Genomic DNA, 57,671 nt, shown 5'->3' with positions numbered 1-57,671 from the left:
CACTCACATACGCTACCTTACCCATCCGCAGGTGAAGATAGATCCGTCTCTCCCCGTTCCGAACTGGGGATTGAGTGAGATCGGAAGAATGCGCACCGAAGCGCTGGCGAATGCTGGATGGCTATCGGGAACAACGCAGATCATCTCCAGCGGAGAGCTAAAGGCAAACGGGCGACGTACTTTTCGTGGACCACGGCGCTGTAGCCGCACGGGTTTACCCACGGCCTCTCGCCGATCCGCGAGCTGGCCGCGGACTTATCTTCAGGTCGGCTTTGCGGCATTCGCGCCACTTCCGGTCTACCCCACAAGCAGACATAATCGAGCACCGCGGCATGTCTCAAACGTGCCAAACTCGGACGTGCGAACTGTCCAACGATCGCCATGAACGCCGGCGAGTTTGGGCGCACAAACCAATCGGACCACCATGTCCCCTAGCTCCAAGACCAGTATCGCCAAGAAAGCTCGCACCAAAGCCGAGGCGGATTTTGCCACCTGGCTCATGATGGCCAAGCTCGGTGGTTTCGATGACCTTCCGTCAAACGCTCAGAGCTTTCTGACCAACTATAGAATCCGGCTCGAGACGATGAGCGAGGCCGAGTCCACGGCCCTGGCCGTTCGCGAGGTCTATGGCGCCTATTACAGCGAGATGGGAGGCGTGGGCGCGGCCCCGGAACCACAGGCCCGCACCGCAACGTCAGAGGGCAAAGACGTGCGGCCCCAGAGACGGCCCAAACCTCAGCCCGGTCTGCCGGCCGCGCGCGATTCGACGAGGCCAGTGATCCGAAAATCCCTTCCGGCACTGCTGATTTTCGCGAGCATGGTGGCTGCGATTGTCGCATTTGGATTTCTGGCGCAGTAATGCCCGCGGATGGTGTGCGGGGACGTAGCGCTGCTCACAGCAACCGCAGCTGCGACTTTGGCATGATTCACTTCTGGGCCCCGGGCTTTTGTGCTCTTGGCACGGCCTCGATCAACAGCGCGAGCGCCTTGTCGAAGCCTGAAGCGGCGTAAGATTCGCCCCGAGAGTGCCCGAGACGCACGACGACGAGATCGTGCGAGGGAATAATCAGCGTGGTCTGCCCGCCAGCGCCCGCCATGTAATAGGCATCGCGCGGGACTGGAAATTGCCCGTCGCTGTTGAGCCAGAAAAAAGCGCCATAGATCGGCCGATTGTCCGCGGCCCAGGCCGGCGCAGGCGTGCTGACGAATGTGGTGTAGCCCTCCGGGAGAATGCGCTCACCGTTCCAGACGCCGCCCTGAAGATAGAGATTGCCAAGCCGCGCCCAATCGCGCCCGGAGCCCACCTCATAACCTTGCCCCAGAAAATTTCCGAACGGATCAGTTTCGATCACCATGGTACGGATGCCGAGCTTGTCGAACAGCACCCGCTGAGGAAATGAGAGATATTCGTCGCCGCGTTTTTCAACACCGAGCCGGATCAGATAGTTGATCAGGACCGGATCGGTGTTGCGATAGCGTCCGACCGTGTTGGGAGGCCATTGCAATGGCCGTGTTGCCGCGTAGCGAAAGGAATCGACGCCGCCGGTATAAAGATAGACGTGATCCGGGTAAGGCCCGGTTGGGTCATAATCCGGGTCTTGGGGCGCCCTGATCCGGAGCCCGCTCGACATGTGAAGAAGATCTGCAATGCGTATTTTGGCGCGCGGGTCGCCGGGCGTTTGCCATTCAGGGACCGGTGCCGGCTGGTTCAAATCGTAGACGCCGTCCTTGACCAGAATGCCAAAGAGCGTTGCCGTAACACTCTTGCCCATGGACCAGCCTTCGAGCGCCGTCTGCGCCGTAACGGCTTCCGCGTAGCGCTCGGCAATGAGGCGGCCTTTCCACGTCACAACGAACGCCGCAGTCAATGCTTCGGCCGGCTGGAACGCGGCATTCACGGCAGCTGTGAGTTTCTCGGCGTCGATTTCTGCCGGCAACGGATCCTGCGGCAGCATATCGCCCATGGGCCACAATTGGGTCGCGGGATCGGGCAATCGGCTGGTGACGGCGACCGGCTTGAAACTCATGGCGCTCTCGCCGATCGGCAGCGTGACGCACCCCTGGCTGCCGAGATATTTGGCCGTCCGGGTCACGCCGTTAGGGAGCGTGACGTGGACCGCCTTGTTGAGGCGATCGATGACCGGCTTGCCGAGCTTCGCGCGCTGCCGGTAGGGCGCCGTGAAAAACCCGACATTTCCGGCCGCGAAATCGGGCGCAAGGCCGGTCAAGAATACAGCTGAGCACATGACCTTCGCATATCCGGCGGCATGATGCATCAGGGGATCGCCTGGCGGCGGCACATAGGGCGTATCGAGTTCGAATGATTTCGCGCGGGCGATCAGTGCGTCCTGGGTGGGAGCCTGCGCCCCCGCAGCCGTAGCGGTGAGAGCCACCAGGATCGTCACCAGAAGACACTTCTTCATGATCGCTCCCGCGAAACGAACAAAATCGTTTGGTTCAATTGCTGCGCATGCAACGCATCAATATAACCTAACGCGTATCTGCGTGAGAGGCTGGACCAGCCCTCGCGGCGCAGGATATCAGATCGGTGGCCCGGCTGCGTTGCCGTGTTCGCCATGCCGGGCGCGTGAACATATCGGGGAGAAAGCCGTTGCGTCCAAACCCAATCAAACCACGGCTTGCGGCCGGCGGCTGCGCGTTTGGAACGATGACGTTCGAGTTCTTCACGCCCGGCTATCCTTCGATCTGCCGCGAGGCCGGCGCCGAATTCATCCTCTACGACATGGAGCATTCGGGCGTCGGCTTCGAGACCATGAAGGCGCAGTTCGCGTTCTGCCGCGGGCTCGACCTGGTGCCGCTCGTGCGCGTTCCCTCCGGCGACTATCATCACATCGCCCGCGCGCTCGATATCGGCGCGATGGGCATCATGGTGCCGATGGTCGAAACGCCGGAGCAGGCCAGAGCGATCGTTGGCTGCACGAAATATCCGCCCGTCGGGCGTCGCGGCGCCGCGTTCAATGTCGCGGCGCATGACGACTATGCCGGCGGCGCCGAGACCGACAAGATCGCCGAGGCGAATGCGCGCACGATGGTGATCGCGCTGGTGGAGACCGCTGACGGCATCGAGAACGTCGATGCGATCGCGGCGGTCGATGGCGTCGACGTGGTCTGGCTCGGCCACTACGATCTGACGAACTTCATGGGCATCCCGGGGCAGTTCGACAATCCGAAATTCCACAGCGCTGTCGATAGGCTGGTCAAGGCTTGCGAGAAACACGGCAAGACGCCAGGCTTCCTCGCCGGCGACGAGAAGTGGGCGCGCGATTTCCGCGCCAAAGGCTTTCGCATGATCGCCTACGGCGTCGATACGCTATTGATGCAGCGCGCGCTCGCCGACGGCATCAAGCTGCTGCAAGGGACATTGAAGCCATAGCGGCAAGGGCGACGTTTCGGGACGAGCTCCTCCGCCAATTATCGGTGGGCAACAGGATAAAGCAGATCAGGCCATGGGTGTGTTTACCGAAGAAGTGGAGACGATCTTCGAAGGACATCAGATCGCATGCCGCGCGGTCCCGGATATGGAGAAGGCGGGACGGATGATCTTGAAGCTGTACATCGACGGGCAGCTGGTTGAATCGTCCTCCGGTGTGTCTCTTTACAGCCGCACGGCCTTGCTGCGTGGCGCGTTGAAGACGGCAGAGGCCAACCGGGTTGTGGAAATTTATGCGTCCGGATTTTTCATGAAGCGATTGAATATCCATGTCGACGGCAGGCACATAGCGCGAAGCTAACGACTGTTGCCTGCATCTGTCATCGCGACAGCGGGATTTTGTTGTGTCATTGCAAGATGATCCGGGCAGAATTATCTGCGCCTGACCTCGCAGGACGCCAGTGGTATCAGCGACTTTACCAGCCTCTTGCAGGTGCCGATCGATCCGGAAGCGGTTCCCCACAGGCCTATCTACGCCTTGCGTTTTGGGCCTCGATAGGTTTTAAGCCCGGTAGCTTTCATGACCGCAGCCATGAACGGGAAGCGATTTGCGTGGCCTTGCCGCGCTCCAGACCGAGTTATGCAACCAGCGTAGCGCGTGCGCTTCAATCCGTTCTCCCCCACACACAGAAAGGTAATTTTCAATGGCCAAGATGACCAAGAATCAGTTGATCGATGCAATCGCAGAGGGAACGCAGCTTTCCAAGAATGACGTCAAGGCCGTCATCGAGCAGATGGCCACCGTCGGCTACAAGGAGCTGAATGAATCCGGCGAGTTCGTCATTCCCGGCTTCGTCAAAATGTCTGTCGTCAACAAGCCGGCGACTGAAGCCCGCAGCGGCATCAATCCGTTCACGAAAGAGCCGATGGAGTTCGCGGCCAAGCCGGCCAGCAAGTCGGTCAAGGCGTCGCCGCTGAAGGTTGCCAAAGACGCTGTTTGATGGCGATGCGGCCGGCGTTCACGGGAACGGCGGCCGCTACAGATCGACCACCACGTAATCGCTCTCGACCGACACCGCGATCGTTTCGGCCACATACGGTCCCTTCACCACGTTGGTGCCGGGCTCGACATTGACGGGATAGGCTTTGACACGAAAGCGCTTGGGGTCGCAGTAGGACTGCCCGGTTCGGATATCGAATTCCCAGCCGTGCCAGGGGCAGCGGATGATCTCCCCGAGTTTTGTATACTCGATCTCGCCGGGATCAGAGGAAGTCGCGAGCCCGATCAGCGGCCCCTCGCACAAGGCCGCGCCCTGATGCGGGCAGCGGTTCAACAGGCCGAAGAACTCGCCCTTGACGTTGAAGATCGCGATCGGCCGCTCGTCGATGGTGAGAAATTTTCGTGTGCCCGGCGGCAACTCGTCCACCGGGGCAATGACATGCCGCGCCATCAGATTATCCCGTACAGCTTCTTCGCATTGTCGAGATAGAACGCCTGCTTGTTGGCGTCGCTGACGCCGGGCGGCAGCACGCGCGAGGGCTCGTCGAAATCCCAGTGCGGGTAGTCGGTCGCGAACAACAGCTTGTCCCAGCCGATCCATTCGATCACCTCGAACAGATGCTCGCGGCGTTCCGGATCTTCCATCGGCTGCGTGGTCCACCAGATGTGATCGCGGATATATTCCGACGGGCGGCGCTTCAAATGCGGCACCTCGCTGCGCAGCCGGTCGAAACTCTTGTCCAGCCGCCAGGAAAGCGACGGCGCCCAGCCGAAGCCGGCCTCGATCATCACCATCTTCAGTTTCGGATAGCGCTCGAACACGCCCTCGAGCACCAGGCTTGCGAGCGCGGTCTGCTGGCACTGCGAATGGCCGACCATCTCCTCGATGTAAAAACTCGGCCAACCGGAAGCTGTGATGGGATTTCCGCCGAAGCCGAAGGCATGGACGCCGACGGGAAGGCCGATCTCCTGCGCCGCCTCATAGATCGGCCAGTAGCGTCGCTGGCCGAGCGGCTCGACATTGCGGCTCAGCAAAAGCACCTGCACGAAATTCTTGTCGCCGGCGCGTTTGCGGATCTCGGCGGCGGCGGTGGGGCCGTCTTCATTGCCGACGACGATCGACCCCTTCAGACGGGAATCCTTGCTGGTCCATTTCTCGATCTGCCAGTCGTTGATCGCGGTCGCCAATGCTGCGCTGAGATCGTGGTTGCGCAGGCCCTGCCCGGTGTCGAGTGGATTGAGCACGCCGAGCGCGACATTGTAGGGGTCGAGCAGCTGCTTCTGCATGAAGGACAGCGAGGAGCCTTGTTTGCCGCCTTCCGGCGGATAGGCGTCGCGCCGCGAGGCATTCGGCTGCGCCTTCGGATAGGGCGGGCCTTCCATCATGCCCTGATAGGCGTGCTTGCCGTAGGTTTCGAGATGCGAATGCCAGCGTTTTGCCAGGAACGGATAAAGCTCGGTCCCGGTGGCGCGCGCGGGATGGATGTCGCAATCGGCGATCGCGGTCTTGACGCTAGTGGAAGCGGCCGGGTCGGCGCGAAACTGCACATTCATGGCGTTGCCTCCTTGAGCGCGGGCTGCGTCAGACGAGGATAGGTTGCGTGCGGATTGTCGATCATGATCTTGCGAACACGATCTTGCGAAATGCCCTCCGGCAGCACCTCGTCGCCGTCGAATTGCCAGTGCGGATAGTCGGTTGAGAATAGGAGCAATTCGTCCGACTGCATATGGTCGAACAGGCGATTTAACGTGGCGGGATCCGGCGGCGCGTCCACCGGCTGCAGTGAAAAGCGGATGTTGCTGCGCACAATTTCCAGCGGCGCGCGGTCGACCCAGGGCGTTTCCATCCGCACCCCGCGCCAGAACTTGTGCAGCCGCCACAGGAATGACGGCAGCCAGGTGAAGCCACTTTCCAGCATCACCATCTTCAGCTTCGGATGCCGGGCGAACACGCCCTCGACGATCAGGCTGGTCAACTGGGTCTGGAACGCCTGCGCCTGCGCGACGTAATCCTCGACATGATAGGAACCCCAGCCGACCGAGGTCGGCGGATTGTGATAGGCGGATCCGGCATGGATGCCGATGGCCAGCCCGAGCCGCTCGGCGGCGGCGTAGATCGGCCAATAGGCGCGCTTGCCGAGCGGCATGTCGCCCATCACGAGCATCAGCACCTGAACGAAGCGCGGGTCTTTGGCACAGCGCTCGATCTCGGCGACTGATTTTTCCACGCTCTGGGTCGGGATCACGATCGAGCCGCGCAGGCGGGAATCCTTGTCGAGCCACTCTTTCACCAGCCAGTCGTTGAGCGCGCGGCAGAAGGCGTCCTGCATGTCCTCGGAGAACACCATCTGCACGCCATACAAGGGATTGCAGATGCCGTAGCTGACCTGAAACCGATCGAGCGCCTGCTTTTGCATGTCGCGGAGGCTGGAGCCGGGCTTGCCCTGCGCCGGACGCCAATCGGGGCGCGCGCTGATCGGCGAATTGGCCGGATAGGATTGCGACACCAGATCGGTCATGCCGCGCGTCGTCACCTGGTCGCGCCAGTAGTCGTTCATATACGGCAGCAGGCTGGTCAGATGGGGCACGGCGGGATGCAGGTCGCAATCCACGCCGCCTGCGATCGGTGACGTCATGATGTTTCCACCTGCATGTTTCCTCGCGCCCGCGGTCTCACGGCATCTTGTAAGCCACGCCGCTTGGTTCTTTGGCCGCATTCAAGCAGGCTGACCGGCGCGCCGCAACTCGGCAAACGCTAGCCCCCTGTGCTAGGAAAACATGGGTCGGCCCTTGGGAGATTTTTATGATTCGGACTGGAAGCACGGCGGTTGCCATCACCCTTTTGCTGGCTGGCGCGGTAGCCGCGCAGACAGCGCCCCCTAGCCCACCAGCAGCACCGCCGCCGGCCGATTTCTCCAAGGTCGAGATCAAGACCACCGATCTCGGTGACAACGTCTACATGCTCGAGGGTCAGGGCGGGAACATCACGGTGGCGGTGGGCAAGACCGGCATCATCATGGTCGATGGCCAGTTCGCGCCGCTGCACGACAAGATCAAGGCCGCTATATCGACCATCTCGAACCTGCCGATCAAATACCTCATCAACACGCATTATCACGGCGACCACACCGGCGGGAATGAAGCCTTCGCCAAGGACGGCGTCACCATCGTTTCCGACGTCAACGTCAAGATTCGCCTGGCGGAGGGCACCACCAACGGCCTGACCGGCGTCAAGACGCCGCCGGCTCCGGCGGGCGCGCTGCCGAAGAAGACCTATGCCGGCGGCACGCTCAAGATCAGGATTCCCGGCCGCGTCGCCAATCTCAAGCACATCGCCCACGCCCATACCGACGGCGACACCTATGTGTGGTTCAAGACCGCCAATGTGCTGTCGACCGGCGACACCTTCACAAACGGCCGCTATCCCAACATCGACTTCGCCAATGGCGGCAACATCAAGGGCATGATCGCGGCGGCCAACACCTATCTCAAAATGACCAACGCCAAGAGCCGCATCGTGCCGGGCCACGGCCCGATCGCCGACAAGGCGGCGTTGACCGAGTATCGCGCCATGCTGGTGACCGCGCGGGACCGCATGGCGAAGCTGGTCAAGGAAGGCAAGAGCGAAGACGACGTGCTGGCCGCCAAACCGTTCGCCGATCTCGACAAGAAATGGGCGCCGACCGAGCTCGCCTCCACGAACTTCATTCGCGTCGTCTATCATTCGCTGGCGGACAAGCCCGACAAGAAGTCATTGCTGAAACGCATGCTGCGCCGGAGTTGAGGAATGAAAGAGCTCGTAACGATCGCCGAGAAGATCGCCGTCAAACTGATCGAGCGAAAACAGACCATCGCGATCGCGGAATCCTCGACCGGCGGCCTGATCTCGGCGGCGCTGCTGTCGGTGCCCGGCGCATCCGCCTATTTTCTCGGCGGCGGCGTGGTCTATACCCGCGACGCGCGGCGCATCCTGATGGACATTTCCGATGAGGCGATGAAGGGCCTCCGCTCGGCGTCGGAGCCATATGCGAAACTGCTGGCGGGCCAGGTGCGCCAGCGCTTCGCCACCGACTGGGGCCTGTCCGAGACCGGCGCCGCGGGACCAACCGGCAACCGCTACGGCGACGCCGCCGGCCACAGCTGCATGGCGGTCGCGGGCCCGCAGAATGCGGTGTTCACGCTGGAGACCGGCAGCGCTGACCGGCAGGCGAACATGCAGAAGTTTGCGAGCGCGGCGCTGGGCCTGTTGCTGGAGAATTTGTCGCGATAACCTCCATCGTCGTCCCGGCCTTGAGCTCAGATACGCAATTGCGCATCGGGGGACCCATACTCCGTGTCCTCTGTTTTGAAAGACGCTGTTCGACGACTTTGCCTAATCACTGAAGCCTGTGGTTATGGGTCCCGGCCTTCGCCGGGACGACGCCGGAATATGCGTCATCGCTGCGGTCCGGACAGATTCACCTCCCGCTCCGCCCGGAAGACGTTGCTGTGCAAATTGGCGATCCATTGCCGGCCGCTGGAGGTGACGTTGAGATAGCGGATCGCAAGCTGGATCTGCGGCGCGACGTTGGTCCAGTAGAACTGCGGGAACCGATAAACGATGTCGGCGGGCGTCGCGTAGCCCAGCGTCTTGTTCAACCCGATTTCCTCGAACTCGTAAAACAGCGCATTCGACTTGCGCATGTAGTTGGGATCGCCGAGCTGGCCGATCAGATCGGCTGCGCGCAGCAGCAATCCTTCCTCCTCGTTGAGGTCATCACCGTCGTTCGGGCTGGTCGCGTAGGGAAAGCGGGTATATTCGATCGCCCGGGCAATCCGGGCCGCGTCGACTTCCTCCACGGCATCCAGTCGCTCGATCACGAACAGCTTTGAGCGATCGACATGATAGGGCGCAAGCGCCGCGTCGGACGAGCCAACCGGCAATTGGACCTTGCGGCCACTGAGATCAGCAACAAAGGCGTCATCCTCGTCGCCCTGGACGACGCCGCGGACATATCCGATATCATGGGCGAGGCAGGCCATGATGAAGTTCGCGTAATCGTCGGCCGTGGTGGCGCGCGCCAGCGCGCGGCCGACCAGGATGTCGTGGCCCACCAGCGTCACCAGCATGGTGTGCTCGATGTTGTGATACAGCGCATCGCTGTTGCCGATGCACTCCAGGGTCAGCCGCGCGGCAAAGGGCAGTAGTTTCGTCAGATCGGAATGCGAGGCGCCGAACCGTCCTTCGGTTTCCCGTGACAGGAACGAACCCAGGGCTTGCGCGGTCAGTTGGGGGATTGTGATCATCTCGGCACCCGCTCCCGTCTGTGGTCGCGCCGTGACGACGGCCTGCGCCGCAGCATCCCGGCTTTCCGATCGCTCACTCATCGAAACCATCCTATCACCAATCCCTGCATCCGCCGCACCCTTTGAAATGTCTGATCGGCGATGCCCGTGATGCGCTCGGGGAAGATACCAGCTCGTCGCGGCGACGGCTGGATCATGGCACCACGCCTGACTATAATCCGCTGAAACCTCGGGGGATCGCAGCCATGCAACAGCCGTTCGACCGCGCCGCAGAAGACCTCGGCAACTCGATCCATTTCGAACATGTCAATGTCTTCGTGCCCGATCAGCGATTGGCGACATTGTTCTATGTCACCGGGCTCGGACTGACGCGCGATCCCTATCTGATGGTGTCGGACAGCAACATGTGGGTGAATGTCGGCAAGAGCCAGTTTCATCTGCCTGATGGTGAGGCGCAGGTGCTGCGCGGCCATACCGGCGTCGTCATCTCCGGCCGTGAGGCGCTGCTGGAGCGGCTGGCGTCGGTCGCCAAAAAGCTCGAGGGTACCAAATTCGCGTATCGCGAACACAACGATCATGTCGAGGCGATCTGCCCCTGGGGCAATCGCGTGCGCTGCTATGAGCCGAACGCCGCGCGCTTCGGCCGCATCACGCTCGGCATTCCCTATGTCGAATTCGACGTGCCGGTCGGCTCCGCGAAAGCCATCTGCGGCTTCTACCCCGAAATCATGGGGATGCCGGCCGAACTCAAAAACGGCGACGGCACCATGGCGCGCGTCAAGGCCGGCAAGGACCAATATCTGCAGTTCCGCGAGACCGACCGGAAGCAGCCGGAATTCGACGGCCACCACGTGCAGATCTACATCACTGACTTCTCGGGCCCCTACCGCAAGCTGCTGGAGCGCAATCTGGTCTCACAGGAGGACAACCCGTACCAGTACCGCTTCAAGGACATCGTCGACCTCGACAGCGGCAAGCATCTGTTCACGGTCGAGCACGAGGTGCGCAGCGCCACGCACCCGATGTTCATGCGGCCGCTGGTCAACCGCAACCCGGCCGAGACCAACCGCACCTATGCGCCCGGCCACGAACAATGGGCCTGGGCGATGGGACCTGACGAATATGACCGGCGGTCATAGCCGTCGTCTTTCCGCGCAATCGATTGTCATGGAACCGGCGCGTCCAATTGGTCGCAGCGGCATCGCCAGATACTCGATGAAAGATGACCCTATTAACGTTACATCTTAACCAATCATTAAGTATGCGTTTGCGGGCCCGAAAGGCCCGACCTAGCGTACAGGGAGCGGTTTGGGGGAGCCGCCTGGAAACCAACGATTGGTATGTGCCATGGCGTATAGAATGCATTCGGCGCTTGTCGCGTCTCTCAGCGCAGCCGCGCTTTTGCTTACCGCGGGCGATACATTCGCAAGATCAGGAACAGCGCCGGGTGGCGTGCGTGCGGGCCCCCATTCACCGGCCGTCCATGGTTTCGGGCATCACCGCCGGCACAATGTCGGGACCTTCTGGCCGGGAGGCGGCGGCTATTACTATTCGCCGTCGAATGGCGAGACCGTGGTCGAAGCGCCCCAATCCACCACGCGCGACATCCGTTACACCTATACCTATGACGTGCCCTGGGATTGGGCGCATCGCTATCCGCCGAACGTTGTCCCGTCCGACCGGCCCTACGTGTCGAGCTGCTCCTCGGAGCCCGTCACGGTTCCCGGACGTAATGGTCATACGACCATCAACATCACGCGGTGCTATTGATTTTCGTCGTCCCGGCCTTGAGCCGGGACCCATAACCACAGGCTTTCGTGGGTAGATACCAGTCGTCAAACACCGTCTCTCTTCATAACCGACACGGCGTATGGGTCCCCCCGATGCGCAATTGCGCATCTGAGCTCAAGGCCGGGACGACAGTAACTCACTTCTCTCTGAACGAGCGCATCAGCTGATCGCTCAGCGGCTTCATCAGGTACGAGAACATGGTGCGGTCGCCGGTTTGCACGAAGGCTTCCACCGGCATTCCCGGAATCAGCTTGTTGTTGGCGCCGAGGCGGGCGACTTCTTCCGGCGGCAGCGAGACGCGGATCGTGTAATAGGTTTGCCCGGTGCGCTGCTCGGTGGTGACGTCGGCCGACACCCTGGTGACCTTGCCGTTCAGCTCTGGCGTGGTGTGCTGGTTGAAGGCCGATAGCCGCAGCAACGTCTTCTGGCCGATCTGCAGCTTGTCGATGTCCTGCGGATTGACCTTGGCTTCGACCGACAGATCGTCGGCCTGCGGCACGATCATCATGATGGCGTCGCCTGCGGTGATCACGCCGCCGATGGTATGCACCGTCGACTGCAGCACCATGCCGGCCTGCGGCGCCCGGATGTCGATGCGGCGGAGTTGATCTTCCGCGGTGACCTTGCGCTCGACGAATTCGCCGATCTTGTCGTTGGTCTCGCGCAAATCCTTGGAAACCTCGCTGACCAGTTCCTTGTCGATCTGGATGATCTGCAGTTCGGTCTCGGTGATCTTGCCCTTGGCCTGCGCGCGCGAGGCGATGTACTGCGCGCGCTCGCCCGACAGGCGGGCGGAATCGCGCTCCAGCGTGGTCAGGCGCGAAATCTGGATCAGCCGCTGGTCGTAGAGCTGGCGGACGCCGACCAGTTCCTTTTCGACCAGTGCGATTTCCTTGTCCTTGGCCTTCTCCTGCGCCGAGAGGCCCTCGATTTCCTCATTGAGCTGCATGACCCGCTCGCGCAGCTGGGCCTTTTGCCCGGCGCGGCCGTTGACACGAACCTCGAACAATTTGGTCTCGCTCGCCATGACGTCCCTGACGTCGGGATCGTCGGCGCGATCGGCCAGCAGCGGGGGAAACTTGATCTTGTCGGTGCCGCGCTGTTCGGCCTCCAGCCGTGCCGCGCGCGCCAACAGGCCGTTGAGGGTTTTGACGACGATCGCCAGGCTTGCCTTGACCACGGTCTCGTCGAGACGGACCACGACGTCGCCGGCCTTGACGGTATCGCCGTCGCGCACCCGCACTTCGCCGACCACGCCACCGGTCGGGTGCTGCACCTTCTTGACGTTGGAATCGACCACCACCGATCCCGGCGCGATCAGCGCGCCCGAGATCGGCACCGTCGAGGCCCAGCCGCCGAATCCGCCCACCAGCACCAGCATCAACGCCAGGCCGACCACCAGATGCGACCGGATCGAACGGCGGGCGCCTTTCAACTCCTCGCTCATGATTTGGCTCCTGGGGCAACGATCTTGATCGGCGCGGGCGGCGGCGGGACGGCGCGCTGCAGCACCTGGCCGAGAACGGTTTCCTTCGGCCCGAACGCCTGCATGCGGCCGTCCTTCAGCACCAGCAATTGGTCGACCGCCTCGATGCCGATCGGCCGGTGCGCCACCACGATCACGATGGCGCCGCGCTCGCGCGCGCCGCGAACCGCGCGGGTCAGCGCCTCGTCGCCCTCGGTGTCGAGGTTGGAGTTCGGCTCGTCGAGCACGATCAGGAAGGGATGGCCAAACAGCGCCCGCGCCAGCCCGACGCGCTGCGCCTGCCCGGCCGACAACGCGGTCCCCTGCTCGCCGATCTGGGTGTCATAACCCTCGCGCATCTTGATGATCATGTCATGCACGCCGGCCTCCTTGGCCGCGGTGATGATCGCATCCGATTTGGCGTCGGGATCGAAACGGGAAATGTTCTGGGCGATCGAGCCGGCGAACAATTCGACGTCCTGCGGCAGATAGCCGACGTGACGGCCGAGCACGTCTGATGACCATTGGTCGAGCGCGGCGCCATCGAGCCGCACCTTGCCGCGCACCGGCATCCAGACGCCGACCAGTGCGCGTATCAGCGACGACTTGCCCGATCCGCTGGGCCCGATCACGCCGACGCCGGTGCCGGCCTCGACCGCAAAAGTGACATCCTGGACGATGACCCGCTGATCGCCGGGCGGCACGATGGTGACGCCCTCGACCGACAATCGCTTCGACGGGCTCTGCAGCAGGGTCTGGGTGCTCTGCGCCGGTATCTGTTCGAGCAGTTTGTTGAGGCGATGCCAGCTCTGGCGCGCCGCGACGAAACCCTTCCAGTGCGCGATCGCCAGATCGACCGGCGCCAGCGCCCGCGCACTCAGGATCGAGCCTGCGATGATGATACCGCCCGACGCCTCCTGATGGATCACCAGATAGGCGCCGACCGCCAGCACCGCCGATTGCAGCATCATGCGCAGCACCTTGGCGATTGCACCTAAGCCGCCCGCGACGTCGCTGGCGCGCTGGTTGCCGGCCAGATAGCTCTCGTTGGCTTCGGTCCAGCGCTTGGTCAGCCGTCCGGCCATGCCCATCGCGACCAGCACTTCGGCGTTGCGCCGGCTGGTCGCCGCCAGATCGTTGCGCCGCGCCGCCAGCGTCATGGCGTCTTTGGCCGGCTGGCGCGACATCACTTCGGTGATCACGGTGAGGATCACCAGGATGATGGCGCCGACCAGCGCGGTAAGACCCAGCAACCAGTGGAACGCGAAACAGATGGCGAGGTAGAATGGCAGCCAGGGCAGATCGAAAAACGCGCCCGGCCCCTGACTGCCGAGGAAGGAGCGCACGTTATCGAGGTCGCGCAGCGGCTGCAGGCCTTCATTGCGAGCGCCCACCATCAGCGGCAGGCGCACGACGGTATCGAACACGCGGGCATTGATGGCTTCATCGAGCGCGGTGCCGATGCGGCCGAGAATCCGGCCCCGGATCAGGTCGAGGCCGCCCTGGGCGACGTATAATCCGCCGGCGAGCACGACCAGGCCGATCAGGGTCGGCACGCTCCGGCTCGGAATTACGCGGTCATAGACCTCCAGCATGAAAATCGAGCCGGTCAGGTACAGCAGATTGATCATGCAGCTCATGACGCCGACGCCGATAAACGCGTTGCGACAGGCGCGCAGCGCAATACCGAGTTCGGTCCGCCGGACACCGGGAGCAGCTGCCATCAATTCGAGTCTCTGCAAAAGGGATTAGCTAACGGGCTGGTTCTACCGATGTTTGTGGCCAGCGTCTATTTAAGTCACGTTAACCTGAATGCGGTTCATGCCCCGCAGCCGGCCGAACGTCTGGGCGAAACACCGGGAAATCAGCCGAATGACGGGGCAAACAGCTCCGGGGTGGGTTTTTCGGCGCTCCGCCCGGACCCGCTGATGACCGGGGCGCGGTCCTGCGGAGCGTGACAGGTTCCTCGCCCCCCGGGGCCTGCACCGGCGGGCATCGGCGGAGTTTTGATACCGAAGGCCTCGAGCCACACGAGCGCTTCGACCGCTACCTCCGGCCGCGAACCGCCCGCACCACCAGCAGCAATATCACGGCGCCGATCGCGGCATTGATGATCTCCCTGATCACGCCGGTGCCGATGTGAATGCCGAGCTTGGGCAAAAGAAGATTTGCAACCAGCGCGCCGGCGATGCCGACGAGGATGTCGCCGATCAGGCCAAAACCGGTGCCGCGCACGATCTTGCCGGCCAGCCAGCCGGCGACGAGCCCGATAAGCAGGATGACCAAAATGCCCTGGTTGGATACGTGCACCCTTGGATTCCCCGGTTCGCGCGCGTGGCCTGACGCCACGGTTTTAGACTACCGGCAATTCCCTGGTGTGACGACCTGAATCAGCCCGCCACGCCGGTCCGTCGTGGAACTGTCAATCGCAATCCGCGTTATCCGGCAATGACGCAACCTGATATTTGGTACGTAACTTTTGGGCCGGACCGGACCGACGAGAGTGCGACGAGCATGGTCCGTACGACCCGCAAATTTAAATCGGAAGTTGACGCCAAGCTGTTCGCGATGCAGATCCTGGCGAAGGGCTGGTCTGCGAGCGCAGGCACGCTCAATCCGCACCAGCCCAAGCAGGTCGTGGGTCCCGCCCAGATCGAACAATGGGCGGATCCGGGCTTGGGCGGATAGATATTACTCTCCGTCAAGGCTGGGCATAGCCGTCTGAAGGACGGCGTCGCTTCCGCTCGCCTATGCCCGGCCATCCACGTCTTTCTTGCTTGTGTGCAGCAAAGACGTGGATGCCCGGCACAAGGCCGGGCATGACGAGTTGTGAGATAACGCCCGCGCGCTCAGCCCGCGGCGGCCTCGGCCGGTTCGGCCAGGACGCAGCGCGCGATTCGATCCGGCGCAACCTGCACGTTGGGCGGCAGTTGCTCGGTACAGCGCGGCTGCGCCACGCTGCAGCGCGGTGCGAACGAGCAGTTCACCGGCGCCTTGTCGAGCGATGGCGGCGTGCCCGGGATGGTCTCCAGCCGCTGGCCGCGTTTGGCGCCGTGGGTGGTCGACGCCAGGAGCCCGCGCGCATAGGGATGCATCGGCGTCCGCACGATGTCGCGCAGCTTGCCCTGCTCGACGATCTGTCCGGCATACATGACAGCGACGCGGTCGCAGATTTCGATGGCGACGCCGATGTCGTGGGTCACGAAAATCACCGACATGCCGAACTCGCGCTGCAGCTCGCGCAGCAGCAGCAGGATCTGGATCTGCACGGTGGCGTCGAGCGCCGTGGTCGGCTCGTCGGCCAGCAGGATCTTGGGCTTGCAGGCCAGTGCCAGCGCGATCATCGCGCGCTGCCGCATGCCGCCGCTCATCTCGTGCGGATAGGCATCGAGGCGGCGCCTGGCGGAGGGAATGCGTACGACTTCGAGCATTTCCAGCGCCCGCGCAGTAGCCTCCTTCTCGCTCTTGCCCTCATGGCGCATCACGGATTCGGAAATCTGCCGGCCGATGGTGTAGACCGGATCGAGCGCCAGCGCCGGCTCCTGGAAGATCATCGATACGGTCTGGCCACGAAACTTCGACAATTCCTCGTCGTTCAACGCCAGCACGTCGCGGCCGAGAACATTCACGCTGCCCGAAATCTGCGTCCGCTTCTTCGGCAACAGCCGCATCAGCGCGCGCAAGGTCACGCTCTTGCCCGAACCGGATTCACCGAGCAGGCCGAGCACCTCGCCCTCGCCGAGCGAGAGCGAGATGTCGTTGACGGCGTGCACGGTGCGCTCGCCGGTGAAGCGGATGCTGAGATCGCGGATTTCGACGAGGTTGGTCATGCCGGTTTGGGTACCTGTTTATGATAGTCCGTGGCGCGCTGGAACGCGGCGCCGATCCGCAGCAGCATGGCCTCATCAAAGGACCGGCCGATCAATTGCAGGCCGACCGGCAAACCGCTTTTGGTGAAGCCCGAGGGAATCGAAAGCGAGGGCAGGCCGAGGTAGTTGACCGGGCGGGTGAATTTCGTGATCCGCTGGATCACGGCCTCGGCGTCGCGGCTGTTGCCGACATCGCTCTCGGCGATGGTCGCCGCCGGCATCGGCGCGACCGGCGCAATCACCGCATCGGTGCCGGTGACCGCCGCAAGGTACGCCGCCAGCGCCGGACCGCGCCAGCGCATTGCTTCCAGATACGACACCGCAGGGATCGCGAGGCCGTTCTGCAGCCGCATCAGCACCTGCGCGCCGTAATCCTGTGGCCGTTCGATCATCCACCTTTTGTGGAACGCGGCGGCTTCGGTCGCGAGCACGATCTGGCAGGCGGCCGTGAGCTGGCGCTGGTCGGGTAGCTCGACCGAGACGATTTCGGCGCCCTCTTTCTTCAGCGTCGCGATCGTCTCATCGAGAACGCGCGCCACTTCGGCATCGAGATCGTCGACATAGAACGCGGTCGGCACGCCGATCCTGAGGCCTTTGAGCGAGCCCTTGGTGGCCGCCATATAGTCCGGCACCGGCCGCGTGGAAGCGGTGAGGTCGTCGGGGTCGGCGCCCGCCATCAACCCGAGCAGCAGCGCGCAATCTTCCGCGCTCTGCGCCAGCGGCCCAACCGTATCGAGCGATTGCGACAGCGGCATCGCGCCGGCACGGCTGACGCGACCGACCGTTGTCTTCAACCCGGTGACGCCGCAGAAATGCGCGGGCATCCGGATCGAGCCGCCGGTGTCCGATCCCAGCGCGGCAAAGGTCAGGCGGGCGGCGACCGCCGAGCCCGAGCCGGACGACGAGCCGCCGGTGATGTGATCGACATTCCAGGGATTGCGCACCGGACCGTAATGCGGGTTGTGGCCGGTCGGACCATAGGCGAACTCCACCATCTGCAACGAACCCAGCCGGACGGTGCCGGCATCCTTCAGGCGCTGCAGCGCGGTCGAGGTCGTGGTGGCGACGAAGTCGCGGCGGATCTTCGAGCCGCAGGTGACGACCTTGCCGGCCTCGTAATACATATCCTTGTGCGCCATCGGCACGCCATGCAGCACGCCCTTATTCTTGCCCTTGGCAAGATCAGCATCAGCCGCATCGGCCGCCGCCAGCGCCTCCTCCGCCTCGATCGCCATGAAGGCGTTGAGCCGCGGCTGCCATTGCGCGATGCGGTCGAGACAGGATTTTGTCGCCTCGCGCGACGAAACTTCCTTGCTGGCGATCGCCTTGGCGACCGACACCAGCGACATCAGTGCCGGTTCGGTGCTCATTTCGACACCCCGAGGTTCTGCGCCAGAAGAAAGCTCGCGGGTTCCAGATCGAACGGCAGGGTGCCGGCGACCGGCGCAAAGCCTTCGAACGCCGGCCCGATGGAATTGGCGATCCGCTCGGCGACTTCGGCACTCGCCGGCACGCCCGCGACATCGGTCATGACCTTGACCTCTTTTGGACTGGGTTTTGTCATTGCGGATTTGCTCCCTTATGCGTTTTTCTTGGTCGTTTCTTTGGCCGGTGCGCGGCTGTGTCCTGATCCCGGAATGGCCATGTAACACGCCGCCTGGTGACCCATTGTATCGAGGTCGCTGAGTTTTGGCGTCGCATTTGCGCAGAGCGGCTCCGCGTATGGACACCGGGTGTGAAACCGGCAGCCGGGCGGCGGATCGATCGGATTGGGCGGATCGCCCGAGATCGGCGGCGTCTGGGTGCGGTTATCAGGATCGGCCGACGGCATCGCCGCCAGCAGCGCCCGCGTGTAGGGATGCGCCGGTTCATCCCAGACCTTGTCGACCGGACCGAGCTCGACGACCTCGCCGAGATACATCACCAGCACGCGATCACTGATGTAGCGCACCACGTTGAGATCGTGGCTGATGAAGAGGTAGGTGAGGCCGAATTCGCGCTTGAGGTCGGCCAGCAGGTTGAGCACCTGGGCTTCAACCGACTTGTCGAGCGCCGATACCGCTTCGTCGAGGATCACCAGCCGCGGCGACAGCGCCAGCGCGCGCGCGATGTTGACGCGCTGGCGCTGGCCGCCGGAAATCTCGTGCGGATAGCGATTTGCAAAAGTCTCGGGCCGCAAGCCCACCTTGCCCAATAGTTCGCGCGCCAGCGTGCGCGCGGCGGCATCCGCCATGCCGTGCACCTTCGGGCCGAACGCGATCGAATCCTCGATGGTGAGGCGCGGGTTGAGCGAGGCGTAGCTGTCCTGAAACACCATCTGCATGCCGCGGCGCAAATCGCGCAGCGACAATGCGCGGCCGACCTGCATGCCGTCATAGATGATATCGCCGGCATCTGATTTCATCAGGTGCATCAGAAGCCGCGCGGTGGTCGACTTGCCGCAGCCGGATTCGCCGACGATCCCGACTGTTTCACCCTTGGCGATCGAAAACGAGACGTCGTCGACCGCGCGGACGGTCTTGCGCGCGCTGAACAGATCACCGCGCACCGGGAAATGCTTGGTCAGGCCATTGACCTGCAGCAGCGGCTGCGCGGCGCCGCCGACATCCTCGACCTTTTCCAGAACTTCGACTGACGGGCTGGTCTCGGTCATCGCGTCAGTTCCTGATGTCCATGGCGCTGCGCATGCCGTCGCTGAGCAGATTGAAACAGATCGACACCGCAAAGATCATGACGCCGGGCAACGCCGCGACCCACGGATTGACATAGATCGCGGTGCGCAGCGTGTTGAGCATCAGGCCCCATTCCGGCTCCGGCGGTTTTGTACCCAAACCGAGGAACGAAAGGCCGGCGGCGAGGATCATCGACACCGAGATCAAGCCGGTGGCGTAGACGAAGATCGGGCCCAGCACGTTGCCGAGCATGTGCACACGCATGATGGTGAAGGGCCCGGCGCCGGAAGCGCGCGCGGCCTCGACAAAGTCCATGTTGCGAACGCCTGTCGTGACGCTCTCGGCGACGCGGGTGATCTGCGGCACGAATACGATGGTCAGCGAGACGATGGAGTTGACGATGCCGGCGCCCAGCGCGCCGGAAATCGCGATCGCCAGCAGCACCGAGGGAAACGCATAAAACACGTCGACGGTGCGCATGATCGCGGTGTTGAGCTTGCCGCCGACATAGCCGGCGACGAGCCCCAGGGAGGTGCCGATAAAGAAGGCGAGGATCACAGGCAAAATGCCGATGATCAGCGACAGCCGGCCGCCATAGATCAGCCGCGCCAGCATGTCGCGGCCGAGCTCATCGGTGCCGAGCGGATAGTTCGGCGTGCCGATATGGCGAAGCCGGCGGATCATCGAGCCCTGATAGGGATCGGCGAGGCCGAGCCATGGCGCCAGCAGCGCGGACATGAAGATCAGCACCAGAATGAAGGCGCAGACCATGCTGACCTTGTCGCGCCGGATGCGGCGGCCGACGGTGGCCCAATAGCCCCGCGCCTGGGTGGCCGGTGCCGCCTGCAGGGCGGTATCTGTGATCGCGCTCATGCGCTACGCTCTTTTTGTTTGAGCATGATCTTTTCGGAAAACCGGTTCCCACTTTTTCGGATCATGCTAGCTCCGCTTGATGCGCGGATCGATCGACGCTTGCGCGATATCGACCAGGAGGTTGAGGGCCACGAAGAACAGCGCCAGCACCAGGATCGTGCCTTGCAGCAGCGGCAAATCGCGCTGGAAGATCGCCGAATTCAGCAGCAGCCCAGAACCCGGCCATGAGAACACGGTTTCGATCAGGATCGAGCCGCCGAGCATATAGCCGAGCTGAAGGCCCATCACCGCGAGAGCGGTCGGCGCGGCGTTCTTGATGACATGACGGAACACGTCGGTCTCGCGCAGCCCTTTGGCGCGCAAGGCCTCGACGAAGTCCTGGCTCAGGATGTCGCCGGTCAGGGCCCGCACCGTGCGGGTGACGATGCCCATGGGAATGACCGATGTCGTGATCGCGGGCAGGATCAGATATTTCATGTGCTCCCAGTCCCAGCCCCACGCACCGGAGCCGCCGGGACCGGCGCCGACCGCGGGCAGCCAGTTGAGCTGCACCGAGAAGATGATGACCAGCACCATGCCGAGCCAGTAATGCGGCACGGAGACGCCGGCGATCGCGATCGAGGTCGCGACCTTGTCGATCCAGGTGTCGCGGAAATAGCCGGCGATGAGGCCGAAAAACAAACCCAGCGTGAAGCCGATCGCGGCGGCGGCAATCGCCAGCGTCACGGTATTGCCGACCGCGCGCAGCACCTCCGACAGCACCGGGCGGCCCGTCGCAATCGAATTGCCGAGATCACCATGCAGCGCACGCCACAGCCAGAGCCCGAACTGGACCGGCAGCGGGCGGTCGAAGCCATAGGCGGTGCGCAATTGCGCCGCGAGTTCCTGGCTGGCATCCGCCGGCAGCACCGCCACCAGGGGATCGCCCGGCGTGATGTGGACCAAGAGGAAGCACACCAGCGCCACGCTGGCCACGATCGGGATCACATAGACGATACGGCGGGCGATATAGACGAGCACGGGGTTACCTGAAGTGATGCAGAACTAAGAAATGCGCACGCTGCCGTAAGGGAGGCACGATGTGATGGTTCCCTCTCCCCCTGCGGGAGAGGGTTAGGGAGAGGGGTGGCGTCATCGGGACCGCCCGTGTGAACCCCTCTCCCCAGCCCTCCCCCGCAAGGGGGAGGGAGCCCCTGTCAGCGTGCTCACCTTACGCCTTACGGCGCGATCGTCACCGGCGAGAAGTCGACGAACCAGCTCTTCGGCTGCACAAAACCCTTCACCTTCGGGCTCATGGCGCGCGGAGACACGTCATGGGCGACGTAGAGGAAGGCGGCATCGTCGACCGAGGCCGCATGCAGTTCTGCGAGCGCCGCATCGCGCGCCGCGGGGTCGAAGGTCTGGCGTGCCTTGGTCACCAGCTCATCGAATTTGGGATTGTTGATGTAACCCCAATTGTTCGAGACAGGCGGCGCCATACCTGACTGCAGGAAGCGCACCAGCGCGAAGAACGGATCCATCGCCGCATAGGTCACGTTGGTGGCGTGGGCACCGTTGGCGGACGCGTCCTTGGCGCCGCGGCGCCAGTTGGTGAACAGCGTATTCCATTCGATGACGTCGAGCTGGACGTCGAAGTAACATTCAGCCAGCGCCTGCTGCAGATATTCGTTCATCGGCAGCGGCTGCATCTGGCCGGAGCCGGACGCCGAGGTCTGGGTCTTGACCGTCAGCTTCTTCGACGGACCGTAACCGGCCTCCTGCATCAGCTTTTGCGCCGCCTTCAGGTCATACTTGATCTCGAAGGTGGGCTTGCCGCGCCAGGGGTGGCCGGGCTCGAAGGTGCCGGTCGCCGGCACCATCAGCCCGGCGAGCAGGCCCTCCTTGAGGCCTTCACGATCGATGCACAGATTGGCGGCCTTGCGAACGCGGATGTCGTTCCAGGGCGAACCCTCGATGCGCGAGAACTGCCAGGGCCAGACATGCGGCGATTCGTTGGCCTGCAGCGCGAAGCCGCGTGCCTTGATTTCCTTGACCGCATCGGGCGCGGGCGCCTCGACCCAGTCGACCTGACCGGAGAGCAACGCCGCGGTGCGGGCATTGGCTTCCGGCATCGGCAGCAGCACCATCTTGTCGATCTTGGGAACGCGCGCCTTGTCCCAGTAACCCTCGTTCTTGACCAGTTCGAGCCGCTCGCGCGGCGTGAACTTCGACATCTTCCAGGGACCGGTGCCGGAGGCATCGCGCGCAAACGCGGCCCAGGCGGCCTGCGATTTGGCCTTGGCGTCTGCGCCTTCAGCCTTGTCGTAAAACGCCTGCCACTTGGCCGGGCTCGCCATGAACAGATTGGTCAGGTTGATCGGCAGGAAGCTGTCGGGCTCCTTGGTGGTCAATTCCACCGTCAGATCGTCGATTTTCTTCGCGGAGGCCAGCGTAGGCATGCGCGAGGCTGTCACGCCGACCTGGCTGGCGTCGAAATGCGGCGCATCCTGCTTCAGCACCTTCTCGACGTTCCAGACCACGGCGTCGGCGTTGAACGGCGAGCCGTCGTGGAAGGTGACGCCGGGACGAAGCTTGAAGGTCCACTTCTTCTTGTCGGCCTCATCGACCTTCCATTCGGTCGAGAGGCCCGGGATCATCACGCTCGCTTTGCTGGCCGAGGACAGATCCCACAGCGTCAGCGCGTCATACATCGTGAGGCCGGTGAAACGGTTGCCCTCAAAGCCCTGGTCCGGCTGACCCAGCGTGCGCGGAATATCGGCAGCCGTCATGCCGATGCGCAGCACGGTTTCGGCGCTGGCGGCCAGCGGCAGGCCGACCACTATCGCCGTCGCCAGCATCCAGGCCTTGGCGGTTTTCCCGGCGGTTTTCTTGAACCTCTCGTTACGCATATGCAGCAATCCCTTCTCAGACTTTGGGTGACTAATTCTTATGCAGAGTTATGCAACGCCTGTGCCAAGGACGGCGCGTCCCGAGGGGCGATTAGCCGCACGACTCCCTGTGAGTATGCATGCAAGCGCGTATCCATGCTCCATCTGGCACCAAGCTTGCATTTTTCAGCTCCGAACCCCGTTCTATGGAGCTTAATTCATGCGCAATCGGATTTCGATGCTTCTTGCTGCCACAGCGGCGGCACTCTGCTTGTATGCCGGACTGCCCACGAATTCAGCAAGGGCAGAATCCGTTGTGCGCTACGGTATTTCGATGGCGGACATCCCGCTGACCACCGGTCAGCCGGACCGCGGCGCCGGCGCCTACCAGTTCAGCGCCTACACGATCTACGATCCGCTGGTGGCCTGGGAAATGGACGTGGCCGACCGGCCCGGCAAGCTGGTGCCGGGGCTCGCGACGGAATGGAAGGTCGATGACAAGGACAAGACCAAATGGCGCTTCAGTCTGCGCAAGGACGTCAAATTCCATGACGGCAGCGCGTTCAATGCCGACGCGGTGATCTGGAATCTCGACAAGGTGCTGAACGAAAAGGCACCGCAATTCGACAAGCGCCAGAGCGCGCAGGTGAAGACCCGCCTGCCCTCGGTCGCGAGCTACGCCAAGATCGACGACGACACCATCGAGATATCAACCAAGGCGGTGGATTCGTTCTTCCCCTACCAGATGCTCTGGTTCCTGGTCTCGAGCCCCGCCCAATATGAAAAGCTCGGCAAGGACTGGGACAAGTTCGCCAGCCAGCCTTCCGGCACCGGCCCGTTCAAACTGACAAAGCTGGTCCCGCGCGAACTCGCCGAACTCACCAAGAATGCGGATTACTGGAACAAGAAGCGAATTCCAAAGGCCGACAAGATCGTCCTGATTCCGATGCCGGAAGCGCTGACGCGCACCAATGCGCTGCTCGCCGGCCAGGTCGATCTGATCGAAACGCCGGCCCCTGACGCGGTGCCGCAGCTGAAGTCCGCCGGAATGCGCATCGTCGACAACATCACGCCGCATGTCTGGAATTATCACTTGAGCGTGCTGCCGGGTTCGCCCTGGACCGACATCCGCCTGCGCAAAGCGCTCAACCTTGCGATCGACCGCGAAGGCGTCGTCGGCCTGATGAACGGCCTGGCCAAGCCCGCCAAGGGCCAGGTTGATCCGTCGAGCCCCTGGTTTGGCAAGCCGACTTTCGAGCTCAAGCATGATGTGGCGGCGGCCAAAAAACTGGTCGAGGAAGCCGGCTACTCCAGGCAGAAGCCGCTGAAGGCCACCTTCATCATCGCGCAGGGCGGCACCGGACAGATGCTGTCGCTGCCGATGAACGAATTCCTGCAGCAGAGCTTCAAGGAAATCGGCATCGAGATCGACTTCAAGGTGGTCGAGCTCGAGACGTTATATACGCACTGGCGCAAGGGCGCGGCCGACGAGATGAACGCCGGCATCACCTCCAACAACATCGCCTATGTCACCTCGGATCCGCTCTACGCCATCGTGCGCTTCTTCCACTCCGGCCAGATCGCGCCTGTCGGCGTCAACTGGGGCGGCTACAAGTCGCCAAAGGTCGACGCGCTGATCGACGAGGCCAAGCAGACCTTCGATGCCACCCGGCAGGACGAATTGCTGGCACAGGCCCACGCCCAGATCGTCGACGACGCCGTGCTGGTCTGGGTGGTGCACGACACCAACCCGCATGCGCTTTCGCCCAAGGTGAAGAAATTCGTGCAGGCGCGGCACTGGTTTCAGGATTTGACGACGATCGGGCTGGAGTGAGGGGTTACCGAACGCCGCCCAACCAACGGTCGTCATCCCCGCGCATGCGGGGAGCCAGTACGTTGCGGCCTATCGATTTTATCGCTGGCGTCTCTGGAATACTGGGTCACCCGCCTGCGCGGGTGACGACAGCGGTGCGCTACTTCGTCAGCAGCGCAAACGCGCCGTTCCAGTCTTCCGGCGGCGGGGCGTCCTGGAAGTTGCGGATTCGCGCTTCGTAGAGATTGAACAACAGCTCGAGCGAACGCACCTCGTCGGTGCGGCGGCCGCGTTCGATCGCCGCCAGCGCGCCTTGCCAGTCGCGGCCGCGATAGCAGGCCAGCATTTCGATGGTCAGGTTGCGCAAGCGCTGGAAACGGCCGGACTGCGCGGTGTCCTCCCGCCCGGCGATCGCGTAGATCACCTCGGGCTCCTTCTTGCCCTTCACCATGATGAAGTCGAGTTCGAGGATCGCGAACTTGTCCTTGACCGCGAGCGCGGTTTTCGAGCCGACGATGATCGGGAAGCCGTATTCCTTGGACTGGCCTTCCAGCCGTGAGGCCAGATTGACGCTGTCGCCGAACACCGAATAGTCGAACCGCATGTCCGACCCCATGTTGCCGACCACGCAGGTTCCGGTATTGAGTCCGACGCCGACATTGAGCGGAATGAACGGGCGGCCCTCTTCCTCGGCTTCCTCCATCCGCTCCTGATTGAGCTCGTCGACACGCTCCAGCATATCGAGCGCCGCCTCGCAGGCGTTGAGCTGGTGATCCTTGTCGTCGAGCGGCGCGTTCCAGAACGCCATGATGGCGTCGCCCATATATTTGTCGATGGTGCCCTTGCGGTGCAGGATGGCGTTGGTCAGCGGCGTCAGGAAGCGGTTCATCAGCGCGGTGAGGCCCTGCGGGTCTCGCTTGTAGGTCTCCGAGATCGAGGTGAAGCCACGCATGTCGGAGAACATGATAGTCATCTCGCGCTCCTCGCCGCCGAGCACGAGCTTCTCCGGCGACTGCGCCAGCTGCGCGACCAGCGCGGGCGACATGTACTGGGAGAACGCGTTACGGATCTGTTTGCGCTGCTTCTGCTCCCGGACGAAACTCGAGAAGATCAGCGTGAGATAGATCGACGTCGTCGATATCAAGGGATAGGTGAAATCGATCAGCAGCCGGTGCTGCGAGTAGAAATACCAGGACGTTCCGATCAGCGCGGTGGCAAACGCCGCTCCGAGGGCGACCAGCGTGACCGGTCCGAACAAGGGCGCGAACGCGATCACCAATAATCCGAACAAGACCGCGGTGGCGAATTCAATCGAGATGCCGTAGATCGGCTGCGAGATCACCTCCCCGGTCAGCGCGCTCTCCAGCACCTGGGCATGGATTTCCACGCCCGGCATGGCTCGCGACACCGGCGTGGTCTTGATATCGTTGAGACCGACGGCCGAGGTGCCGATCAACACCAGTTTGCCGGCGATCTTCTCGGGCGCAACGGTCTTTTCCAGCACGTTGATCGCCGGGACATAGAGTGTGGCATCGTGCCGGGCGTAATGGACCCAAAGCTGGCCATTGCCGTCGGTCGGCAACTGAAAGCCCTTAATGCCGAGGCTCTTGATGCCGCCCTTTTCGGCCTTGATCAGGATCGTACCCGAACCGGTGGCGACCCGCAGCATCTCGAAACTCAGCGAGGGCATGGTCTGGCCCTGCGCCTGCATGATCATCGGCACCCGCCGCACGATGCCGTCGCGTTCAGGCTTGACGGTGAATAGCCCGCGCCCGGCCGCTGCGTGCTCCAGCACCTTGGTGTTGCGCAGCAGGCCGGGGAATTCGAACATGAAGCGCTGCGGCTCCTCGCCGAGCATCGCAAGCCCCGTCACCGGAAGCGTCTTGTCGAGCACACCCAGTTCTTCCGGCAAACCCGATTCACCCAGCACCACCCTTGAGGCGCGGATGGCATCGGCGAAAACCTGGTCGTTGCTCGGCAGCGAGCGCAACCGGCTGCGGGTTTCCTCATCGAGATTGCGGTAGGTGTCGGCGACAAATTCCGGGTTGAGCCGGTCGGGCTCCGGAAACACCACGTCGAAGGCGATCACGACGGCGCCGAGATTGGTCAGCTCCGTTACCAGATCCGCCAGCCGCGTCCGCGGCCACGGCCACTGTCCTAGCTTTTCCAGGCTCTTGTCGTCGATATCGACGATGGTGACCGGACGTGCGGTCTTCTTGCGAGGGTCGACGCGCTGGAAGGCGTCGAAGGTTCGAACGCGGATCTCCTCGACCGGAGCCGGGTCCCACACGCGCAGCGCGGCAAACCCGATCAGCAGCGCAACGCAGGCCAGCCGGGCATAGCCAAAGCGCCGCTTGAACCACCGCAGGAATATTCTCAGCCGCTTCATGCTGCTTCGGTATCACGGGCAGGCAGATTGTTCCAACGGGTTCGCCCTCGCGCCGCGGCATTATGGGGTTCTGGCGCCTCTGAAAGCGCCCGCTCGCCTGCTTTCCCGGTGGGCCATGGCTCGCTATGGTGGCCTGGGGAGAGGATCCAGATTGACGAAACCAGACATTGCAGGCGGGTCCGTTCGGCCGCCACCGCGGCCTCACGATCCAATCCGCGCGCTGCTGCGGGCCGGCAACAACGACGCCGCGATCGTTCAGCTATGCGCTGTTACCCTGACCCATCCCGACGATTTGGCTGCGAAGGAATTGCTGTTCGACGCTTTCTTCCAGAAGCGGCAATGGCAGCCTGCGCTGGTGCTGGCCGAGGAACTGGCGCGCCGGCAGCCGGACAATCCGCGATTGCAGAAGGGCCTGATCGCCACGCTCTCGAACATGAAACGCTTTGAGGAGACCATCGTGAAGGCCTCGCAATACGTCGCGCGGCACGGCGAGGACCTGACCATCCTCGACACGCTCAAGGTCGCCCACTTCCACACCGGCAAGGAAGCCGAGGCAATCCGGCACGGACAGCGCGCGCTGGACCTGCGGGACGCGGAAGCCCGCCGCAATCCGCTTCCCTTCTCGCTCAAGGCGCCGCAGGGGCCGCCCTCGGGCGACAATGTCATTTCCTTTTCGCTGTGGGGCGCGACGCCCTTTTATGGCTACGGCGCCATGATCAACCTGGTGCTGAGCCGCACGGTGTATCCCGCCTGGCGTTGCCGGTTCTATGTCGACGACACCGTGCCGCAACCCTGCATCGCGTTCCTGCGCGACAATGGCGCCGAGCTGCGCAACATGGCGGACGAGTATCCCGGCGTCGGACTGTTTCAGCGCTTCCTGGTCATGAACGATCCCACGGTCGGGCGGTTTCTGGTGCGCGACTGCGATGCGCGGATATCGGAGGCCGAAGCCGATTTGGTCCGGCAATGGATCGACAGCGGCCTGCCGTTCCACGTCGCCCGCGACCATGTCATGCACAATGAACTCATGATGGGCGGCATGTGGGCCGGCCGGACCGATTGCGGTATCGACGTCGTCGAACTGATGCGCCGCTATTTTGTCGCCGGGCCGACGGCAAAATACGGCCACGACCAGCGCATGCTCGGCCTGATGCTGTGGCCGCTGATCCGTAATCATTGCCTGGTTCACGACAAATATTATGCCGTGCCGGACGTCCCTACCATCAGGCTGCAGGATCCGAAAAGCAAAGTGGGCGCCGGCTACCAGAACGCGGCGACGGTGCGCGAAGAGGCCGAGCGGCTGGGGATTCCGCGGCTGCTGTAGCGCCTGACGCCATGTTCCCGGCGATCAAATTCCGACGCCACCGCCGGGATGAAGGATGAAGTCGTTGGCCGTCAGGTTCGTGGCCTGGAGATCGACGTCCTTCAACAGGATGCTGTCATCGCCCAGCTTCAACAGGGTGTCGCCGGCATTGGTCGTCACGTTACCGGATGCAAGCCAGTCGGCGATGTTGTCGGCATCGACCGTTTCGAAAAACGCCCTGAGGTCGATGTGGTCCTGCCCCTGCGCGAAATCCGTGATCGTGTCGTTGCCGTCCCCGACCCGGAACACGAACTGATCGGCGCCAGCGCCACCGGTCAGCGTATCCTTGTTGCCGGTCGCGAAGATGACATCCTTCCCGTCCGTACCGGTCAGCTCGACATCGCCCTCGCCGCCAGTCACGTTGAAGATGAAATTGACCGTGTCGGAGTGACCGGCGCCATCGGTGACGGTGAAGGTGACCGTGTCGGTTAGCGGTTGAGGATTGTTGCCCGGATTGTAGGTAACGCCAGTTACTTCCAGCGCGTCGTTGATATCCTCAAGATCACCCGGGTCGATCGACGGCGCCACGCTGCTGGCCGGGGACGCCCCGGTCGTCGCGGTAAAGGTGAAAGTCTCGACCTCCGTAGCGTCGGCATCGGTGACGTAGAGGCCGGCAACCGTCGTTATTCCATCGCCGAGCTCGGAGACGGTGAACAGGTCCGTGTGGATCACGGGCGCCGCCGGCACCGTCACATGCGCTTCGAAATAATCGCTGTCGTGTCCGTTGTTTGCCGTGCCGCCGCCATCGTGCAACGTGAACGCCACCGTACGGGTGCCGCCGATAGGGTTGGTGAGCGAGTTCGAAAACTCTACCGCCTGCGTCAGCGCCTTGACCGCAGCATCGTCGGCGTTGCCGTTCAGTGTCACGGTCACGTTATTGTTGCCGCTGTGCGACAACGTCCCGATTGCCACGGCGCCGCCGGGGCCGTCAATGCCGTTGGCATCGTACATCACGATCGAACCGCTGGCGGTCGTGGTGATGTACTGGCCGTCCGCGAGCGTCAGCGTGTCGCCCTGCTGGCCGCCACCGATCACCGTCGCCGTCAGCGTTCCGTTGGCATAATTGGCGCTGTCGATGTCGCTTACGGTAACGTCACTGCCAACGAGCGCGACCGGGCTGTCGCCGACATGATAGGTCGGCGACAGATCTGCACCCGAGTACACCGGCGCATCGTTGACGCCGGTGGTGGTGACGGTGATGTCCTGATGCGCGGTACCGTCGAACGACGTCACCGTCAATTTGTCAGTGACGGTAGTGCCCGCGCCAAGCGACTGAACCTTGGCAGGGTCGGCCTGATAGGTCCATGCGCCGGAATTGCTGTCGAAGGTGAAGGTGCCGTAGGTGCCGTTGAGCAACGGGTCATCTACCGCTATCGCCTGGAAGTGCGCCTCGCCTTGATCGACGTCGTCAACCGTCACCACCCCGCTGTCGAACATCACGATCGTGCCGCTGTTGACCGTGGTGCTGGCGTCCTCCACCACATTGCCCGTCGCGTCGCCCGAAATCGTCGCGGAGTCGTTGGTACCGGTGATGGTGACGACGATGTCCTCGTGCGCCGTGCCATCGGCCGACGTCACCCTCAGCGTATCGGTGGCGGTGATATCCTGACCCAGGAACTGGACCTTGGCAGGGTCGGCCTGATAGGTCCATGCGCCGGAATCGCTGTCGAAGGTGAAGGTGCCGTAGGTGCCGTTGAGCACCGGGTCATCTACCGCTATCGCCTGGAAGTGGGCCTCGCCGTGATCGACGTCGTCAACCGTCACCACGCCGCTATCGAACATCACGATCGTGCCGCTGTTGACCGTGGTGCCGGCGTCCTCCACCACATTGCCCGTCGCGTCGCCCGAAATCGTCGCTGTGTCGTTGGTGCCCGTGACAGTGAACGTGATCGGCTGGGTCGAGGCGACGTTATGCTCGTCGGATACGGTGATATCGTAGGTGATCGTCAGCTTTTCGCCGGCGGCGAGGAAATCGAAAGCGCCATCGACGCCGCTATAGCTGAAATCGACCGTGCCGAGCCCGCTGCCCGTACTGTCGTGCAGGATCAGCGTTAGCCCGCTTGCTTGAGCGAGCAAGCCCTTCTGAGTGGAAGTCAACGTGTCCCCAGCCGGATTCAGCCAACCAAACACCGGTCCGGAGCCGGTCGCCAGATGCGTATCGCTCAGGTCGACGTCGTGGAACGTCAGCGAGCCGGCAGCGGTGTCGGGTTTGACCGAGCCGGTTTCGCCCGGCTGCTCGTCAATGGCGTGCAGCGTCGGCGTCCCGAGGGGACCGGAAACGTCAGCGCTGACCACCGGCGCGTCGTTGCTGCCGGTGACGGTGACGGCGACATGCTCCGTCGCGAGGCCGCCATGAAGGTCGTCGATCTCCACCGTATAGGTCAGCGTGACCGACTCGCCGTCGGCGAGGTAATCGAAAAATTGATCCGACGCCGAGAACGTCCAGTTTTGCGAGCCCGTCACGCCGCCGGTGGTATCGGAGAATTCCCGAAGCAGAAGCCAGCCCATTTGGGCGGAATGGCCTGCGAGACCGGTCTGTGTCCCCGATGCCACGACATCGGCGATCGTGACGTCGTGCGTATCGGTCAGGTCGACATCGGTGAACTGGATCGTGCCATGGTCCTCGTCCGGCGCCGTCGAACCAACGGTGTCGACGCGTTCCGCGATGGTGCCGATCTGCTCGTCGCCGCCGATCGTCGGCACGTCGTTGGTGCCGACCACGGAGACGTCGGCGCCGTTGATCGAGATGCTGACCGGCGTGTACACCACGCCGCCATGGCCATCGTCGACCTTGATGACGTAGTTGAGGATCAGCTTCTCGCCCTTGGCGAGGAAATCGAAGGCATGGTCGGCGATGCTGTAGGTCCAGGTCGCCGAACCGTTATGGCCGCTTCCAATGCCCTGCCCCACCGTCAACGGAATTTTGACGGCTTCAATCGCGTCCAGTTGCGCCTGCGTCAGCGTCGCGGTGACGTTATGCCCCTGCGCGTCGAGGTATCGGAACGGCTCGGTTGTCGAGATCGCTGCGCTCACCACCGGACGGTCGGTCAAATCGGTGTCGGTAAAGGTGACGGTGCCCGAGATCGTATCGATCGTGTTGTTGCCGGTGCCGTCCCGCTCGATGACGGTGCCGCCGCTGGTGGCGACGGTCGGCGCGTCATTGGTGCCTGTGATCGTGATGGTGAAGGTCTTGAACGTGATCTCGTTGTTCGCCGCGAAATTATTGTCGACCCGCGCGATGTAGGTCAGCGTCAAGGTCTCGCCGGCGGCCAGGAAGTCGAAAGCGCCGTCCGGGACGCTGTAGGTCCAGGTCGCCGTGCCGCGGTTTTTTTGGTTGGGATCCTGCACGACGGCAAGCGGCACTTCCACCGCCTGGATCGCGGCTACTTGCTCCGCCGTCAGCGATGCGGTGACGTCGCTGTGCTGCGCGTTCGCATACTTGAACGAGGCAAAACTCGCCTGGGCGGTCGGCACGTCGCCCGGATTGAGGTCGGAATACGCGATCTCGCCGGTCAACGTATCCTGCGCGGCACTGCCGGTCAGGCCTGCGCGCTCGGTGAAAGCCGCATTGGAGGTGACGACGTCAGGCGGCCCCGGAATGTGGTCGGTCGCTTTGGCTGCCGTACCGGTGTTCGTCGGGAGAGGAGTGTCGACGAACGGAGTCACCGTCACCTTCACTGGCAAGGTTTCGCCGCCCGCCAGCCTGATGAACATATTTTCCGGTACCGGCGAATCGGTGAACCGGTGCAGCTGCTGAGGATTGTTCAGGTCGGTGAATTTCAGCTGGAAGACATCGGAGATGATCTTCTGCGCATCGGGCGACAACTGCACGGAGGAGAGGAAATTGACCGTGCCCTGGCCGCTGACGATGGTCTGCGTACCGGCCTGATTGACGGTCGCGATCGGCGTCATCGTGGTCTTGTCGAACAGGATGTAGGAGCCGGTGGTGCCGTCGGGTTCGACCAGCACCTGGAATTTCGCCGGCGGCGCGCCGCCCTGGCCCGGCACGGCAAAGTCGATTTCGACCAGTACCGCGGTGCCGCGGATGCCCATGGTCGCGACCGGCGTGTCGACCTTCATGTCGCCCTTCTTGGCGGTCGCGCCGGCGACGAACGAGATCGTGCCCTGCACCAGGCTGATCAGCGACGAATTGTTCGACCCGTTCGGGTCGTAAATCATTTCGTTCAGCACCATTCTGGCATTCGACGCGAGGCCGAACACACTGCCGTCGATGAAGGTGATGCCGAGCGTCGAATCGGAGCCGGACTGGACCACGTCGCCTTTGTTGACGTTGTCGCCATTGTTCAGAATGATTGAAACGCCGTTGCGGATCGCGGTCGCGGTGCCGACGAGCTTGGTCACATGACCGATGACCTGGGCCACGCTCGGGCTGCCGTCGGCCTGCGCCAGTTGGAGGTGACCGGTCAGCGCGTTGACAATATCGCCGGTCAGATGGGCGCCATCGGGTGATGCCAGGGCTGCGCGCTTCTCGCCCTTGAAATAGTCGTGCAGCACCATCTCGCGGCCGTCGCCCGACAGAACGAGGTCGACACCCGCGCGCTTGAAATCGCCGGTGAAAAGCAAATGGGCGTCTGGAACGATAATGGCGCCCGACGGTGCATGCGTGGAGACGCTGTCGACCTGCAGGTGCCCACCCAGGTGAGCGCCGTGGCCGTCAGGCAGCACGTCGGTAAATTTACCGGCCAAAGTCAAATGAGCCCCGCCGCCGCTAAGGTTAATACAAATACAATATTCAAAGGTCTAAGCTTGCATATCACGGATGGTCTTCTACGGAACCATCCATTTTTTGTGCAGTTTGCTTAGGTTAGAGCCGGCTTCTAGATCAGTCTTCTCGATTTTTCTCAAGCATATCTAGCACTCTTCTGTCATACACAGAGGAATACATGGTTAAGCTTGAGCACCAGGGAGATTAGTTGAGATATTCGTAGTAAAACGTCTGCGGTCTATACTTATCAATTCGATACCCCCGTATAACCCCGGTATATGATGCGATTTTCCAAGTCAAAACTGTGACTTGGCTTACAACTCACGCGAATCTGACCTGATTAATCATATTAACCTGAAAACAACGATAACGCGCGGTTAAGCACCATCCCATGGATAGGGCAGTCACGGCTCCGCAAAGGTTCGATAAAATTTTCGGGAAACCGGCGAGACAAATTTTAAGCTGTTTCGCGCTTTCCGGCCCGATATCGCGGGTTTTAAGCAGATCAAAAGCCCACCTACCCACTATGCCCCCAGCGAAATGATCCGGTCACGAGTAGGTTAACGAGCCTGCCGATAATGCCCGGACGAGGGGTGTCAGATGGCGATCTCAAATTATCCGCGTGCGTTGCGCGCAGCCTTCCTCGCGTGCGGCCTGTCCATAAGCGGCTTGGCCTGGTTCGGACCGGCGGCCGCCGGAACGCTGCTCTCCCCCGGCACGGCGGTTCTGATCAAGAAATCCACCCAGCCGTTCGGGCAGCCCACCGCGATGCTTCTCGACGGCGGATTGCACGAGAAATGGCAAAGTTTGCAGCGCCGCCTTGAGGACGAAATGGTGCAGCTTGCGCTGTGCGAGGGCGACCGCGAAGGCTGCGTCTCGCCGGCCGCGCTGCAATTTCTAGCCATCATCGACGCCGCCAAACTTCGCGAGGGCCGCGCCCGGCTCGGCGAGATCAATCGGGCCATCAACCTTGCGGTCAGGCCGGTGAGCGACCTCGCCCAATATGGCCAGCTCGACGTCTGGGCCTCGCCGCTCACGACGCTGACGCGGGGCGGCGACTGCGAGGATTACGCCATTGCGAAATTCGTGGCGTTGCGCCGGGCCGGCATTGCGCCCGACGACTTAAGGATCGTGATCATGCGTGACACCGTCCGCGGTGAGGATCACGCGGTTGCCGCCGCGCGGCTCGACGGGCACTGGCTGACGCTGGATAACCGCCGCATGGCGATGATTGAGGATTCCGACATCCGGAATTACCGGCCGACCTTCGTGATCGATCAGCACAGCGTCATGCGATACACCGATGCGCCCGTGCTCATGGCTGCAGCCGGGCAGTAATCCCGAAACGCTGATGGTCATCAGCTCGCTGGCGGCGTCCGGCCTTGTCGCACCTGCCAATCCGGGTCCGACGAAGCCGATTGACAATAACCCACTCAGCGAAATGCATTCCGCGGCGACGATCAAACACCGCACGACCAGCGCTGCGGCCGTTCGACTTGGTGCCATGCGCGCCCATGATCCGCTCTGGGATATCGGATACAACGCTTCCTGCAATTTTCATTGCGTGATCAACGAGAGGCATCATGTCATGCTGCAGTGCAGCCGGACCGCATGCTGCATTCTGTTTGGCGAAAACATGACGATACAAATTTTCTCTTTTTCTTTTCGCGCTCGCACTTGATTGACGCCGTCGTTCCCACCGGCATACCATTCCGACAGATCCGCTAGAGATCATTGGAGGGGACTAGGATGACGCGTTCGCCGTACGGTGATTCTGTTTGCCGTTTTTTTCCTGACAGCTTTTCCAACTTGCATCGGCCGGTTCGCCTTGCGCTGGCGATCGGGCTTGGGCTGGCGGTCTCCTCCACGGCGGCACTCGCGCAAAGTCCCGCCAAGGGATCGCCGGAGCACATCAAGGCCGTCACCTCGGCGGTCGACGGCGCCTCGATCAAGGCCAACACCGCGACATCGAACGACTGGCCGACCATCGGCCTCGATTACGCGGAAACGCGCTTTTCCAAGCTGAACCAGATCAACACCGACAACGTCAAGAAGCTCGGCCTGGTGTGGAGCTATCCGCTCGAATCCTCGCGCGGTGTCGAGGCTACCCCGGTGGTGGTCGATGGCATCATGTACCAGACCGCCTCCTGGAGCGTGGTGCATGCGATCGACGCCCGAACCGGCAAGAGGCTCTGGACCTTCGATCCCGGCATTGACAAGGAGAAGGGCTACAAGGGCTGTTGCGACGTCGTCAATCGCGGCGTGGCGCTCTGGAAGGGCAAGGTTTTCCTCGGCGCCTATGACGGCCGCCTGATCGCGCTCGATGCCGTCACCGGCAAGGTCGTCTGGGAAAAGGACACCATCGTCAGCAAGGAGCACTCCTACACCATCACCGGCGCGCCGCGCGTATTCAACGGCAAGGTCGTGATCGGCAATGGCGGCGCCGAATATGGCGCGCGCGGCTACATCACCGCCTATGACGCCGAGACTGGCAACCAGGCCTGGCGCTGGTTCACGGTGCCCGGCGATCCCTCAAAACCGTTCGAAGATGAATCGATGGCGGCAGCCGCCAAGACCTGGGATCCGGCCGGGAAATACTGGCTCAACGGCGGCGGCGGAACGGTGTGGGACACCATCACCTTCGATCCCGACCTGAACATGGTCTATGTCGGCACCGGCAACGGCTCGCCATGGAATCGGGACCTCCGCAGCCCGTCCGGCGGTGACAATCTCTATTTGGCGTCGCTGGTGGCGCTGAACGCCGACACCGGCAAATACATCTGGCACTATCAGGAAACCCCAGGCGATCATTGGGACTACACATCGACGCAGCCGATGATCCTGGCGGACATCAACATCGATGGCGCGCCAAGGAAGGTCATTCTCCATGCACCGAAGAACGGTTTCTTCTTCGTCGTCGACCGCACCAACGGCAAGTTCATCTCGGCCAAGAACTTCGTCGATGTGAACTGGGCGACCGGTTACGACGCCAATGGTCGGCCGATCGAAGTGCCGGCGGCGCGTGGGAGAGAACAGTATGACAGCATTCCCGGCCCGTACGGCGCCCATAACTGGCACCCGATGTCGTTCAATCCGCAGACCGGCCTCGTCTATCTGCCGGCGCAGAACATTCCGGTGAACCTGACGCCGGAAAAGGCCTTCAAGCATAACGCGCAGGAGCCGGGCAAATTCGCGTCCGCTGCGGGCTGGAATGTCGGCTTCATGCTGAATGCGACGCCGCCGAAATCAGCGCCGTTCGGCCGGTTGATCGCCTGGGATCCGGTCAAGCAGAAGGAGGCCTGGCGCGCGGAATATGTGGCGCCGTGGAACGGCGGCACGCTCACCACCGCGGGCAATCTGGTTTTCCAGGGCACGGCTGACGGACGCTTCATTGCCTACAACGCCACGTCAGGCGAAAAGCTCTGGGAGTCGCCGACCGGCACCGGCGTGGTCGCGGCGGCCTCGACCTATATGCTCGACGGCAAGCAATATGTGTCGATCGCGGTCGGCTGGGGCGGCGTGTTCGGCATCGCCGCACGCGCCACCGAACTGCGCAGCCCGGGCACGGTCTACACCTTCGCGGTCGACGGCAAGGCGCCGCTGCCGGCCTTCGTGAAGTACCAGACCGAGGGCCTGCTCGCCGGCGTCAAGTATGACCCGAAGGACGTGCCCGATGGCACCGCGCTCTATGTCACCGCCTGCGCGCAGTGCCACGGCGTGCCCGGCATCGACAAGGGCGGCAATGTCCGAAACCTCGGCTATGTTCCGAAGGAGACCATCGAGAACCTGAAGGACTTCGTGTTCAAGGGTCCGTTCCGCGACCAGGGCATGCCTGACTTCACCGGCAAGCTGACCGAAGCTGACGTAACGAAGATCGTCGCCTTCATCCAGGGCACAGCGGATGCGATCAGGCCGAAGCCGGCCGAAGCAGCTGGACAGCCGAAGCAGTAGCCCAACTCGTCATGGCCGGGCTTGTCCCGGCCATCCACGTGTTCTTTTTTATGCCGCCAAGACGTGGATGCCCGGGACGTAGGCGAACGGAAGCGACGCCGTCCTTCAGACGGCGATGCCCGGGCATGACGGAGAGTGGGATCCATCCCAAAAAAAGGGCTGCGCAATATGATCGCGCAGCCCTTCGTCGTTTGGAAGGCAAGCCTTCGGAAGACGAGCCTCAGAACATCAGGCCTTCCTTCACCAGCACCCAGCGACCGTTCTTGACCTGCTGGACCTGGGTGATGGTGGTGGCGAGATGGTTGGTTTTCGAGAACACGGTCGGTGGCGAACTGAAGATATCCTGGAACTTGTCACCGGACTCCAGCGCATCGAGCATCTTCTGGCCGGTCAGATCCTTGCCGGCCTTGTTGGCATAATGCGCGAACGTCATCACCGCATTGTAGCCGATGATCGCCTGGGTGTTGGCGTCGGTGCCGAACATTTTCTTGTAGTTGACGAGCCAGTCCTTCACTTTCCCCTTCGCGGTGTCCTCGTAGGGAATTTCGAAGCCGGAGGCGGCATACAGCCCTTCCACCGCTTCCTTGCCGAGCGCCGGCACTTCAAGCACGTTGGTCGGCGTGGCGCCGAGGAACGTCACGTCCCATCCAAGCTTCTTGGCTTCGCCCATCGCACCGATGGTCTCGCGGAGCACCGTGCCGAGCACCACCATATCGCAGCCGTCGGCTTTCATTTTGGCGACCTGCGCACTGAAGTCGGACGCGCCGCGCTTGTAGCTGGTCACCGATGCCGGTGTCATCTTCATCGCGGTTACCTGCTGGGTAAAGCCGTCGAGCACGTTCTTACCGTACTCGTCGTCCTGATGCATGATGCAGGGCTTCTTGAAGCTCTTGTTCTCGATCATGTATTTGACGGCAGCGCGGGTGCTCTCGACATAGGGCAGCAGATTATTGAACTTCAACCGCTCCTGCGGCTTGGCCGGGTCGAACTTGTAGGTGAATTCGGCCGCGGTCAGCGGAAACAGCTGCAACACGCCGGCATCGAACAGAATGTCCTGCGAGGCGAGCACGGTGGGCGAGCCCATCGGTCCGACCATCGCGAACACCTTGTCACGCTCCACCATCTTCTGCGACGCGAGCACCGCGCGCTTCGGATCGTAGCCGGAGTCCTCCAGGACCAACTTGATCTTGCGGCCGTGAATGCCGCCGGCGGCGTTGGTTTCCTCAACCGCCATCTTCATGCCGTTGGACACCGGAACGCCCCAGCCCTTGATCGGGCCGGACAGATCCTGATGGGTGCCGATGACGATCTCGCTCGCCGAGATGCCTTCATTGGTAACCTTGGTCTGGGCGTAGGCTGGCAAATGGGTCAGCGCAAGGGCGCTCACCGCAAGGCCCAACGCCCTATACGATTTCGACATTGCAGTCTCCTCTTCGTTGGCCCGTGTTGAGCGAAGGGTGGGGCCTTCTTGTCCTTCGCCGTTTCTACAAATTTTGCTCAAACTTCGTCCGTTACGCCACCGCCCGTTCGCCGTACATGGCGCCGATCTCGGCCGCGTAACGCTTGTTCACAAAACTGCGCTTCAATTTCATGGTCGGCGTCAATTCCTCGTCTTCGGGCGTCAGCTGACGCTCGATCAGGAAAAATTTCTTGATGGTCTCGACCCGTGCGAAGTTGACGTTGACCGCCTCGATCTCGCGCTGGATCAGGTCCTGGATCTCGGGCGCGCGGCACAGGCTCGCGTAGTTGGTGAAGGGAATGTCGTGGTCCTGCGCGAACTTCTCGACATTCTCCTGGTCGATCATGATCAGACAGGTGAGGTACGGCCGCTTGTCGCCGATCACCACCGCGTCCGAGACATAGGGCGAGAACTTCAGCTGGTTCTCGATCTCGGACGGCGTGACGTTCTTGCCGCCCGAGGTGATGATGATGTCCTTCATCCGGTCGGTGATCTTGACGAAGCCCTCATTGTCGATCGAACCGACGTCGCCGGTGTGCAGCCAGCCTTTGGCGTCGATGGTCTCGGCGGTCTTTTCCGGCTGGTTGAGATAGCCCATGAACAGGAAGTCGCCCTTGATCAGGATCTCGCCTTGCGGGGAAATCGCGACCTCGCCCCAGGGCGCGGCCTTGCCGACTGAGCCCAGCTTCATGCGGTCGGGCGGCATCACGGTGGCCACACCGCAATTCTCGGTCTGGCCGTAAACCTCGCGCATGTCGATGCCGAGTGCGAGATACCAGCGGATCAGATCCGGCGCGATCGGCGCAGCCCCGGTAAAGGCCAGACGGCAGCGATCGAGCCCGAGCATGCGGCGAATGTTGCGGAACACCAGCCAATAGGCGAACTGATTGGCGATCCGCAAGGTCAGCGGCGGCGTTTTACCCTCGAGCTTGCTCTCGGTCACGCGATTGCCGATTCCCAGCGCCTGGCGGTACATCCAGTTCTGGAACGGCGTCGCGTCCTTGAGTGCAATCGTGATCCCGGAATAGAATTTTTCCCAGATCCGCGGCACCGCCAGGAACGCGGTCGGCTGCACTTCGCGCAGATTGTCCGGCACGGTTTCCGGGCTTTCGGCGAAATTCATCACCGACCCCAGTGCCAGCGAAATGTAATAGCCACCGATCCGCTCGGCGACATGACAGAGCGGCAGGAACACCAGCCGCTCTTCGGCGTCGGTGGAGGGGAACAGATCGTTGGCGTGGCGCATCTGGTGCGTCACGCTGCGGTTGGAATGCATCGCGCCCTTGGGCGGACCGGTCGTGCCTGACGTGTAGACGAGGATGGCCAGATCGCCCGCGCCTCGGCTGGCGATCATCGCATCCCACAGCGCCGGATCGTCGTGACTGTGGTTGCGCCCGAGGGCGGTGAATTCGGCCAGCGACATCACCATCGGATCGCTGAAGCCAGAGAGGCCTTCCATGTCGAACACGACGATCTTCTGCAAGGTCGGGCAGCGTTCGCGGCAGGACAGGATCTTGTCGAGCTGCTCTTCATCCTCGGCGAAGATCACGCGTGTCGAGGAATCGTTGATGAGGTATTCGACCTGGACCGACGAGTCGGTTGGATAGATCCCGGATGAGACGCCGCCGGCGCAGAGGATGCCCATGTCGGCATACACCCACTCCGGAACCGCGTTCGCGATGATCGAGGCGACGTCGCCCGGCTTGAAGCCGGTGGCATGCAAGGCGTAGGCGATATCTTTCGATATCTGCAGCCACTGCCGCCAGCTGGTCGGCTCCCAGATACCGAACTTCTTTTCGCGGATCGCCGGCCGGTCGCCGCGCGTTTCCACGGACAGCAGAAAACTCTTCGCTAGCGTGTCGGCGACCGTCAGCACTGCCGGTCTGGCCATGCGTCTTCCTCCCTCTCTCGCCTGCGCCCGACGCCGGTCTTGTCAGCCGGTCTTGTTTTCGGAAGCAGCCTCGAATTTAGCTCCAAATCACTAGGAACGCCAATGTCTTAACTGCGTCGTTTAGCGCCATGTCTTCTTCTTTTTCCAGCGTCGCTCACCGCGAGCGCCCTCTTCCTTGGCGCCAAGATAGAATTCCTGGATGTCCTTTGAATGCATCAGCCGCTCGCAGCTGTCGTTCATGACGACCCGGCCGATTTCCAGCACATAGCCATAGTGCGCCGTCTCCAGCGCCACCTTGGCGTTCTGCTCGACCAGCAGGATCGACATGCCCTGCTCTTCGTTGACGCGCTTGATGATGGTGAAAATCTCCTTCACCAGGATCGGTGACAGCCCGAGCGAGGGTTCGTCCAGCAACAACAGCGTCGGCCGGTTCATCAATGCACGCCCGATCGCCAGCATCTGCTGTTCGCCGCCGGAGAGCTGTCCGGCCGGCTGGTTGATGCGTTCCTTCAGCCGCGGGAAATAGCCATAGACGCGCTCAAGATCCTCGGCGACGCCGTCGCGATCCTTGCGCGGATAGGCGCCCATCATCAGGTTCTCGCGCACGGAGAGAAACGGGAACACTTCGCGCCCCTCCGGCACGTGGCTCAGGCCCAGCCGCACGATCTTGTCGGCTTCCACGCGCTGGATTGATTTGCCCAGAAATTCGATCGAGCCCTTCTGCGGATCGAGGATGCCGGAAATGGTTTTCAAAACGGTGGTCTTGCCGGCGCCGTTGGCGCCGAGCAGTGTGACGATCTTGCCACGCGGCACTTCGAGGCTGATGCCCCTGATCGCCTGAATCGGCCCGTAATAGCTCTCGATATTGCTGAGCTTCAGGATGATGTCGGGAGCGCTCATGGCATCATCCTCATGCGCCCAAGTATGCGGCGACGACGTCGGGATGGCGCTGCACTTCGGAAGGTGACCCCATCGCGATCACCTTGCCGTAGTTCAGTGCGATCACCCGGTCCGATACTCGGTTCACCAGCGACATGTCGTGTTCGACCATCAGAACGGTGATGCCGAGGTCGGTCTTCAGGTCGCGGATCCAGAACGACATGTCGCCGGTTTCCTCGACGTTCAGCCCGGAAGACGGCTCGTCCAGCAGGATCAGTTTCGGCTCCGAGCACAGCGCGCGTGCAAGCTCGATCACCTTGCGGACGCCGTAGGGCAGCCCCGAGATCAGCTTGTCGCGATAGACTTCGAGGTCGAGGAACTCGATCACCTGCTCGACGCGGCGGCGATGCGCCTTTTCGTGGGCGCGTACGCTCGGCAGGAACAGCAACTCCTGCCACAGCTGCGTGGTGGAGTGGCGGTGCCGGCCGACCAGGAGATTGCTCAGCATCGTCGCGTTCTCGAACAGTTCGATGTTCTGGAAGGTGCGGGCAATGCCGAGGCCGGCAATTTCGTAAGCCGGCTGCTGGGTGATGTCTTGATCCTCGAAGTAGATCTTGCCCGAGGTCGGCGGGTAAATGCGCGAGATCAGATTGAAGATCGAGCTCTTGCCGGCGCCGTTGGGGCCGATGATCGAGAGGATCTCGCCCTTCTCCACCGCGAAGCTGACGGCATCGACCGCCTTGAGGCCACCGAAGTGCAACGACAGGTCTTCGGCCCGGAAATAGGTCATCGGTTCCGCTCCGACTTCACATAGATTTTCTGCCGCTTGAAAGTGGCGCGCTTGTAGAGCGGGAACAGCTGGAAGAAGAGCTTGATCTTCAGCCAGCGTCCGTAGAGGCCAAGCGGCTCGAACAGCACGAACAGCACGATGATCAGGCCGTAGATCGCGCCCTTGAGGCCGTTGGCGGAAGCAATGGCGGCGGCCTTGTCCTGAATTTGAGACGCACTCTCCTTGCCCGCGCCAAACGTCGAGGCGACGCCCGCGATCATGCCGGGCAAGTCGTCCTTCAGATAGGTCAGGAGCGGATCGATCATGACCAGGAAGATGGCGCCCAGCACCGCGCCGTGCAGACTGAACGAGCCGCCGATCAGGATCACGATGATGAACTCGATCGAGAGCAGCAGCGTGAACATTTCCGGGCTGATGAACGACAGTTTGTGGGCGAACAGGCAGCCCGCAAATCCGGTGATCGCGGCACTGATCGCAAACGATTTGACCTTGTAGAGCGAGACGTTGATGCCCATGCTGCGCGCCGCCGTCTCGCTGTCCCGGATGGCGACGAAAGCGCGGCCGGTCGGAGAACGCAGCAGGTTCAGGGTGCCGACGATGGTCAGGATCAGGAAGCCCAGACAAAGGAAATAGAAGCTCGGACTATCGCGCGATATCGCCATGCCGAACAACTGCATGGTCTTGACGCGCATGCCCTCATTGCCATGGGTCACGCTTTCCCAGCGCGCCAGGATTTCCTCGACGATGAAGGCAAAGGAAATCGTCGCAATGACGAGATAGATGCCCTGCAGCCGCAGCGCCGGGAATCCGACCAGCGCGCCGACTACGCCGGTCAGCAGGCCTGCGGCCAGGAAATAAACCGGAAACGGGACGTTGTATTGCTGCAGGAAGGCCGCCGTATAGGCGCCGATGGCGAGGAAGGCGGCGTGCCCCAGCGACGCCTGCCCGGTAAAGCCGGTCAGGATCATCAGCCCGACGCCGACGGTGGCGTAGATGCAGACGAACACCAGCTGGCTGACGATATAGCTGGACAGCACAAACGGCGCGATCGCCAGCAGTGCCAGCAGCACACCGTAGGTGACCAAATAGCCGCTGTGCGGCATCAGCCGGATGTCGTCTTCGTAGTCGGTCTTGAAGAGAAAACGCATCGCGGCCCCTAAACCTTCTTGCGCGTGTGCACACCGAACAGGCCTTCGGGCTTGAGCAGCAACACCACGAGGAGAACGAGGTAAGGCGCGACGTCTTTCCAGCCTTGCGGCAGATAGAAGCCGGCCATGCTCTCAATCACGCCGATCAGGACGCCACCGACCACCGCACCTGGAATCGATCCGAAGCCGCCGAGCACCGCGGCGGGAAACGCCTTCAATCCCAGCACCAGCCCGACGTTGGAATGAATGAAGGTGATCGGAGCCAGCAGCACGCCGGCAGCTGTTGCGACCGCAGCGCTGATCGCCCAGACGATCGACACCACCCGCTTGACCGGAATGCCCATGTAATAGGCAGCCAGCATGTTCTCGGAACTGGCGCGCATCGCGGTGCCGAGCGTGGTGCGGTTGAAGAACAGATAGAGCAAGCCGCAAAGGATGATGGTCGCAGCGATCACCGAGAGCTTGTCATGGGCCAGCACCAGCGAGCCGATCCGCAACACGCCCTGGCTGAACGGGGTCTCGATCTTGAGGTCGTCGGTGCCCCAGATCATGCCGGCGATGGAGCGCAGGAAGTATCCGAGCCCGATCGTCGCCATGATGATGGAAAACTGGGGATAGCCGAGGATCGGACGCACCACCACGCGTTCGGCCAGCATGCCAAACAGCGCCATGCAGATGACGGCGCCGGCGAATCCGAGCCAGTAATTGAGGCCGAGCATACCGATGAAAGTGAAGGCGAAGAAACCGCCCAGCATCATCAAATCGCCCTGGGCGAAATTGACGACCTCGGTGGCCTTGTACACCAGCACGAAGCCGAGCGCGATCAGGCCGTAAACGCAGCCAAGTGCGATGCCACTCACCAGTTGCTGAACGAAGTCCAGCATTGATTCCCCTCCCCCGGATGCCCCGCGATTCTACGGATCGCCTTAACGCATCCTGCCTTCGCGCTCTTGTGTCGAAGCGCTGAAGGCCACATATGTCCGTCCCCATTGAGACCAAAGCGCCGACGACTGTCAACAGAGCGCTGGTTGCGACCCGCGTTAACAATTGCGCAGAAATGCCGCAGGGCGGAAGTTGGCTTCGAAGTCGCCTTGGAAGTTGCCTTGGAAGCGTTCATATCGGCGCGATTTGGGGTCTTCGATTCACCGCACCGAAAGTTCTTGGGTCCATGGTTCGCGGCGACACATGAAACCCGGACCGTCCCGACCTCATGAACCCCGATGTATCAGCGCTACAGGTGCGAGGGTTAACGAAGCGTTTTGACCGCCCGGCGGTCGATGCCCTCGATCTCACCGTCCACCGCGGCGAATTCTACGCCCTGCTCGGCCCCAATGGTGCCGGCAAGACCACGACGTTGCGCATGGTGGCCGGGCTGTTGCGGCCCGATGCCGGCGCTGTCTCTATATTGGGCATCGATGCACTCGCCGATCCCGTCGCCGCCAAGCAGATCATGGCGTGGGTGTCGGACGAGCCGATGATTTATGACAAGCTGACGCCACTGGAATATCTCGAATTCGTTGCCGGCCTCTGGGGCGTCGATGCTTCGATTGCCGAATCCTCCGCGCAGGATCTGCTGGTGTCGCTCGGGCTTCAGCCGCATCTGCACGAACGCTGCGAAGGCTTTTCGAAAGGTATGCGCCAGAAGGTGGCGTTGGCCGGTGCACTGGTCCATGACCCCCGCCTGATCATCCTCGATGAACCGCTCACCGGCCTCGACGCGCTGTCCGCGCGTCACGTCAAGGGATTGTTGCAGGCACGCGTCCGCGCCGGCTGCACCGTGATCATGACGACGCATATTCTCGAAGTCGCCGAACGGATGGCCGACCGGATCGGCGTCATCGCCGCGGGCCGGCTGGTGGCCGAAGGCACGCTCACCGAATTGCGCCAGCAGAACGGCCGTAACGACACCAGCCTCGAAGACATGTTCATTGCACTCGTCGACACCGACGCGGCCGCATGAGTTCGGCCGCTGATCTCACCTGGTTTGCCCGGCACGAAATCCGGCTGGCGTGGCGCGAATGGCTCGCCATGATGACGGGCGCGCGGCGAAAACGAACGCGCGCCGTGATCGGGCTGCTCGTGCTCGCCGCCTTCCTGCATCTGCCGGCCTATGCGGTGATCGGCCGCTTTGCCGATCTGCAGGCTCCGCTCGACAAGCCGACGCTGATCGTCATGTCAGCAACGATCTTCCTGGCCTGGGCCCTGATGCTGTCGCAGGCGATCGAATCGGTGACGCGGGTGTTCTATGCGCGCGCCGACCTCGATTTGATCATGTCGTCGCCGGTCAGGCTGACCAACATCTTCTCGGTGCGGATCGCGGCAATCGCACTCTCGGTCACGGCCATGGCGCTGCTGTTGTCGAGCCCTTTCGTCGACGTTCTCGTGATCGGCGGCGGCATCAGGTGGTTTTCGGCGTTTGGCGTCGTCATCGCCATTGGCCTGTCGGCCGCGGCGGTTGCGATCGCAATCACGGTATTATTGTTTCGCTTGATCGGCCCGAGCCGGACGCGGCTCGCCGCGCAAATTCTCGCCGCCGTCATCGGGGCGGGTTTTGTCATCGCGCTCCAGGTCGCCGCGATCCTCTCCTACGGCACGCTGTCGCGGTTCACGGTGCTGACGTCGGACGCCGCGGCGGCCTACGCCCCCGATTTCGACAGTCCGCTGTGGTGGCCGGCGCGCGCCGCGATCGGGGACGGCGAAATGCTCTCGCTTCTGCTGGCCGGCAGCCTCGTGCTGCTCGGCAGCGTGATGGCGGTCTTCTCGCCGAAATTTGCCGGCACCGTCGTCAGCGCCGCCGCGACCGCAACGACAACCCGACGCGGGTCGCGGACGACCTCGTTTCGCCGCGGTTCGCGGCAAGCCGCGCTGCGCTGGAAGGAGTTCATGCTGCTGCGGCGCGATCCCTGGCTGGTGTCGCAGAGCCTGATGCAATTGCTTTATCTGGTGCCGCCGGCGCTGATGCTGTGGCGCAGCTTCTCCGATAGCTCGGCCGCGACCGTCCTGATCACGCCCGTGATCGTGATGGCGGCCGGCCAGCTCGCCGGAGGTCTCGCCTGGCTGACGATTTCAGGCGAGGACGCGGCAGATCTGGTCGCGACCGCCCCGATGCCGCCCGGCAGCGTGATCAGGGCCAAGGTCGAAGTGGTGATGATCGCGATCGGCGTCATCTTCGCTCCCTTGGTGGCTGCACTGGCCTTGGCCTCGCCCGTGCAGGCAGCGGTCACCGCCATCTTCGTCGTCATCGCCACCGTGTCGGCGGCCGCGATCCAGCTGTGGTTTCGCGTCCAGGCCAAGCGCAGCCAGTTTCGCCGCCGCCAGACCTCGTCACGGATCGCGACATTTGCCGAGGCGTTCTGCTCGATCGGATGGGCGGCGACCGCGATCCTCGCCGTCACAATCCCGATCGCCGCCCTCATCAGCGGCGCCATGACCGCGCTGATGCTGGCCGGGACGTGGAAGATCAGCCCGCGAAGGGATTGATGCGGAAGCGTCCGGCATTCAGCCGTGAACCTCGGCAGACCGAGCCCCGACAAAGCGATATCCTATTGAAGTTGAGGACAGATTTCCGGCAAGCCTGATTGGGCTGGGAGGCCACGCCGCCGTCATCGATTCGTTTGGCTGGCTGGGTTATCTTGCCGAAGCACGACCGCGGCACCATGTGGCACCCCGGGAATGGCACACAGGAGAGGAAGCGCGATGAGCGAAGCCATCAATGTCCCGGCGGTCATGGTGGACGCGACCGCGGTTGCGCGGATCAAGTCGGAGATCGACATCTCCGATCGGTCGCGCATCGTTACCTTCGGCGATCGCGCGCAGCGATCGGTCGTTGAGTTCGCGGACCGCATCCTCGCCCAAACCCAGAACCGGGAGCTCGGGACGACAGGCAAATTGTTGTCGGACATCCTGGGCAAGGCGCGCGGGCTCGATCCGGCGACGCTCAAGGACAGCGGCTTTTTCACGCGCCTGTTCTCCTCGATGGAATCGCGCTTGCGGCGGTTCTCCGAACAATTCGGCGACGTCGCCTCCCAGATCGACCGCGTCTGCGTCGAACTCGACCGCAACAAGGAAACCTTGCGGCGCGATATCGCCGTGCTGGACGAACTGCACGAACAAAGCAAGGCATCGCTCGGCGACCTCGATTCGCATATCGCCGCCGGCAAGACCTTTGCCGAGGATTTTCGCCGCGGCCGGCTGGTCGAACTGGAGCAGGCCGTGAAGGCAGCCGGAGAAGGCAGCGACGCCTTGCTGGCGGCGCAAACCTATCAGGATGCCGCGCAGGCGCTCGACCGGCTCGAGAAGCGCGTCTTCTATCTGCAGCAGGCGCGCCAGATCGGCATTCAACAGTTGCCGCAGATCCGTATCGTGCAGTCCGGCGACGAGACCCTGATCGAGAACCTGCAGGCGACGACCGAACTGACGATCCCGGTCTGGAAGCAGAAGATGATCCTGCTGCTCGGCCTTACCCGCCAGAAGTCCGCGCTCGACTTGCAGAAGACCGTCACCGACGCCACCAACGAGATGATGAAACAGGCCTCGGAGATGATGAAGACCCAGGCAATCGAGATCGAAAAGCAGTCACAGCGCGGCATCATCGATATCGCGACGCTGGAGAAAACCAATAGCGATCTGGTCGACACGATTTCGGGCGTCCTCAACGTCCAGGCAGAAGGCCGCAAGAAACGCGCCGAGATCGAGCAGCGGATGGCGCAACTGACCGACGAGTTGAAATCAGCGATGTCCAAGTCGACGACATGAAGTCCGCGATGCGACGTTGCCTTGCCGGCCTGCGGTTGGCGCTGGCGCTTGGCGCTTCGCGCGGTGCGAGGTTATAAGGGAATGCTATCAGGCTTTTCAGCCATGAACTGGATCGCGGGCGGCGCCGCGGCCGCCGTCCTGCTGCCGGTGCTGGCGATCGGCGCCGGCATGCCATTCTGGGTCGCCTGCATCGTCAGCCTGGCGGCGGGCGGCGGGCTGGTGACGGCGTTTTCGCCGCGCAAACCGTTCGAGAGGCTGGACGCCAGCGGGGCCGCGCGAGGCAGAATCGAATTCGCGCGGGAACTGCTGACCGATGCCGAGCCGCTGGCGGTGCGGCTGGAGGTCGCCGTGAGTTCGATCGGCACGCCTGAGGTCGCCGACCGCGTGCGCCATCTGGCGCGGGTTTCCCGCGAGATCTTCGCGGGTGTCGAAGATGACCCGCTGCGCGTCGACCTGGTGCGGCGCTTCCTCACCTATTATTTGCCGCGGGCGGCCGAACTCGCCGAGGCCTACGCGCTGCTTGAGAAGGGCGGCATGCGCGACTTGGTGCGGATCACCACGACGGCTGAACTGATCGACCGGCTCGATGTCGCGTTCACCCAATACGCGAGGAATTTGCAGAGTGCCGACCTCGGCAATCTGGATATTGAGCTCAAGCTGCTGAAGAGCTCACTCGACGACGACCTCGGGCCACCGCAGCAACTCGGCGCTCCCTCGGGTCCAGGGAAGGGGGGAGCCTGATGGCTAGATTCGATCGATTGGCGTCGGCGTAGCCAGCTACTGCTTCTCCAACTTCGCTCGTTCGATCACGTCGCTGCTCTGGCCTACGCCCTGATCAATTCCAGCACCGCCGCCGCAAACGCCTCGGGCTCTTCCTGCGGCAAATTATGCCCGGCGCGCGGCACCACCCGATGAACCCGGCGGCCGGCGAACTTCGGCGCGCTCTTGCTGCCGTCGGTGGCCGGGCTCACGCCATCCCCGTCGCCGTCGAGCGTAATGGTCGGCACCACAATCGCGGGCTGCGCCGCCAACCGGCGCTGCAGATCGGCATATTGCGGATCACCCTCGGCAAGGCCGTAGCGATGGCGATAGCTGTGGATCACCACCTCGACATAGTCAGGATTGTCGTGCGCGATCGCCGTCCGCTCGAAGCAGGCGTCGTCGAACTGCCAGTTCGGCGACCATTGCTGCCATAATAGCTTGGCGATCCCGCGCCGGTCGGCGGCAAGGCCGGCGCGGCCACGCTCGAGCTGGAAGTAATACTGATACCAGAGCGCCACTTCGCGGTCCGGCCGCGCCGGCACCATCGCGTTGGCGATATCCTGGATGTTGTAGCCGTTGACCGACACCAGGCCGATGCAGCGCTCCGGCCAGAGTGCCGCGCCGATACAGGCGGCGCGGCCGCCCCAATCATAGCCCGCGAACACCGCGCGCTTGATGCCGAGCGCATCCATCAGCGCCATCAAGTCCGCGCCCAATGCCGCCTGCTCGCCCGACCGCCGCGTGGCCTTGTCGCGAAACCGGGTCGGCCCATAGCCGCGCAGATAGGGAACGATGACGCGGCACCCTTCGGCGGCAAGCTGCGGCGCCACGTCCACATAGGTGTGAATGTCGTAAGGGAAGCCGTGCATCAGCATGACGACCGGCCCATCCGCCGGACCCGCCTCGTAATAGGCGATCTTGAGCACGCCGGCATCTATGCTGCGCAGCGGTTCCAGCCGCCTCGAAGATGGTGCGCGTGGGGTCTTTTTGGCTGGCGTGGAGGCTTGTTCGGTCAAGGCGTCACTCCGTTGTGGCATCCGGCCACACGGTATCGCCTAACGCCGGTGAAGCAAATGTGGCACGGGAGCTGTGCGCGATTGACATCATGACGGGCGCTGAATTCGGCGATACAGTATGCCAGCGGCCGTCGCCGCATACGGGTCATGCCATGCTGCGATCGCTCGTGCTTGCCACTGCCTTTCTCGGTTCGCTGATCGTTCCTGCGACCGCGCAATCGCCGCTCCGCAGTGAATGCCTGGCGATGGCCAACGCCCCGCCGTGGGCTGTGCCGGTCAGCCTCCGCCGCACCGCCGCCAAGGTGGAAGAAGTCGCGATCACCTATGTCGGTCATTCCACCTATTACATCGACACGCCCGGCGGGGTGCGGATCGGCACCGATTTCAACGGCTACTACCAGACCGGGCGGCTGCCCGACGTCGTCACCATGAACCGGGCGCATTCGACGCATTTCACGCTGTTTCCCGACCCCAAGATCAAGCATGTGCTGCACGGCTGGGGTGAGAAGGGGCAGCCTGCGCTGGTCGGCCTGCGCGTCGATGATGTCTATATCCGCAACGTGACCACCGACATCCGCCGCTACTACGGCGATGGCGCCGGCGGCGAGATGATCCGGGACGGCAACTCGATCTTCATCTTCGAGGTCGCCGGCCTCTGCATCGGCCATCTCGGCCATCTGCATCACAAGCTCGACGACAGCCATTTCGCGGCGATCGGCCGGCTCGACATCGTGATGGTCCCGATCGACGGCACCTTCACGATGTCGCTCGACGGCGTCTCCGAAATCACCAAGCGCCTGCGCGCCTCCGTGGTGCTGCCGATGCATCGTTTTGCGACCCCGCTCGACGAATTCATGCGGCTGATCGGCAAGCAGTTCGAGATCGACCAGCGCACCCAGCGAACCCTGAAGATTTCGCGGGAAACGCTGCCCACCACGCCGACGGTGATCATTCTCGACGGGGTGTGAGCCGGCACGACAACGATAATAAGAATCAGGGAGCGACCATCCATGGCCGTCAGCACTGCACCCGCCTCGAAGAGCGGGCTCTATGCCGATCCGCGCGAAGACTGGCTGGCGCAACACACCGAGGCGATCATCGACCCCGACCGCCCGATCGTCGACCCCCACCATCATCTCTGGGACCGCGGCGGACAGCGCTACTTGATCGAGGAGATGGCGGCCGATGTCGCCTCCGGCCACAACATCATCGCGACCGTCTATGTCGATTGCCGTTCTATGTACCGCGCCAGTGGGCCCGAGGCGTTCCGGCCGGTCGGCGAAGTAGAATTCGCCAACGGCGTTGCCGCGATGGCGGCGAGCGGCGGCTACGGCAAGGCCGCGATCTGCGCCGGCATCGTCAGCCACGTCAATCTGCTGCTTGGCGAAGGCGCCAGGCCGGTGCTGGAAGCGGAGATCGTCGCCGGCAATGGCCGCTTCCGCGGCATCCGGCATTCCGCGGCGTGGGATGCCGATCCCGATGTCGCCGGCATGTATGCGACGCGGCCGAAGGGCCTGCTGCTCGACGCAACCTTTCGCAAGGGGTTCGCCTGTCTCGCCCCGCTCGACCTCAGTTTCGAAGGCTGGCTGTTTCATCCGCAGATCGGCGAACTCACCGATCTTGCCCGCGCTTTCCCGGACACTAGGATCGTGCTCGATCATTGCGGCGGCCCGATCGGCATCGGCAGTTACGCGGGCCGGCGCGAGGAGATCTTTCCGATCTGGAAGGCCTCGATCCAGGAGATCGCCAGATGTCCCAATGTCGTGGTCAAGCTCGGCGGGCTTGCGATGGCCCTGCTCGGCTATGACTTCCATCTGCGGCCGAAGCCGCCGACTTCGGAACAGGCCGCTGCTGCGTGGCGCCCTTATATAGAGACGTGCATCGAAGCCTTTGGACCCAGCCGCTGCATGTTCGAGAGCAATTTTCCGCCCGATAAAGGCCAGTGCAGCTACCAGGTGATCTTCAACGCCTTCAAGCGCCTCGCCGCGCAGTACAGCGAGGCCGAGAAGACGGCGATGTTTTCCAGGACGGCGACGGACTTTTACAGGTTGCAGCTGACCTAGCTCACGGCCGGCGTGAGCGCCTGCTCACGCCCATTCGCCCTTGCGGAACACCGGGACGCTGCTTCCGTCGGTGTGAATGCCGTCGATGTCGGTCTCGGCCGAGCCGATCATCCAGTCGATATGAATGAGGCTCTTGTTGCCGCCTTGCGCCGCGATCTGCTGCGGCGTCAGCTTGTCGCCGCCGACGAAACATTTCGAGTAGCATTGGCCGAGCGCGATGTGCGAGGCGGCGTTCTCGTCGAACAGCGTGTTGAAGAACAGCAATCCACTCTTCGAGATCGGCGAGGAGTGCGGCACCAGCGCCACTTCGCCGAGGCGGGCGGCGCCCTCATCGGTATCGAGCACCTTCTTCAGCACTTCCTCGCCGCGCGACGCCTTTGCGTCGACGATGCGGCCTTCCTCGAACCGCACCGCGATGTTGTCGATCAGGGTACCCTGATAGGACAGCGGCTTGGAGCTGACGACATGCCCGCTGACGCGCCGGCAGTGCGGCGTGGTGAAGACTTCCTCGGTCGGGATATTGGCGTTGCAGGTGATGCCGTTTTTGGCCGTCGAGGCGCCGCCCTCCCATTCATGGCCGTCGGCGAGACCGATCGTCAGATCCGTTCCCGGCCCCGAATATTTCAGCGCGTGGAAGCGCTGGCCGTTCAGCCACTGCGTGCGCTCGCGCAGCACAGCGTTGTGTTTTTCCCACGCCGCGACCGCGCCGTCCTGATCGACGCGCGAGGCCGCAAAAATCGCGTCCGCCAGTTTGGCTACCGCGACATCCTCGGCAACGTCGGGAAATACCTGCTTCGCCCATGCCGGGCTCGGATAGGCGATGATGTTCCAGTTGGTTTCGAAATTGACGATCTTTTCCAGCGCCGGCTGATAGGCCATCGAATTGGCTTTGCTGGCGCGCGCCACCTTGGTCGGATCCTCGCCCGACAGCAGCATCGGATTGTCACCGACGATCGCCAGCCGCGCGGTGTTATTGCCGAACGCCTTCGCCATGCCCTCATAGAGCCAGCCGGCCGCGCGATCGAACCCGTTATTGTGGCCGTAGCGATAGCGCGACAGCGTGATCTCTTCGTCGGAGAGGAACGGCGTCACCAGGCCCGCACCGGCCTTGTAGGCATGCTCGGCAATTTTTCGAACCAGCGGCAGCGCCACCGACGGCGCGGTCAAAAGCAGGTCCTGGCCCGGCTGCAACTGCAGGCCGACCTTCACGGCGACCTCGGCAAGGCGGTCGAGCTTCACGGGATCGATCGGTGTCGAAAAATTACGTTCGTGTGCGGTCATGACGGGCCCTCAAATCAATCGTTGCTACAGAGATAGGCGAACCGGCTGGTTCCTTCAACGCTTCGACGCCGCCAATACGCGATCGACCATCTCGGGCGCGAGGCCGAGATAGTTCTTCGGCGAGGTCAGGCGGTCGATGGTCGCGCGGTCGATGCGCGAGGAAACGCGCGGATCCACGGACAGCGCATCGGCCAGCGTCATGCCTTTGTCATTGGCGACACGGCAGGCGTCATAAACGACGTCGTGCGCCTCCTGCCGGCCGATGTCCGGAGCAAGCCCCATCATCACGGCTTCGGCGACGATCAACCCGCGGCTGATGTCGAGATTGTCAGCCATCTTCTTCTCGTCCACGATCAGGCCGCCCAGCGCGAATTTGGCCTGATGCAGCGCGCCCGCGGTGAGCACAAAGCTTTCCGGGATCGCCATCCATTCGGCATGCCATGGCCCGGTGGCGCGCTCGAAATCCTGCACCATCGCGTCCAGCATCAAACCGGCGTGCTGGCGCACGCCCTTGGCCGCCGCCAGCATCAGTTCGGATGAAATCGGGTTGCGTTTCTGCGGCATGGTCGAGGACGCGCCGCGGCCTTTCACGAACGGCTCGTAGAGTTCGGCGAATTCGGTCGAGGCCATGATCATGATGTCGAGCGCGATCTTGCCGAGCGAGCCCGTGATGAGACCGAAGAAATTGATCACTTCCGCAAGGCCGTCGCGCGCGACATGCCAGGTCGAGACGGGCACGCCAAGCCCGAGTTCCTCGCACAGCGCTTTTTGAACCTCAAAGCCCTTGTCGCCGAGCGAGGCCAGCGTGCCGGCGGCGCCTGCGAACTGGCCGACAAGGACGCGCGGCTTCAATTGCGCGAGGCGTTCGGCGTGGCGGTCGAACATCGCGAGATAAATCGCGGTCTTGTAGCCGAACGTCACCGGCAGCGCCTGCTGCAGATGGGTGCGTCCCGCCATCGGTGTGTCGCGATAGCGCCTGGAGAGATCGGCGAGGATGCCGCGCAGGGCGGCGATGTCGGCCTCGATGATCTCGAGCCCGGCGCGGACCTGCAGCACCACGGCGGTATCCATGATGTCCTGCGTGGTGGCGCCCCAATGCACGTAGCGGCCGGCATCGCCGCATTGTTTTGCCATCTGGTGCACCAGCGGCAGGATCGGATAGCCGACGATATCGGTCTCGCTGCGCAGCAGGTCGAAATCGAACGCCGAGACGTCGGTTCGCTCAGCGATTTCCTCGGCGGCTTGCGCCGGGATCACGCCGCAGCGCGCCTCGGCCTTGGCCAGCGCGATCTCGACTTCGGCGTAGCGCGAGATCAGGCTGAAATCCGAAAACACGTCCCGCATCGCCGGCGTGCCGAAGGCGTCGCGGAACAGGATGGAGTCGAGGACGGTGGTCGAGGTCGGAAAGGCGGGCATGTCGTTTCCTTCGAATCGCGCCTCAAGGATGCCGGACGCTCAGACCATCGTCACGCCCCCTCAGTCGCGGAATTTCTTCTTTTTCTTCTTTCCGAATGCGGGCTTCGCAGCGCCGGCATGTTTCGGCTTGGCGGCATAAGCAGGCTTCTCCCGGAACGGCCGCTTTTTGTCGTAACGCCTTTCCTTGTCGAATCCAGGCGCTTTTTCGCTGCGAGGCTTGTCTTCATACGGCTTGCTGTCGCGGGATTTGCCGCCGGGCGGCTTGTTGCCCCAGGACTTTTCATCACGGGACTTTTCATCACGGGGTTTTTCGTCGTGAGGCTTGTCTTCACGAGGCTTGTCCCAGGGCTTTGCTTCCCGCGGCTTGTCTTGCCACGGCTTGCCGTGCGGCCTCGGCGCCCTCTCCTCACGCTCGCGCGCAGGCGGACGCTTCTCGGCCGCGGGCTCGCCCTGCGGGCCCTCGGGCAAGGGCTCGATGCGAATATTGTCTTCCTTGTCGGGACGGCGGAGGTTGCCGACAAATTTGTCGGCGGCGCGCGCGGAAATTTCGAACTCGGTCGTCGTGTCCATGACGCGGATGGCGCCGATGTCTGTTTTGTCGATGCCGCCGCGGCGGCAGATCATCGGCAACAGCCAGCGCGCCTCGGCATTCTTGCGGCTGCCGATCGAGGCGCGGAACCAGACGCTGTTCTCGCCCATGACGTGGCGCGCCGACGGCTTTTTCGACTTGGATCGTGGACCGGCGCCACGGTCGTCACCGCGCGGCGCACGACTATCTCTTTCACGGCCGCGATCCTCGCGGCCCCGGCTGCGATGTTCGCCGGGATCGATGATGTCTTCCGGCGAGGGCAGCCGTGAGCGATAGAGCCGCGCCAGTGCCGCGGCGATATCCTCGGCCGAGCGCTCGGCGAGCAGGGCCTGCGCCAGCATCAAATCCTCGGGCGTAGTTTCTTCGGCGAACAGCGCATCCTTCAGCATGCGCTCTTGATCGAGCTTGCGGATTTCATCGGCCTGCGGCGCCGTGCCCCAGATCGCATCGATGCCGGCCAGGTTCAGCAGCACTTCGGCGCGCCGCTTGCGCGCCGGCGGCACCAATAGAACGCTAACCCCCTTGCGGCCGGCACGGCCGGTGCGGCCGGAGCGATGCTGCATGACTTCAGGATCGTTCGGAATATCGGCGTGGATGACGAGATCGAGGTTCGGCAGATCGATGCCGCGCGCGGCCACATCAGTCGCGACGCAAACGCGGGCGCGTCCGTCGCGCAGCGCCTGCAGCGCGTGGGTGCGCTCGTTCTGGGTCAATTCGCCGGACAGCGCCACGACCGAAAAACCGCGCTCCGACAACGTTGCCTGCAGATGCCGCACCGCTTCGCGGGTGTTGCAGAACACCAGAGCGCTCGGCGATTCGAAGAAGCGCAGGGTGTTGACGACCGCATGGTCGACGTCGCCGGGCGCGATCCGGATGGCGCGGTAATCGATGTCGGCATGACCGCCTTCGTCGCCGCCAACCTCGATGCGGAAAGCTTCCTGCTGATATTCCTTGGCCAGGGCGATGATGACGCGCGGCAGGGTCGCCGAGAACAATAGGGTGCGGCGGGTCTCCGGCGTGGTCTCGAGGATGAATTCCATATCCTCGCGAAAACCGAGATCGAGCATTTCGTCGGCCTCGTCGAGCACGACGGCCTTCAGTTCGGAAATATCCAGCCTGTTGCGCCTCAAATGATCGCACAGCCGCCCCGGGGTACCGACCACGATGTGGGCGCCGGCCGCGAGCTCGCGCTGTTCACGGCGCGGATCCATGCCGCCGACGCAGGAAACCACGCGCGCATCGGCGTATTGATAGAGCCAGGCGAGTTCGCGATGGACCTGCAGCGCCAGCTCGCGCGTCGGTGCGACGATCAGGGCAAGCGGTGCGCCGGCCCGCTCGAACCGCTCGGCATCGCCGAGCAGTTCGGCTGATATGGCGAGGCCATAGGCGACGGTTTTGCCGGAGCCGGTCTGCGCCGACACCAGCAGGTCGCGGCCGGCAGCGTCATTTGCCAGCACGGCGGTCTGGACCGGCGTCAGGGAATCGAAATTGCGCTCGGCCAGGGCTCGGGCGAGCGGCGGACTTGTGGTCAGGGATGTCACGAGATCAGAACCTTAATGGGCGCAGCTGCGCCGGAAAGCCGAATAAAGCCTCGAACCATACGATCGAGGCTGCCGGCTGGAGGATGCGCGGGTCCGATGACCCGAACGATTTGAATGAGATAGGCACCCTTTAGGCCATTCGCAGCCAAAGCGCCATGGAATGTTGGTGGAGGCTGCATTGCGTCGTTAACGCCGGGGCTATGGTGTTGATATTGCAGCGATATCCCGTCGTCCCGGCCTTGAGCCGGGACCCATACCGCGTGATCTCTCGATGAGGTTCGGTAGCCGAGACCATCCGCAAAACTTCTTCCTGTGATTATGGGTCCCCCGATGCGCAATTGCGCATCTGTGGTCAAGGCCGGGACGACGGCGTTCTTTGTTGCTGCACTGAACACTGAACACACCTTCGCAATCTCGCGACGCACTGCGCCCGAGCTTTGCCAGAAACTTCCCGCCCTCTCATGAGAGGGCGCAAGGAAGACCGGGTGCGCGCTGCACCCGCGGTCCCGTGTGCGGTTAGCACAAGAAATGCTGCACACGAGCATACAGGGCAGCGGAGAACACCCGGCCTTCCCTGCGCAATGGCTTTACGGCTTATGCCGTGCTCTCCCCGGAGACGAGTTCT

General features: G+C 62.8%; 47 protein-coding genes. 20 read left to right on the top strand and 27 right to left on the bottom strand.

Going from position 1 to position 57,671, the window contains the following annotated elements; all coding sequences use genetic code 11:
* Positions 1-424: 424 nt before the first annotated feature.
* Entirely contained in the window at positions 425-859 is a 435-nt protein-coding gene (locus JQ609_RS31615; RefSeq protein ID WP_212276578.1) for a hypothetical protein, read from the top strand.
* 67 nt (positions 860-926) lie between these two features.
* Here the strand turns inward: JQ609_RS31615 and JQ609_RS31610 are convergent, their stop codons facing one another.
* The gene (locus JQ609_RS31610) at positions 927-2,423 is read right to left on the bottom strand and encodes a serine hydrolase (RefSeq protein ID WP_212276575.1); all 1,497 of its coding nucleotides are present in this window, start codon (positions 2,421-2,423) and stop codon (positions 927-929) included.
* 188 nt (positions 2,424-2,611) lie between these two features.
* Here JQ609_RS31610 and JQ609_RS31605 point away from each other — a divergent pair, with 188 nt between their 5' ends.
* The 3 genes from JQ609_RS31605 (at position 2,612) to JQ609_RS31595 (ending at position 4,392) form a co-directional block, all read left to right on the top strand.
* Positions 2,612-3,394 (top strand): HpcH/HpaI aldolase/citrate lyase family protein, encoded by a 783-nt coding sequence (locus JQ609_RS31605; protein WP_212276574.1) that lies wholly within the window; start codon positions 2,612-2,614, stop codon positions 3,392-3,394.
* Positions 3,395-3,467: 73 nt separating this feature from the next.
* Positions 3,468-3,752 (top strand): hypothetical protein, encoded by a 285-nt coding sequence (locus JQ609_RS31600; RefSeq protein WP_212276573.1) that lies wholly within the window; start codon positions 3,468-3,470, stop codon positions 3,750-3,752.
* A gap of 343 nt (positions 3,753-4,095) precedes the next feature.
* On the top strand, positions 4,096-4,392 hold the full coding sequence (locus JQ609_RS31595; protein ID WP_212206028.1) for an HU family DNA-binding protein: 297 nt from the start codon (positions 4,096-4,098) through the stop codon (positions 4,390-4,392).
* 36 nt (positions 4,393-4,428) lie between these two features.
* On the opposite strand, the gene JQ609_RS31590 is transcribed toward JQ609_RS31595, so the two are convergent.
* From JQ609_RS31590 to JQ609_RS31580, 3 genes are read right to left on the bottom strand one after another with little or no spacing between them, the layout of a single operon-like run.
* Positions 4,429-4,842, bottom strand: a complete 414-nt coding sequence (locus tag JQ609_RS31590; RefSeq protein WP_211999336.1) for a Rieske (2Fe-2S) protein — start codon at positions 4,840-4,842, stop codon at positions 4,429-4,431.
* Positions 4,842-5,945, bottom strand: a complete 1,104-nt coding sequence (locus JQ609_RS31585; RefSeq protein ID WP_212206026.1) for an amidohydrolase family protein — start codon at positions 5,943-5,945, stop codon at positions 4,842-4,844. Before JQ609_RS31585 ends, JQ609_RS31590 begins: the two co-directional genes overlap by 1 nt.
* Complete coding sequence (locus tag JQ609_RS31580) at positions 5,942-7,027, bottom strand: amidohydrolase family protein (RefSeq protein ID WP_212276572.1); 1,086 nt, start codon at positions 7,025-7,027, stop codon at positions 5,942-5,944. Before JQ609_RS31580 ends, JQ609_RS31585 begins: the two co-directional genes overlap by 4 nt.
* 167 nt (positions 7,028-7,194) lie before the next feature.
* Here JQ609_RS31580 and JQ609_RS31575 point away from each other — a divergent pair, with 167 nt between their 5' ends.
* Positions 7,195-8,175 (top strand): MBL fold metallo-hydrolase, encoded by a 981-nt coding sequence (locus JQ609_RS31575; protein ID WP_212276571.1) that lies wholly within the window; start codon positions 7,195-7,197, stop codon positions 8,173-8,175.
* A gap of 3 nt (positions 8,176-8,178) precedes the next feature.
* A complete protein-coding gene (locus tag JQ609_RS31570; RefSeq protein WP_212276570.1) occupies positions 8,179-8,661 on the top strand; it encodes a CinA family protein in 483 nt (160 codons plus the stop codon).
* Positions 8,662-8,825: 164 nt separating this feature from the next.
* On the opposite strand, the gene JQ609_RS31565 is transcribed toward JQ609_RS31570, so the two are convergent.
* A complete protein-coding gene (locus JQ609_RS31565; protein WP_212276577.1) occupies positions 8,826-9,677 on the bottom strand; it encodes a metal-dependent phosphohydrolase in 852 nt (283 codons plus the stop codon).
* Positions 9,678-9,922: 245 nt separating this feature from the next.
* Between JQ609_RS31565 and JQ609_RS31560 the strand changes: the two genes are divergently transcribed.
* Together JQ609_RS31560 and JQ609_RS31555 are read left to right on the top strand one after the other, a co-directional pair.
* Positions 9,923-10,816 carry a hypothetical protein gene (locus tag JQ609_RS31560; protein ID WP_212276569.1) on the top strand — a complete coding sequence of 298 codons (894 nt, stop codon included), beginning with the start codon at positions 9,923-9,925 and terminating at the stop codon, positions 10,814-10,816.
* A 313-nt stretch (positions 10,817-11,129) separates the two neighbouring features.
* Positions 11,130-11,447, top strand: a complete 318-nt coding sequence (locus JQ609_RS31555; RefSeq protein WP_312014918.1) for a hypothetical protein — start codon at positions 11,130-11,132, stop codon at positions 11,445-11,447.
* 157 nt (positions 11,448-11,604) lie between these two features.
* Here the strand turns inward: JQ609_RS31555 and JQ609_RS31550 are convergent, their stop codons facing one another.
* From JQ609_RS31550 to JQ609_RS31540, 3 genes are all read right to left on the bottom strand, one after another.
* Positions 11,605-12,915 carry an HlyD family type I secretion periplasmic adaptor subunit gene (locus JQ609_RS31550; protein ID WP_212276567.1) on the bottom strand — a complete coding sequence of 437 codons (1,311 nt, stop codon included), beginning with the start codon at positions 12,913-12,915 and terminating at the stop codon, positions 11,605-11,607.
* Positions 12,912-14,657 carry a type I secretion system permease/ATPase gene (locus tag JQ609_RS31545; protein WP_212209394.1) on the bottom strand — a complete coding sequence of 582 codons (1,746 nt, stop codon included), beginning with the start codon at positions 14,655-14,657 and terminating at the stop codon, positions 12,912-12,914. The genes JQ609_RS31550 and JQ609_RS31545 overlap by 4 nt, the downstream gene beginning before the upstream one ends.
* Positions 14,658-14,979: 322 nt before the next feature.
* The gene (locus JQ609_RS31540) at positions 14,980-15,243 is read right to left on the bottom strand and encodes a GlsB/YeaQ/YmgE family stress response membrane protein (RefSeq protein ID WP_212276566.1); all 264 of its coding nucleotides are present in this window, start codon (positions 15,241-15,243) and stop codon (positions 14,980-14,982) included.
* A 204-nt stretch (positions 15,244-15,447) separates the two neighbouring features.
* On the opposite strand from JQ609_RS31540, the gene JQ609_RS31535 reads away from it, so the two are divergent.
* Positions 15,448-15,621 (top strand): hypothetical protein, encoded by a 174-nt coding sequence (locus JQ609_RS31535; protein WP_212209393.1) that lies wholly within the window; start codon positions 15,448-15,450, stop codon positions 15,619-15,621.
* A gap of 161 nt (positions 15,622-15,782) precedes the next feature.
* On the opposite strand, the gene JQ609_RS31530 is transcribed toward JQ609_RS31535, so the two are convergent.
* The 7 genes from JQ609_RS31530 to JQ609_RS31500 form a co-directional block, all read right to left on the bottom strand.
* Positions 15,783-16,763, bottom strand: coding sequence for an ABC transporter ATP-binding protein (locus JQ609_RS31530; RefSeq protein ID WP_212209392.1), 981 nt, complete (start codon positions 16,761-16,763; stop codon positions 15,783-15,785).
* Positions 16,760-18,172: an amidase gene (locus JQ609_RS31525; RefSeq protein WP_212276565.1), complete on the bottom strand. Its 1,413-nt coding sequence runs from the start codon at positions 18,170-18,172 to the stop codon at positions 16,760-16,762. Before JQ609_RS31525 ends, JQ609_RS31530 begins: the two co-directional genes overlap by 4 nt.
* The gene (locus JQ609_RS31520) at positions 18,169-18,366 is read right to left on the bottom strand and encodes a hypothetical protein (protein WP_192737026.1); all 198 of its coding nucleotides are present in this window, start codon (positions 18,364-18,366) and stop codon (positions 18,169-18,171) included. Before JQ609_RS31520 ends, JQ609_RS31525 begins: the two co-directional genes overlap by 4 nt.
* 15 nt (positions 18,367-18,381) lie before the next feature.
* Positions 18,382-19,455: an ABC transporter ATP-binding protein gene (locus tag JQ609_RS31515; protein ID WP_212276564.1), complete on the bottom strand. Its 1,074-nt coding sequence runs from the start codon at positions 19,453-19,455 to the stop codon at positions 18,382-18,384.
* Between the two features lie 4 nt (positions 19,456-19,459).
* Positions 19,460-20,347, bottom strand: coding sequence for an ABC transporter permease (locus JQ609_RS31510; protein ID WP_212209389.1), 888 nt, complete (start codon positions 20,345-20,347; stop codon positions 19,460-19,462).
* Positions 20,348-20,413: 66 nt separating this feature from the next.
* Entirely contained in the window at positions 20,414-21,367 is a 954-nt protein-coding gene (locus JQ609_RS31505; RefSeq protein WP_212209388.1) for an ABC transporter permease, read from the bottom strand.
* 197 nt (positions 21,368-21,564) lie between these two features.
* A complete protein-coding gene (locus tag JQ609_RS31500; protein ID WP_249128641.1) occupies positions 21,565-23,184 on the bottom strand; it encodes an ABC transporter substrate-binding protein in 1,620 nt (539 codons plus the stop codon).
* Between the two features lie 250 nt (positions 23,185-23,434).
* Between JQ609_RS31500 and JQ609_RS31495 the strand changes: the two genes are divergently transcribed.
* Positions 23,435-25,048 carry an ABC transporter substrate-binding protein gene (locus JQ609_RS31495; RefSeq protein WP_409411213.1) on the top strand — a complete coding sequence of 538 codons (1,614 nt, stop codon included), beginning with the start codon at positions 23,435-23,437 and terminating at the stop codon, positions 25,046-25,048.
* Positions 25,049-25,187: 139 nt separating this feature from the next.
* Here JQ609_RS31495 and JQ609_RS31490 read toward each other — a convergent pair whose 3' ends face one another.
* Positions 25,188-27,416 (bottom strand): CHASE2 domain-containing protein, encoded by a 2,229-nt coding sequence (locus JQ609_RS31490; RefSeq protein WP_212276562.1) that lies wholly within the window; start codon positions 27,414-27,416, stop codon positions 25,188-25,190.
* Positions 27,417-27,567: 151 nt separating this feature from the next.
* Here JQ609_RS31490 and JQ609_RS31485 point away from each other — a divergent pair, with 151 nt between their 5' ends.
* Positions 27,568-28,740 (top strand): M48 family metallopeptidase, encoded by a 1,173-nt coding sequence (locus JQ609_RS31485; RefSeq protein ID WP_212276561.1) that lies wholly within the window; start codon positions 27,568-27,570, stop codon positions 28,738-28,740.
* 24 nt (positions 28,741-28,764) lie between these two features.
* Here the strand turns inward: JQ609_RS31485 and JQ609_RS31480 are convergent, their stop codons facing one another.
* On the bottom strand, positions 28,765-33,492 hold the full coding sequence (locus tag JQ609_RS31480) for a VCBS domain-containing protein (protein ID WP_212276560.1): 4,728 nt from the start codon (positions 33,490-33,492) through the stop codon (positions 28,765-28,767).
* 613 nt (positions 33,493-34,105) lie between these two features.
* On the opposite strand from JQ609_RS31480, the gene JQ609_RS31475 reads away from it, so the two are divergent.
* From JQ609_RS31475 to JQ609_RS31465, 3 genes are all read left to right on the top strand, one after another.
* Positions 34,106-34,843, top strand: a complete 738-nt coding sequence (locus JQ609_RS31475; RefSeq protein ID WP_212276559.1) for a transglutaminase-like cysteine peptidase — start codon at positions 34,106-34,108, stop codon at positions 34,841-34,843.
* 13 nt (positions 34,844-34,856) lie between these two features.
* Positions 34,857-35,186 (top strand): hypothetical protein, encoded by a 330-nt coding sequence (locus JQ609_RS31470; protein ID WP_212276558.1) that lies wholly within the window; start codon positions 34,857-34,859, stop codon positions 35,184-35,186.
* 128 nt (positions 35,187-35,314) lie between these two features.
* Positions 35,315-37,456, top strand: coding sequence for a PQQ-dependent dehydrogenase, methanol/ethanol family (locus tag JQ609_RS31465; RefSeq protein WP_409363406.1), 2,142 nt, complete (start codon positions 35,315-35,317; stop codon positions 37,454-37,456).
* Between the two features lie 220 nt (positions 37,457-37,676).
* Here JQ609_RS31465 and JQ609_RS31460 read toward each other — a convergent pair whose 3' ends face one another.
* From JQ609_RS31460 to JQ609_RS31435, 6 genes are all read right to left on the bottom strand, one after another.
* Complete coding sequence (locus JQ609_RS31460; protein ID WP_212209381.1) at positions 37,677-38,876, bottom strand: ABC transporter substrate-binding protein; 1,200 nt, start codon at positions 38,874-38,876, stop codon at positions 37,677-37,679.
* A 91-nt stretch (positions 38,877-38,967) separates the two neighbouring features.
* Positions 38,968-40,806 carry a long-chain fatty acid--CoA ligase gene (locus JQ609_RS31455; RefSeq protein WP_212276557.1) on the bottom strand — a complete coding sequence of 613 codons (1,839 nt, stop codon included), beginning with the start codon at positions 40,804-40,806 and terminating at the stop codon, positions 38,968-38,970.
* A 120-nt stretch (positions 40,807-40,926) separates the two neighbouring features.
* A complete protein-coding gene (locus tag JQ609_RS31450; protein ID WP_211999311.1) occupies positions 40,927-41,706 on the bottom strand; it encodes an ABC transporter ATP-binding protein in 780 nt (259 codons plus the stop codon).
* 10 nt (positions 41,707-41,716) lie between these two features.
* Entirely contained in the window at positions 41,717-42,475 is a 759-nt protein-coding gene (locus tag JQ609_RS31445; RefSeq protein ID WP_212209379.1) for an ABC transporter ATP-binding protein, read from the bottom strand.
* Entirely contained in the window at positions 42,472-43,623 is a 1,152-nt protein-coding gene (locus JQ609_RS31440) for a branched-chain amino acid ABC transporter permease (protein WP_212209378.1), read from the bottom strand. The genes JQ609_RS31445 and JQ609_RS31440 overlap by 4 nt, the downstream gene beginning before the upstream one ends.
* A gap of 8 nt (positions 43,624-43,631) precedes the next feature.
* Entirely contained in the window at positions 43,632-44,507 is an 876-nt protein-coding gene (locus JQ609_RS31435; RefSeq protein ID WP_212209377.1) for a branched-chain amino acid ABC transporter permease, read from the bottom strand.
* A gap of 326 nt (positions 44,508-44,833) precedes the next feature.
* Here JQ609_RS31435 and JQ609_RS31430 point away from each other — a divergent pair, with 326 nt between their 5' ends.
* From JQ609_RS31430 to JQ609_RS31415, 4 genes are all read left to right on the top strand, one after another.
* A complete protein-coding gene (locus JQ609_RS31430; RefSeq protein ID WP_211999308.1) occupies positions 44,834-45,583 on the top strand; it encodes an ABC transporter ATP-binding protein in 750 nt (249 codons plus the stop codon).
* On the top strand, positions 45,580-47,103 hold the full coding sequence (locus JQ609_RS31425; RefSeq protein WP_212276556.1) for a permease: 1,524 nt from the start codon (positions 45,580-45,582) through the stop codon (positions 47,101-47,103). Before JQ609_RS31430 ends, JQ609_RS31425 begins: the two co-directional genes overlap by 4 nt.
* Positions 47,104-47,319: 216 nt before the next feature.
* Positions 47,320-48,378 (top strand): toxic anion resistance protein, encoded by a 1,059-nt coding sequence (locus tag JQ609_RS31420; RefSeq protein WP_212276555.1) that lies wholly within the window; start codon positions 47,320-47,322, stop codon positions 48,376-48,378.
* Positions 48,379-48,480: 102 nt separating this feature from the next.
* On the top strand, positions 48,481-49,119 hold the full coding sequence (locus JQ609_RS31415; RefSeq protein ID WP_249128635.1) for a 5-bromo-4-chloroindolyl phosphate hydrolysis family protein: 639 nt from the start codon (positions 48,481-48,483) through the stop codon (positions 49,117-49,119).
* A gap of 83 nt (positions 49,120-49,202) precedes the next feature.
* Here the strand turns inward: JQ609_RS31415 and JQ609_RS31410 are convergent, their stop codons facing one another.
* Positions 49,203-50,087, bottom strand: a complete 885-nt coding sequence (locus tag JQ609_RS31410; protein WP_409411214.1) for an alpha/beta fold hydrolase — start codon at positions 50,085-50,087, stop codon at positions 49,203-49,205.
* 221 nt (positions 50,088-50,308) lie between these two features.
* Between JQ609_RS31410 and JQ609_RS31405 the strand changes: the two genes are divergently transcribed.
* Positions 50,309-51,124, top strand: a complete 816-nt coding sequence (locus tag JQ609_RS31405) for an MBL fold metallo-hydrolase (protein ID WP_212209405.1) — start codon at positions 50,309-50,311, stop codon at positions 51,122-51,124.
* Between the two features lie 42 nt (positions 51,125-51,166).
* Positions 51,167-52,219, top strand: a complete 1,053-nt coding sequence (locus tag JQ609_RS31400; RefSeq protein ID WP_212276552.1) for an amidohydrolase — start codon at positions 51,167-51,169, stop codon at positions 52,217-52,219.
* 24 nt (positions 52,220-52,243) lie between these two features.
* Here JQ609_RS31400 and JQ609_RS31395 read toward each other — a convergent pair whose 3' ends face one another.
* From JQ609_RS31395 to JQ609_RS31385, 3 genes are read right to left on the bottom strand one after another with little or no spacing between them, the layout of a single operon-like run.
* Positions 52,244-53,500, bottom strand: coding sequence for an aminopeptidase (locus tag JQ609_RS31395; RefSeq protein WP_212276551.1), 1,257 nt, complete (start codon positions 53,498-53,500; stop codon positions 52,244-52,246).
* 54 nt (positions 53,501-53,554) lie between these two features.
* Complete coding sequence (locus JQ609_RS31390; RefSeq protein WP_212276550.1) at positions 53,555-54,916, bottom strand: adenylosuccinate lyase family protein; 1,362 nt, start codon at positions 54,914-54,916, stop codon at positions 53,555-53,557.
* 60 nt (positions 54,917-54,976) lie between these two features.
* On the bottom strand, positions 54,977-57,046 hold the full coding sequence (locus JQ609_RS31385) for a DEAD/DEAH box helicase (protein WP_212276549.1): 2,070 nt from the start codon (positions 57,044-57,046) through the stop codon (positions 54,977-54,979).
* Between the last annotated feature and the right edge of the window lie 625 nt (positions 57,047-57,671).

The organism is Bradyrhizobium sp. AUGA SZCCT0169 (genome assembly GCF_018130085.1).
Taxonomy (GTDB): domain Bacteria; phylum Pseudomonadota; class Alphaproteobacteria; order Rhizobiales; family Xanthobacteraceae; genus Bradyrhizobium.
This window is presented reverse-complemented; position numbering and strand designations above follow the sequence as displayed.

Coding starts and splice junctions, on each gene's coding strand:
- JQ609_RS31615 (WP_212276578.1), top strand. CDS start 425: ATGTCCCCTAGCTCCAAGACCAGTATCGCCAAGAAAGCTCGCACCAAA.
- JQ609_RS31610 (WP_212276575.1), bottom strand. CDS start 2,423: ATGAAGAAGTGTCTTCTGGTGACGATCCTGGTGGCTCTCACCGCTACG.
- JQ609_RS31600 (WP_212276573.1), top strand. CDS start 3,468: ATGGGTGTGTTTACCGAAGAAGTGGAGACGATCTTCGAAGGACATCAG.
- JQ609_RS31595 (WP_212206028.1), top strand. CDS start 4,096: ATGGCCAAGATGACCAAGAATCAGTTGATCGATGCAATCGCAGAGGGA.
- JQ609_RS31590 (WP_211999336.1), bottom strand. CDS start 4,842: ATGGCGCGGCATGTCATTGCCCCGGTGGACGAGTTGCCGCCGGGCACA.
- JQ609_RS31585 (WP_212206026.1), bottom strand. CDS start 5,945: ATGAATGTGCAGTTTCGCGCCGACCCGGCCGCTTCCACTAGCGTCAAG.
- JQ609_RS31580 (WP_212276572.1), bottom strand. CDS start 7,027: ATGACGTCACCGATCGCAGGCGGCGTGGATTGCGACCTGCATCCCGCC.
- JQ609_RS31575 (WP_212276571.1), top strand. CDS start 7,195: ATGATTCGGACTGGAAGCACGGCGGTTGCCATCACCCTTTTGCTGGCT.
- JQ609_RS31570 (WP_212276570.1), top strand. CDS start 8,179: ATGAAAGAGCTCGTAACGATCGCCGAGAAGATCGCCGTCAAACTGATC.
- JQ609_RS31565 (WP_212276577.1), bottom strand. CDS start 9,677: ATGATCACAATCCCCCAACTGACCGCGCAAGCCCTGGGTTCGTTCCTG.
- JQ609_RS31560 (WP_212276569.1), top strand. CDS start 9,923: ATGCAACAGCCGTTCGACCGCGCCGCAGAAGACCTCGGCAACTCGATC.
- JQ609_RS31550 (WP_212276567.1), bottom strand. CDS start 12,915: ATGAGCGAGGAGTTGAAAGGCGCCCGCCGTTCGATCCGGTCGCATCTG.
- JQ609_RS31545 (WP_212209394.1), bottom strand. CDS start 14,657: ATGGCAGCTGCTCCCGGTGTCCGGCGGACCGAACTCGGTATTGCGCTG.
- JQ609_RS31535 (WP_212209393.1), top strand. CDS start 15,448: ATGGTCCGTACGACCCGCAAATTTAAATCGGAAGTTGACGCCAAGCTG.
- JQ609_RS31530 (WP_212209392.1), bottom strand. CDS start 16,763: ATGACCAACCTCGTCGAAATCCGCGATCTCAGCATCCGCTTCACCGGC.
- JQ609_RS31525 (WP_212276565.1), bottom strand. CDS start 18,172: ATGAGCACCGAACCGGCACTGATGTCGCTGGTGTCGGTCGCCAAGGCG.
- JQ609_RS31520 (WP_192737026.1), bottom strand. CDS start 18,366: ATGACAAAACCCAGTCCAAAAGAGGTCAAGGTCATGACCGATGTCGCG.
- JQ609_RS31515 (WP_212276564.1), bottom strand. CDS start 19,455: ATGACCGAGACCAGCCCGTCAGTCGAAGTTCTGGAAAAGGTCGAGGAT.
- JQ609_RS31510 (WP_212209389.1), bottom strand. CDS start 20,347: ATGAGCGCGATCACAGATACCGCCCTGCAGGCGGCACCGGCCACCCAG.
- JQ609_RS31500 (WP_249128641.1), bottom strand. CDS start 23,184: ATGCTGGCGACGGCGATAGTGGTCGGCCTGCCGCTGGCCGCCAGCGCC.
- JQ609_RS31495 (WP_409411213.1), top strand. CDS start 23,435: ATGCGCAATCGGATTTCGATGCTTCTTGCTGCCACAGCGGCGGCACTC.
- JQ609_RS31490 (WP_212276562.1), bottom strand. CDS start 27,416: ATGAAGCGGCTGAGAATATTCCTGCGGTGGTTCAAGCGGCGCTTTGGC.
- JQ609_RS31475 (WP_212276559.1), top strand. CDS start 34,106: ATGGCGATCTCAAATTATCCGCGTGCGTTGCGCGCAGCCTTCCTCGCG.
- JQ609_RS31470 (WP_212276558.1), top strand. CDS start 34,857: ATGGTCATCAGCTCGCTGGCGGCGTCCGGCCTTGTCGCACCTGCCAAT.
- JQ609_RS31460 (WP_212209381.1), bottom strand. CDS start 38,876: ATGTCGAAATCGTATAGGGCGTTGGGCCTTGCGGTGAGCGCCCTTGCG.
- JQ609_RS31455 (WP_212276557.1), bottom strand. CDS start 40,806: ATGGCCAGACCGGCAGTGCTGACGGTCGCCGACACGCTAGCGAAGAGT.
- JQ609_RS31450 (WP_211999311.1), bottom strand. CDS start 41,706: ATGAGCGCTCCCGACATCATCCTGAAGCTCAGCAATATCGAGAGCTAT.
- JQ609_RS31445 (WP_212209379.1), bottom strand. CDS start 42,475: ATGACCTATTTCCGGGCCGAAGACCTGTCGTTGCACTTCGGTGGCCTC.
- JQ609_RS31440 (WP_212209378.1), bottom strand. CDS start 43,623: ATGCGTTTTCTCTTCAAGACCGACTACGAAGACGACATCCGGCTGATG.
- JQ609_RS31435 (WP_212209377.1), bottom strand. CDS start 44,507: ATGCTGGACTTCGTTCAGCAACTGGTGAGTGGCATCGCACTTGGCTGC.
- JQ609_RS31430 (WP_211999308.1), top strand. CDS start 44,834: ATGAACCCCGATGTATCAGCGCTACAGGTGCGAGGGTTAACGAAGCGT.
- JQ609_RS31425 (WP_212276556.1), top strand. CDS start 45,580: ATGAGTTCGGCCGCTGATCTCACCTGGTTTGCCCGGCACGAAATCCGG.
- JQ609_RS31420 (WP_212276555.1), top strand. CDS start 47,320: ATGAGCGAAGCCATCAATGTCCCGGCGGTCATGGTGGACGCGACCGCG.
- JQ609_RS31415 (WP_249128635.1), top strand. CDS start 48,481: ATGAACTGGATCGCGGGCGGCGCCGCGGCCGCCGTCCTGCTGCCGGTG.
- JQ609_RS31405 (WP_212209405.1), top strand. CDS start 50,309: ATGCTGCGATCGCTCGTGCTTGCCACTGCCTTTCTCGGTTCGCTGATC.
- JQ609_RS31400 (WP_212276552.1), top strand. CDS start 51,167: ATGGCCGTCAGCACTGCACCCGCCTCGAAGAGCGGGCTCTATGCCGAT.
- JQ609_RS31395 (WP_212276551.1), bottom strand. CDS start 53,500: ATGACCGCACACGAACGTAATTTTTCGACACCGATCGATCCCGTGAAG.
- JQ609_RS31390 (WP_212276550.1), bottom strand. CDS start 54,916: ATGCCCGCCTTTCCGACCTCGACCACCGTCCTCGACTCCATCCTGTTC.